Below are 53,970 nucleotides of genomic sequence, written 5' to 3' on the forward strand. Positions count from 1 at the left end.
AACAGCACCCGGCGATCGGACAGGCACCGGCTGCGGCGCACGGTGATGCTGTCAGGGTGGAACCGTTCCCGGAGCTTGCGGGCCTTGCCGTCGAACTGCGTCGCGGTGAGGCGTTTGGCGTGCGGCAACAGCACCGCCTCTAGTTCAGCGCGGGCGGGCTGCGGCACGGAACCGAGCTGCTCGATCACCCGGCGCGCATGGCGGAGGGAAATGTCTCCGGCGCGGAGCGCGGTGAGAGTATCGGGCCGCTCGACCACCAGTTGCCGGCTCTCCTGCAGGAGCCCGGAGGCGGTGCCGGCCGGGATGCGCAGCGCACACGCCATCTCCGCGACCAGGCCCTGCTGCGCGGCGAACGTCGCGTCCCAGTCATGCGCATGGCCCGGCCCGGACAGGGGCCGGCCGGTTTCGGCGGTGTTAGTCGTGTAGTCCCACGCCTCGGTAAGAACCTCCGCCTTGCTCGCCTGCGCCCACGAGATGACCTTCTCGAGCTCGAGAACCCGGTCCACGAACTCCGCCTGCCGACGTTGGAACGGACTCAGGCCCGCGAGTGGGTCCGGCACGGACTGGGCAGCTGCCGGGAAGGCGGCCTGGAAGGCGGCGTCGGCGTGTTCTTCGGCCTCCCACACCAACCGGCACTCCTCGCGGAACGCGTCAATGAATGCACGGTCTTCAGCGGAGAAGGACCACTCCACCTGCTCCCCGTCGTGGCTACCGTCGAAGTCCGAATCGTCGAAGTCCGAAGCATCGAAGTCCGAATCGGGGAGGGAAGAATCGGCGGAGGGATCGATGCCGCCCGGTTGAGGGGTGTCGCCGCTCTGGCTCATGGTTTTATTGTACCAAAATCATGGGCTGAAGTCGAGAGATTCTCAGATACCTTTGGATTTCTGTGCGAAAGTGCATTCGGGCTGAGCGTCGCGTTTTCGAGACCGTCTCGCGTTGGTCAATGGGGGTCTCGATAAGCTCGACTAGCGGACGGGGGCTGGTATCCGCATGCAAGTTGCGTTGAACATCGACGGACAGCGTGGGCGCACGATGCTATTCGGCCACGCGCAGGCTCAACCAGAGCGTCAGGGTGTCGTCGGCGTTGTCGAGGTCAATGCTGAACAGGTCGCGCACCCGGCGCAACCGGTAGCGCAGCGTGTTTTGGTGTATTGAGAGCAGCGCGGCCGTGCGGGCCGAGTCCCGCCCGCAGTCAAGGTAGGTACGCAGGGAGAGCGCATACTCGGTGCCCGAACGCGCATCCAGGTCGAGCACCGCCTGCGCCTGGGACGAGAACAACCGTGGGGTATCCCGCAGCACCTGCCCGAGTTCGAGCAGGCTCAGCCGGCTGCCCACATTGCGTGCACTCACGACCGGGCCAGCGAGGTCCGTCAGCAACAGCACAAGATCAGCATCCCGCCGTGACCGGGCGATCGTGTCGACACAGGTTACCCGCGATCCAACGGATGCCCGCAGCGCGATCCGCATCGCAATTGTCGCCCGCGCGACCAGGCGGGCGGCCATCGCTTCTATGCTGATCAACTGTGCATCGTTGAGCTGCTCGCCGACGAACAGTGCATAAACCGTGGTGCCGATGGCGACACACTCGGTGCCGCTCTGGTGCGCCTCGCAGGCCATCGCCACGAGGTCGACCAGCCGGTTCATTCGCAGTTCATCGCCGGCGGGACCGAACTGAGGCTGAAAAGCGAGGGCCACGTACCGGCCGGCCGGGTCGAGGCCGAGCTGGGCGGCGACGAGGCGGGCATCCGCGTCGCCGTCGAGCAGTCGGCGCAGCAACACCGCGCGTTGCGCCCTGGCCAAATCGGCGGCGCTGCGAGCACGCAGAATATGCAGCGCAGCGATGTCCGCTGCGCGTTCCAGTTCGGCGGCGGCAGCATCGTCGAGCTCGCCCGAGGCGTCGACCACCCAGATCGATCCGAGCGGCTCGGTGCCCACCCGCACCGCGACCGCCAACCGAGCCAGGCCCACCGGTACCGCAGGTTCACCGGGCAGGTTCGGCGTCATGGCCCCGGGCAGCCGCACGGCGCCGCGCGCCCGAAACAGCGAGGCGTAGGCCTCATCATTGTCGGGCAGGTCGGGCACCTGACGGCCGAGAATGCCATCGCGCCTGGTGTCGTCGATCGGCTGGTCGGGCAGTGTCGAGTAGGCCAGCACCCGGGTCTGCAGGTCTTCGATCGCTGTCGCTCCGCCGACCATCGCGGCGATGGCGTTGGCCAGCGCGAACAGGTCGCCGACCGGCAGTCCCAGGGAAGTCATCCGTCTACCGTAGTAAACCCGTATTGTGCTGGGCAACCATAATTCACTGCGTTCTTCGTGCTAAACGCTAAAGATCGCGGCAGGCGACCCGGCCACACTGGGCAGATGTCGCCCTCACCCACCCTCGCCGCCGTTACGGAACAGGCCCAGGCCGCAGCCTGGGTGGCCGCCAAATCGGCCGGCGTGCGGGTAAACGACGAGAGCACCCTCGCCGGCTTTCTCGAGATTGAGGCACTCTTTAACCGGGTCTGGCTGCTGCCGCCCGGCGAGAGCGCCATCCCTTCGGAACTGCTGCGCAGCATAAGCCACGCCGGCTGCAATGTGACCGCTGCCCGCGACCCGGCCGGCCGGCTCGTCGGTGCCGCCGCCGCCATCGTCACGCCGCAATCGGCGTCAATGTACTCCCTGATCGCCGGCGTCCTCCCGGGCATCAGCGACCGCGGCGTGGGATTCGCCCTTAAACAACACCAGCGTGCCTGGGGCCTGGCCCGCGACCTGACAGAGATGACCTGGACCTTCGACCCCTTGGTCAGCCGAAACGCCCGCTTCAACCTCAGCAAACTCGGCGTCCAGGCCAGCAAGTACGCCGTCGATTTCTACGGTCCGATGCAGGGCGAGATGAACGCCAACGATGAGAGTGACCGTCTGGTCGCCGTCTGGCCGCTCACCAGCGACGAGTCAGTAGCCTGCAGCGAAGGCCGCCCGATCCCGATCGAACGTCCATCCTGGGGGCCCACCGATGTGCTCCGGCTCGGTCCCGACGGCGACCCCGTGCTCGTGGCAGCCGCCGGCACCCTGTGGTGCCGGGTTCCCACCGACATCGTCACATTGCGCGCGCAGAACCCGCAGATCGCGGCCGAGTGGCGGCGGAGCATCCGTTCTATTTTCACCGACGTATTCACTTCGGGGCATATAGCCCGGGGGGTCAGCCGTGACGGCTGGTACCGACTCGCACCAGGAGGAACAGAATGAAAATTGAGACCATCGAGCTACGTCGCGTGCACCTGCCGCTGGTGCGGCCGTTCCGCACGTCCTTCGGTACTTCCACCGAGCGGGAGGTCACCGTCGTGCGTGTCATTACAGCGGATGCCGAGGGCTGGGCCGAGTGCGCCGCCGACGCGCATCCGCTCTACAGTAGTGAATTTCTCGACGCAAGCGACCTGGTCATTCGCGACCACCTTGTGCCCCGGTTGCAGGAGCTTGGCGACCGGCTGAGCGCCGAACTCGTGTCCACGGCGCTCGAACCGGTCAAGGGACACATGATGAGCAAGGCCGTGCTCGAAACGGCCATTCTCGACGCGCAGCTGAAAACCACCGGCGTCTCGTTCGGCAGTCACCTCGGCGCGGTGCGCGACACCGTGCCGGCTGGCGTCTCGGTCGGCATCATGGACTCGATCTCGGAACTGCTGGACGCCGTCGCCGGCTACCTCGCTGAAGGTTACCTGCGCATCAAACTGAAAATCGAACCCGGCTGGGACCTCGAACCGGTGCGAGCCGTTCGCGAACGTTTCGGCCCCGACCTGCTGCTGCAGGTCGACGCCAACACCGCGTACACCCTCGCCGATGCCCGTCACCTTGCACTGCTCGACCCCTTCGACCTGCTGCTGATGGAACAGCCGATGAAGGAGGACGACATGCTCGGACACGCCAACCTGGCTAAACTCATCACGACGCCGATCTGCCTCGATGAGTCGATTGAATCCGCCCGTGACGCCGCGACGGCGATCACCCTCGGCGCCTGCAGCATCATCAACGTCAAACCGGCCAGGGTCGGCGGCTACCTCGAGGCCCGGCGCATCCACGACGTCGCGGCGGCCCACGGCGTGCCGGTGTGGTGTGGAGGTATGCTCGAAACCGGCATTGGCCGGGCCGCCAACGTGGCCCTCGCCGCTCTGCCGAACTTTGTGCTGCCGGGCGACACGTCAGCCTCCAACCGGTACTTCGCGCAGGATCTTACCGCACCGTTCGAGCTTGAGAACGGGCACCTGCGGGTGCCAACCGGCCCCGGCATCGGTGTGGAGGTGCTGCCCGACGTGTTGGCCAGCGTCACCGCCAGCACCGACAGCATCCGTTTCTAGCCCTTCCCAATCAGAGGAGACCGCCATGACCCTGCACGTGAAGCTCGAAACTCGACCGTCCCACCGGCTGATCTGGCCGGTGCTCGGCCTTGTTGCCGGTCTGGCCCTGAGCGGATGCTCCGCCGCGGTTGACAGCACGGAACCCGCCACGGTCACCGGAGAAGTGGACGCCGCGGCGGCCGCCGCGCTGCCCGAGTCGTTCAAGACAGCGGGGATCATCAAAGCTGCGTCCGACATCCCTTACCCACCGATGGAAATGTACGACGAGAAGCAGAACATCACCGGCTTCGACCACGACCTCGCGGCCGCCCTCGGCGTCAAGCTCGGCGTGCGGTTCGAGCTACAAAAACAGGCATTCGCCACGGCGATCCCGTCGCTGCAGGCGGGCAAGAACGACGTGATCATGTCGGGCATGAACGACACGAAGGAGAGGCAGGGCACGCTCGACTTCGTCGACTACTTCCACGCCGGATTCTCCATTCTCGTGCTGGCCGGTAACCCCGAGAACATCACCGGGGTACTCGACCTGTGTGGCAAGGAGGTCGCTGTGCCCAAGGCCACCGTGCAGGCCGATATCTTGCGCAGCTATGACGAGGAATGCACGACGGCCGGCCCCGGACCGGTGATCATCTCCGAGCTGCCCGGCGAGACCGAGGTGCAGACCTCGGTGCGATCGGGCCGCGCCGTCGCCGAGGTCGTCGACTCGGCAGTCGCCGCCCACACCGCGCAGACTGCTGGCGACGGTGAGATGTTCGAGGTCGTCACCGACGACGCCAACCCCAACGGATACAGCCCGGTATACAGCGGAATCGGCATTCTCAAGGAGAACAGCGAACTGAGTGAAGCCATCCGCCTGGCGCTGGTCGCGACGATCGCCGACGGCACCTACGCCGAGATCCTGGCCAAGTACGACCTCACCAATTACGGGCTCGACGAGGCCGGCTTCAACCTGGGGTCGTGACCTGATGCCCAACCTGCCGTTCGCCCGGCCCGGCCCGGGAGCGCCGCCCGTGGCCGCTGTTCCGGTCGGAAATGACGCGGATGTGCGCGACCCCGACGACATCGACGCGGTGCCGCTGCGGCATCCGTGGCGCTGGGTGATCGCGGCTGCGTTGCTCGTCGTGTTCGCCGCGGTGGCCGTGTCGCTCTGGCAGAACGACAACGTGAACCATCCCACGATCAGCGAATTCATCTTCGACCGGCGCATTCTCGACGGGGTCGTGCTCACCCTCGTGCTCACGATCGTGTCGATGGCCGTGTCAACGGTGCTCGCCGTCCTACTGGCCGTCATGCGCTTGTCAAACAACCCGGTCATGAACGCGCTGTCGTGGCTGTACATCTGGGCGTTCCGCGGCACACCGCTGCTGATCCAGATCGTGTTTTGGGGCTACCTCGGGCTGCTCTACGCGCAGATCACTCTGGGAATTCCGTTCACCGACTTCAGCCTGTTCTCGGTCGACACCAACACGCTCATCCCGGCTTTCACCGCTGGGCTGCTCGCGCTCACGCTCAACCAGGCCGCGTACTCGGCCGAAATCGTGCGGGCCGGAATGCTCTCGGTCGACGAAGGCCAGTACGAGGCTGCCTACTCGGTCGGCATGAGCCCCACCTTCACCCTGTTCAAGGTGGTGCTGCCGCAGGCCATGCGGGTGATCATCCCGCCAATGGGCAACGAGACCATCTCGATGCTCAAGAACACTTCGCTGCTCTCAGTCATCGCGGTGCTCGAGGTCTACACGGTCGCCACCCAGATCTCCTCGCAGAACCTGCGCCAGGTGGAACTGCTCGTGGTGGTCAGCTGCTGGTACCTGTTCCTCACCTCGGTGCTGTCGATTCCGCAGTTCTATCTGGAACGCCACTACGGCCGCGGCAACGCCCGCACACTGCCGCCGACTCCGCTCGCGCGGGTGTGGGCCGTGCTGCGCCCGGCGCCGCGCCCCACTATTGAGAGAGCGGATGCCCCGTGACCGACACCCTGCTGCCACCCTTGTTGAGCGCCCGCAAGGTGCGCAAGAGCTTCGGCGGCGTCGAGGTGCTCAAAGGCATCTCCCTCGAGGTCGCGGCCGGTCAGGTCATGTGCCTGCTCGGGCCGTCGGGCTCGGGCAAGAGCACGTTTCTGCGCTGCATCAACCACCTGGAACGCATCGACGGCGGTCGCATCTCGGTCGACGGTGAACTGATCGGATACGCGGCCCGGCACGGCCGCATCTTTGAAATGAACCGCCGCGAGGTCGCCAGGCAGCGCGGTGGCATCGGCATGGTTTTCCAGCGCTTCAACCTGTTTCCGCACATGACCGCCCTCGAGAACATCACCGCGGCACCGATCGGCGTGCGTGGGCTTTTGAAACCGGCGGCCCTGGCCCGCGGCCGCGAGCTGCTCGACCGGGTGGGACTGGCCGATCTGGCACAGTCCTACCCGGCGCAATTGTCGGGAGGGCAGCAACAGCGCGTCGCGATCGCCCGCGCCCTCGCGATGGATCCCAAGCTGCTGTTGTTCGACGAACCGACCAGCGCGCTCGACCCTGAGCTGGTTGGTGATGTGCTCGACGTGATGCGGGGGCTCGCCGCCGACGGCATGACGATGGTCGTGGTCACCCACGAGATCGGCTTCGCCCGTGGCGCCGCCGACGAGGTCGTCTTCATGGACGGCGGGGTCGTGGTAGAAAGCGGGCCGCCGGCCAGTGTGCTCGACCAACCACAGAATCCGCGCACCAAGGCCTTCCTCGACAGCGTCATGTAGTCGGCTGCACGGGGGGCCTACTCTGGAGGCAACGAAACCCTGGAGGAACAATGACCGTCTTGACCGCCGATTTGTACGACGAGCGTGGCGACGAGCTGCAATCCGTACCCCTGCAGTTCCAGACGATCGGTGGGCGAGTGCGCTTCAGCGGCCCGATTCGAACGGTCACCTGCTTCGAGGACAACGCCCTGCTCAAATCGATCTTGTCCACGCCCGGTGACGGTGCCGTCCTCGTCATCGATGGCGGCGGTTCGCTGGGCTCGGCGCTCATGGGCGACATGATCGCCGACCTCGCCGTTGCGAACGGCTGGTCCGGTGCGATTATCAACGGCGCCGTGCGTGACCGGGTCGCCATCGGTGCCCTCGACCTCGGTGTGAAAGCCCTCGGCAGTAACCCCCGCAAGAGTTCCAAGACCGGATCGGGCACAGCGGATGCCGTCGTCGAGTTCGCCGGCGTCGTCTTCACTCCCGGGCGCACCGTCTACTGCGACGAAGACGGCATTCTGGTCGAACGCTGACCGTTAACCGAGTGCGGCCCTGAGCGAATTCGCTCAGGGCCGCACTCATATGGTTGCTACTGCTGAACGTCGTCGATGCGCACGACGACGAAGTTGGCGTCGAGCTCGACGTCGCGATCGCTGCCGTTATCGAGGGTGACCTCAACTTCGTAGACGTGGTCCCAGTCGTCGTCCCGGTCGAAGTCGGTCACGCGACCGGTGCCGATCGCGGCGAGGGCCGCGGCTTCGGCGCTCGCGCGCTCGCTCGCGGCCTGGTCGGCGGCGCTCGAGTCGGCCGTGGCATTCGGGGTGGCGCTCGGCGCCGAGGAGTTGTTGTTCGACGAGTTGTCGTTGTCGTAGTCGCCGACCCAGACGACGTCGAAGGCGTCGTTGAGTTCTACGTCGACCGCCGTGCCGTCGTCGAGACGCACCTCAAGGTCATAGGCGCTGCCGCCGTCATCGTTGCGCTCTGCGCTGGTCACGGTACCGGGGCCGACTTCGGCCAGGGCTGCGTTGCTCGCGCGGTCGAGCGTCTCGCCGGTGAGGGGGCCATCGTTTTCGCCGATGTCGCTGACGGCCAGGGCAATGCCGGCGCCGCCCAACACGAGTACAACGCCGATTGCGCTGGCGATGAGAATATTCTTTTTGTTCATGGTGCAGGTGCCTTACGTCGGTGCCCCCAGGCGAAGGGGACCGAACGGTCATGCCTAAGTTGCTGGCTTCAGCATAAGCGAAGGAATGTACGCCCCCTTATGATCGCACTCAAGCCTCAGGCAATTCACTGGTAGAGAGCGCGGGCGGGCGGTCAGAGCCGATTCAACGCATCCGTTGCGGCAAACTGTTCGAGCAAGGCCCGCACCTGAATCGACGCCTCGCTGCGCCCAGATCGCACGTTGGGGATGCGCAGCGGCGGTAGCTCGCTCGGCGTCGGAAAATTCGTGTATGCGTCGCGCATGAACTGATCGAGGCGTTCGCCCACCTTGGGATCCTCGGTCCACGACCGCGGCAGCCGGGCCGGCTCACTGAGCGGATCGAACCCGAGCAGAGCCACCCGGGTAGCGGATGCCACGCTGACGTCGGACTCGTCCGTGGGCAGCGGGCGAGCCATCCGCACCCCGGCGAAGACCACTCCGGTCCCGAGCAGTAGCCAAGCGATCGGCAATATGGCCTGCATGCTGATTTCACCGCCGGTGAGCAGCACAAAAAAGTAGGCAAAGACCCAGACCACCGGGGACAGCAGCATGAGAGCGATACCACCGCGACGAATGGATCGCGAACGCTTCGATCGAAGCGCAGTGGTGCCCAGCCGGCCGGCGGTGAATTCCTCCTGCTGTTCCGGCGAGATGACCTGGCTGGCATCAAACCGCCAGACGGCCACGATGGCTTCAGCGCGAGCGGCGATGGCCTGGCTCAGCAGGGACGCCCGCGGAGCCCAATCGCAGTATTTCTGACCGTCGAGAGACTGCACCCATAACCGATAGTTGATGTGGCGCTGCTCACTGACACCTTGCGTGGTCGCATAGGACGTCGCCGAAGCCGCAGCGGTCGCCCGAGCGTTTGTCGTGAACGAGGTTTGCTGGCCCTCCGGCTCTTCCGGGGAGGTGCTGGCGTTGAACGCGACGACGGCGGCAGTCGCTGCGGCCTGCGTATTGGTGACAGCGCGCGACAGATCATTGTCGATCATGAACTTCCCCCGGACATTCCTACGACCCTCGGCAACATGCCGATTGGTCGTGCCTTGGGGTTGCTGTGGAACAACCGGGCAATTTCATCGTGGCACAACCGAGTCTGTAATAGGCCATCCAAGCCGACGCCTCCCCCGTACTGGGGTGAACAAAGCCTCCCTCAATGCAAAAAAATCAGGCATATGCCCGCGCGCAACCTCCCAATCGGGGGGCTGCTGGGGCTGGCTGCCAGGCCGCTATATTCAAGCACCCGAAGAGGAGAGCCGTGACAATCGATGCTCCCATAATGCGACAGCGTTGCCCTGCGCAGTCGATCATAGAAGTGCTCCTGCTGGAGCAACGTTTGGTTGCGCCCCGCAGCCCGCTGGAGCGCCTGGTCGGTCGGTCGCCGCTCGGCGCCGACAGCGCGCGCTGCTTCGACGCCGCCCGCGCTGAAATTGCCGTTGGGCTGGCCTTAGCCGAGCTGCCGAGGGAATGGATCGTCTTTCACTCCCTGCCGGTGGGAGAGCGCGGCGCCGACGTCGACCACCTCGTGATCGGACCGGCCGGCGTGTTCGCCCTGCACTCCGACCGCCAGGCGCGCAAATCGGTACTGGTCGCCGGGCGCAGCGTGCACGTCGGTGCCCAGAAAATTCCCTATATCAGGGAAGCCGAATACGAGGCGGTCAGCCTCACCACTCTGCTTTCCGAGCGGATGCCGCGCGCCGCGTCGGTGCACGGTGTTGTCGTGTTCGTCGATACCAAGAGTGTGACCGTGACGGCGCAGCCGTCACGGGTGAAAGTGATCGAGGCCGCCGACCTCTGTGCCTGGTTGAAGGGGCTTCCCCCGGTGCTGGCACCGCTCGACCGGTTGGAAATTGCCGGGTTCATCGAGAACCCCGCGCTCTGGCAGGCCCTCGCGGCTATGGAACCAGCTGAGATTCTGCAGCGGTTCGACGAGCTTGAGTCAGAAGTGGCGCATGCGCGTCGTACCCGGCTGCTGTGGTTGCCGCTCGGAATGGTTCTCACGACACTTGGAGCTCTGGAACTGCTGCTGATGTGGCCACAGCTCGTCAGCGCGCTGTAATCTTCGCCGCAACTGCAAAAGCCGCTCGGTGCCGTGCACAATAAACCGCACCGAGCGGCTTCTGCTCATGCCGGCTAGGAGGTCGGTGCGACGGGTGCGTCCGTCGGCGCGATCGGTGCGACGGGCAGGGTGCCGTCAGCGACTACGAGTCGTCGCCGCCGTTTTGGCGATGCTCGCGATTGTGCTGGTGACGGTCGGTATTCTGATCAACCTCGTGCTCGGCGGTCAGCTGCGCGCCGACCTGCAGCAACGGCTGATCAACCGGGTCGGTTACGCGCAAATTCTGGCCGAGCAGGGCCTGGAAGCGCAGAGTCTGGCAAACCGGCTGACCGGCGACGACGTCACCGTCACGTATTCGGTCGGCGGCGATACGGTCTACGGCCGGGCCGATCCCGATCTCGAACCCGGACGCGGGCCGGGCGCTCCGCCGCACGCCGAGTCCGTGCCCGGCGCGATCGTGACGCAAACCGGCGACCGCCTCTCGATCACCCAAACCGTCGCCGGCGGAACCCTCACCCTCAGCTCGAGTGAGGCCGGCATCGACGCGGTGTTGGTACAGCTGCGCACGATCGAGGTCGTGGCCGGCCTGCTCACCATCGTCGTGACCGGACTGCTGCTGACCGGCGTGGTCCAAGTCGCGTTGCGCCCGCTCACCCGCATGACAGCGCTCGCGCTGACCATCACCCAGGGTGATCGCGGTGGAAGGCTGCGTCCAGGCAATCCGCGCACCGAAATCGGGCGCACCGCCGGCGCCATCGACGACATGCTCCAGGCGCTCGAAACCGCCGAGAACACCGCGCGTGACGCCGCCGCCGAAGCGCAGGCCGCCGAGGCAACGGCCCGGGACGCGGCACAGGTCGCCGCCGCCGCCGAAGAGCGGATGCGCCAGCTGCTCGCCGACGTCTCCCACGAACTCCGCACCCCCGTCGCCGGCCTGCAGGCCAGTGCTGAAACCCTGCTGCGCGACAATCCGCCTCGGGCCGAGCGGGAGAGACTCACGGTCGGCATGATCCAGCAGACCCAGCGGGCCGCTCGGTTGGTCGACGACCTGCTGCTGATGACCCGGCTCGACCAGGGCGACCAGGGCGCGGCGTTCGCACCGGTCGACCTCTCCACACTCGTCAGCGGCGTCGTGGCCGAGCAGCGGATGCTGGGCGTCAGCCGCGAGTTCGCCCTGACCGTCGAGTCCGGTATCTGGGTGAGCGGTGACGCTCAGCGGTTGGCGCAGATTGTGACCAACCTGCTCGGGAACGCGCGCAACGCCACCGAGGTGGGGGCGAGCATCCGCACCGGCCTGGCCGTGATCGACGGCGAGGCGCGACTGACGGTGAGCGATTCCGGCTCCGGCGTGCCAGAGGCCGACCGAGAGCGCATCTTCGAACGTTTCGTGCGCCTCGACCCCGCGCGAGCCAGCAACCGTGGCGGTTCCGGTCTCGGCCTGTCCATTGCCCGAGCGCTTGCTCGAGCGCACGGCGGTACCCTGGAGTGCCTGGGCCCGGTCATGGGCCCGGTCATGGGCTTTGGCGCGCTGCGCGGTGCCCGCTTCGTGCTGACGCTGCCCCTGGTAGCCGCCCGCTGAGTTGGACAGTCATTCGCTTGGTAAAAAGTCCCCCATTCTGGGGGTCCTACGGCCGGGGCGGCACTGGCAAGATGTAGAACCCGGCGAGGAGCACGATGACTCACATACTCTCCACGCGGCGGCGTCTGTCGACGCCCCCGGAACGACCCGAATCGACCCGCGCCGGAGCGCCTCGATTATCAAGCGGCCCAGCCTGGCTGCTCGGCCGTGCGCCCCGCACTGCGGCGACGCCGACCGACCTGGCTCTGGTCCGCGTGCAGACTGAATCCGCCGTCGATCGGCTGCTTGCTGCGCTGCCCGAACATTGGGCCGCATTCACGTTGCCCACACTCGGCGGTGGCGGCCAGAGCGCGATGCGCCTGCTGGTCGGCCCCGGCGGGGTTCTCGCCCTGCACGCGCAGCTCTGCGACGGCCAGATTGCCTGGGTGCATCGCCAGAGTGTGCTCGTCGCCGGCCAGCGCTCGCCGGATCTCGCGGTCGCCGCAGCCGGCGCAAATCAGCTCACCATGTTGATTCGCGGGCGGCTGCCGCTGCGCACCGCGGTGCAGCCGGCGCTCGTGCTGTTGGGTGCGCGCGCGCTGTGGGTCACCGGCCGTTCGGGCCGGCTGTCGGGCAGAACATCGCTGGTGCCGGTGTTCGGGGCCGCCACACTGGGCGATTGGCTGGCCGCGCACCCGCAGGTGTTGCGCCCGATCGAGCGCATGGAACTTGCCGCCGTGATCGACAACCCGCTCACCTGGGGTAGTCGCCCGACAATTCTGCCCCGGCCCGGTAGCGTGGGGGACTAGCCGTCCGGCAACTGCGGTGGCACGGCAACGACGCCCCCGGATTGGACCCTCGATGCACACCGACGACCTCGCCCAGCTGCAGATTCTGCTCGAACAGGAACGCACTCTGCAATTCGATGCGTTCAGCCACGACGATGCCTGGGCGCTAGGCATCAGGCTCCGCACGATCGCCGCCGCCCAGGCGTTGCCGGTAGCGATCTCGATCGTGTTGGGTGACCAGCGGGTGTTTCATGCAGGGCTGGCGGGAGCATCCGCTGATAATGACGGCTGGCTGGAGCGCAAATTCGCCGTTGTGCGCCGCTACGGACACTCCTCACTCGCCGTCGGCGTGGAATTTCGCAGCCGCGGCGTCGACTTCGACGTTGATTCCCGACTCGACCCCACACGTTTCGCGGCCCACGGGGGAGCATTTCCGCTGTTCGTACGCGGGTCGATGGTCGGTGTGGTCGGCGTTTCCGGGCTGCCGCAGCTCGACGATCACGCCCTCATCGTCGAGGCGTTGCGGGCGCAGTCGGCCTCCTAACGCTTGGCTGGCCCGTGACCCTTGGCCGAGAGCAGTCGGGCACGCACCGAGAACGCACCGCCGATCAGGAGAGACACTACGGCTGCCGGCAGAATGACGTCAACGAACTGGTTGCTCGAGAGCAGGTTGGCCAGCAATAAAAGTACGGCCAGGCCGCTGAAAGCGAGCCCTGAGATCGCGCAAACGTTGAACGTCAGGTGTTTCACGTGCGAATCCAATCGGTGGGGTGGCTTTCAGGCTAGCCGACGTTGCCTTGCTTAATGGGGGAGGCCGCGGGCGGGGTCGCCGCCCTAGATTGACAGCGGATGTTTCGCGCCAGCCCCGCACGTCGCCTCTGCAGCACGAATGAGTATTACTTATTAATTACTAACCAATACGCTTGTGCTGCCGATTGTTAACACGGAATCGGCAGCTGTCGGTGGCACGATAGTGCGGGGTACGAACCCGTAGTGAGGCAAGTGAACGTGGCTATGACAACTCTTAGGTTTGGAATGCAGGCTCGTGATCACGAGCCAGCGGCCTCGGTGACGCCGATCACACCTCTGGCATCCACCGCTCCCGGTCGGTTTGCCGGGCAATCCCTGGTCGAGGAACTGCTCCGCCAACACAGCGATCGGCCGGTGCGTTCCCGGCTCGCACGCACCCTGGGGGCCTCACCGCTCGACGCGAACGAGCTCAGCTGGTTGCGCGCCGCGCAGGCTGAGATGATCGTCGGCGAAATTCTCGGTCGGCTCCCCGAGGGCTACAGCGTCTATCATTCGCTGCCCATTCGCAATACGGCGTTCTGGGTCGACCACCTGGCCGTGGGGCCAGGCGGAATCTTCTCGATCAACTCAAAGACGCACTGGGATCGCGACCTGACCGGGTCGCTGCGCTCGATTCCGATCAATAATCACGCCATGCCGTACCTGCGCGATGCCCGGTTCGAATCGGCTCAGATCACCGCGTTGCTGGCGGCGGTGATGCCGGCAGCAGCCGTGGTTGAACCCGTGATTGTGCTGGTCAACCCGCACAAAATTCTGCTTAACCGCAAACCCAATGCCGTCACCGTCATCGATTCACCTCGACTGCGCCGGTGGATCGTGGCGCGCCCGCGAACGTTCAACCCCGAGCAGCAGGCCGCGGTCACCGCGCTCATCGACGACCCAGCGACCTGGCACGCAGCCGCCACGCCGCTCGTTCCGGCGCAGCTGCACGCTCGGTTCACCGCGCTCGAACAGCAGGTGGCCGCTGCCCGCACCCGGCGCACCACGTTCATGGTGCTCGCCGCCGCCGCTGCTGCGACGGTGCTGGCGGTCGTCACCTCGCCGCTGATCGTCGCCGCCGTCGAATACCTGGCCGTGCGCTGACCAAAGCGTCAGGCGAGGCGCTCGAGAACCGTGCCCTCGCGCATCCGCTCGACGCGTACGACGTGGTCGCGCAGATCGCGCACCCCGCGCGGGATGGCGAGTTCGGCGACATCCTGTCCCTTGGTCACCGCGTGCGACCGGGTCGGGTGTTTGTAGTCCTTGATCGGCTGAAAGGTATCGCGCCCGCGCGGCTCCTTGCTGTGCCGCTGCGCGAAGCCGGAGTTGATCGCGCTCAGCTCGATCTCGTCTTCGTGCGCGGCGACCAGGCTCTTGGTGCGCAGGGTAATCACGGTGTGGGCGTCGTCGCGGTAGGAGCGGGCGTTCAGCAACTCGTGCAAAAACCGCGGCTGCAGGTGAAAGAACACGCGGTCGTTCAGGGCTGCGTACCACTCAGCGAGGGTCATGTCCTCGAGGGCATCGTCGAGCGATGGCTCGTGAATGGCCTTCTGATGACGGATAACCGCGGTTCCGAATTCCGCATGCTCCAGCACGCGTGACTCGCCCCGCCGCTTTCCCAGAATTGCCGCCTGTGGGGCACCCTGTTTGACGCCCCAGCGGGTCACCAGCGCGGCCGGACTGAGCAGCCCGTGCCGCTCGATGGCGGGCCAGCTTTCATCGGCGGCCACGTGGTAGAGCTCGGGGTAGAGACGAATCAGATCGCGGGACAACACGAATTCGAGCGTACTCTCCGCCGGAGTGGCGCGGAGCCAGGCCGGAAGTTCAGGTCAGTACATTTGGCGCAGTTACCGCCGTCGTCCGGGCAGGTCGAGCGTTGCGAGCACCGTGCGGCCGCTGCGTGCCGCTCTCGGCGCCATATCCACGAGGGCGATCTGGGTCAAGTTGAGCTCGTCCCCCGCCTGCACTCGTGCCTGCCGCTTGACCGTGACGTGCGCCCGAAATTCCGGGCCGGCGAACGCCCACTCGTGCGGATCGGTGGTGAGCGGCCGCAGGGCCTCGACCAGCCGGTCGTGCAGTCTCGTCAACGCAACGTTGTCGTCGATCACCGTCACGGCGATGTCGTGGCGACGTCCGAACAGCTCGTCCGGCCCAGCAATTACGGTGAGTGCCGCGTGCCCGGCCAGGGCGGCGGCGGTGACGCGCGCGATCTCGTCGGGCGCAGCATCCGTGTTGAAGGGGGCGAGCACAGTGATGTGCAGCGGCCAATCCTCGACGGCGAAGCGGTCGCCCGTTTCGAGCGGCGTGAGCGGCAGAACGAGAACGAGGCGGGGCATGCGCCGAGTCTAAACGGGCCGGTACTTCGCCAGGGTATAGCCGACCGGCGCTTGGAGCGGTACAACTGACTCATGACGATTTCGCCCTTGATTCTCGGCCCGATGATGCGGTACGTCGACGATGTCTCGGCGAGCATCTGGTGCGAGACGCGGGAGGCCGCTCGGGTTGTGGTGAGCATCGCTGGTCGGTCGTGGATGGTGCACACCTTTGCCGTGCACGCGCACCATTACGCACTCGTACAGGTTGATGGACTACAACCCAACGTGATTCTGCCGTACACCGTTGACATCGATGGAACGCGGGTCTGGCCCGCAGAAGACTCCGCCTATCCGGCGCCCGTCATCGCAACGCTCGGAGGGGGGCATCCGCTTCGGCTGTCGTTTGGGTCCTGCCGAACCAGCGTCAGCCACGACAAAGACGGCAACGGTACGCATGGCGTCGACGCACTGCGCGCCTACGCGCTGCGCCTGGCCTCACCGGATAACGAGATGCCGCGCCCCGACCTGATTCTCTTTCTCGGTGACCAGGTCTACGCCGACCTGACCACGGAGGAGATGCAGAAGTTCATCAAGGCGCGGCGTGACATGACGAAGCCTCCCGGTAAGGAGCTGGCCGACTTCGAGGAGTACGCGCACCTGTATAGCCTGGCCTGGTCCGACGAAGCGAACCGCTGGCTGCTGTCGACCGTGCCGACCGCGATGATTTTCGATGACCACGACATTCGCGATGACTGGAACACGTCGCTGAGCTGGAAGCGGAAGATGCAGGCAACGTCGTGGTGGCAGGGCAGGATCGTGGCCGGGCTGGCGTCGTACTGGGTGTACCAACACCTCGGCAACATGTCACCCGCCGAACGAGCCGACGATGAGATCTGGCGCACGATCGCGTCCCACGACGGCGATTCTGAACTCGATATCAGCTCCACGCTTGACGCGTTTGCAACGCGGTGTGATCAGGAGCCGACCAGCTATCGGTGGAGCTTCTGCCGCGATTTCACGAACGTGCGGCTGATCGTGGTTGACTCCCGCGCGGCCCGCGAACTCGACCCCGCTCGGCGCGCCTTGCTGGACGACGAGGAGACGTCCTGGCTGGACGAGCGGATGCAGGGCGGGTTTCGGCACCTCTTGGTCGGCACGTCGCTGCCGTTTCTGCTGCCGCCCGGACTCCACCACCTGGAATCCTGGGACGAGGCCGTGTCGGAAGGCGCCTGGGGAAAAGCTGCAGCGCGAGTCGGTGAACGGTTACGTCAGCTGGTCGACCTCGAGCATTGGGCTGCGTTCCAGCGCAGCTTTCTGCAGCTGGCACGGATGGCCACAGCGGTAGCCGACGGCCAGCGGGGGAGCGCGCCGCAGACGGTGACATTCTTGTCGGGTGACGTTCACTATTCGACTGTCTCCGAGGTCGAGCGACCGTCGGGCAGCCGCATCGTGCAGGCCGTCTGTTCACCGATCCGCAACCCATTACCCCGTGCGCTGCGGTCCTTTTCTGCCGTACTCTCCTACGGAATGGCCACGCGGCTGACCGCGCTGCTGGCCCGCTCGGCCAAGGTCGCCTCTCCGCCGTTTCGCTGGAAGGGGGTCAAGGGTCCCTGGTTTGAGAACTGCCTGGCGAGCCTGGAAGATACTCCCGACGGACTGAAGCTCTGGTGGGAGACGGGTGTCGTGGACGGCGGCGACCAGCTGCATCCGCTCGTGAAGAACGTGGCCACGGTCACCCTTGAACCCCGGGACCGGTGACGGGAGCGCCACGTCGGTCGGGTTGCGGCAGCCTCGAGCAATTTCTGCACTTCTTCGTCTTCAGTGGCGACGAACCGACACAGCGAAGTCGCTACTCATGGCATGAATCGTGTACCCGGCAGATTTCACGGTCGGTATATCGGGGATAAAGGGGTTCGTTTCATCTTCGATCACGCTCAGCAAGTGAAGATCGCCTGACTTGTTCGCGCGAGCGTACGCCGCGCCGCCGCCACCACGTGCTCCACGGTGACACCGCGCAGCGCCATGATCTCAGGCCCACTGCCCGATTCGCCGAAGTCGTCGATGCCGACGACTTCACCCTCCAACCCGACCCAGCGCCACCAGCCATCGCTGCGTCCAGCCTCGATGGCCACCCGGGCGTGCGTCATTGGCGGCAGCACCTCATCGCGATACACCGAGTCAGCCTCGGCAAACCACTCCACGCAGGGCATCGACACCACGCGCACCGCCAGGCCCTCGGCACTGAGCCGCTCCGCCGCCGCAATCGCCAGGGAGACCTCACTGCCCGTCGCAATCAGTGCCAGGTCGAGGCCGGTTCCGCTCTGCCAGGCCACATAGCCACCGGCGGCAACGCCCGCATCGAGCCCGCTGCGAACGCCGAGGACCGGAACATCCTGGCGGGACAGTACGAGTGCCGCCGGCCCGTCAGGGCTGGCAACGAGGCGACGCCAGACGGCCACGGTTTCGGCGGCATCCGCTGGGCGAATGACGGCGAGCCGCGGCACGGTGCGCAGCGAGGCGATCTGCTCGACCGGCTGGTGGGTAGGGCCGTCTTCGCCGACCGCGACCGAATCGTGGGTGAACACGTAGAGTACGGGCAGGCGCATGAGTGCCGCAAGCCGCATCGCCGGGCGCAGGTAGTCGCTGAACACGAGGTACGTCGACCCGATCGGCCGCCACGGACCGGCCAGGGCGATTCCGTTCAGAATCGCGGCCATGGCGTGCTCGCGAATGCCGAAGTGAATGAAGTCCCCGCCGGGGTTGGACGCCGAAACGGCTGCGCCCGGTACGGTCACGTTGGTGGATCCGCTCAGGTCAGCCGAGCCGCCCCAGAGCGCGAGCTCGGGTGCGAGCGCCTGAATAACCTGCCCGTTCGTCTTGCGGGTGGCCACCGGGGTGCCTGGCGCGGCAATACCGACGGCGTCGAGCGCTGCTGTGGTGGCCAGCTGATCGGTGCCCGAGTGAAAAGCGAGCCAGGCCTGCGCCGCTGCGGGATTTTCAGCGGCCCACGCGGCGAAGTCCGCGCTCCAGCGCGCCTCGAAGTCGAGCCCGCGCTGCACGGCCCGGCGGCAGAAGGTGAGTGCTTCGGGGGAGACGAGTTCCTTGAGCGTGGCGTCCGCGTTGAACCCGAGGGAGCGTTTGATCGCCGCGAGTTCGTCGGCCCCGAATCCGCCGGAATGGGCGGCCGGCTGCCCGCCGAACACAGCCGATGGGGCTCCGATGGTGGTGGACACGGCAACGAGGGTGGGGCGACCGGTGCGGGTCGCAGCGAGGCCCAGCATCCGTTCGATGCCGTCGAGGTCGGTGGCGTCGGCGATCTCCAGCACCCGCCAGCCGTACGCGCGGTAGCGGGCGCGCACGTCTTCGGTGAAGGCATCCGTGGTGTGGCCGTCGATCGTCACGCCGTTGTCGTCCCAGATCAGCACGAGATTCTCGAGCCCGAGCGTACCGGCCAGGCTCGACGCCTCATTCGAGACGCCCTCCTGCAGGCAGCCGTCGCCCGCGAGGGCCCAGACGGTGTGGTCGAGCAGGCTCGATGTTGGGGTGAACGTGGCAGCCTCTTTGCGCGCGGCGATCGCCATTCCCACAGCGGATGCCACCCCCTGCCCGAGCGGACCGGTGCTCATCTCGACTCCCACGGTGTGACCGTGTTCCGGATGCCCGGGGGTACGTGAACCGAGCGTACGGCTGGCCGCAATGTCGTCGAGTGTCAGCCCGTATCCGGTGAGAAAGAGCTGCACGTAGAGCAGCAGGCTCGCGTGCCCGGCGCTGAGCACGAACCGGTCGCGGGCCACCCAGTGCGGGTTGCTGGGGCTGTGCCGCATCACGCGGGAGAACAACACGTGCGAGAGTGGGGCGAGCGCCATCGCGGTGCCGCCATGACCGTGTCCCTTCGACTGCACCACGTGAGCGGGAATGGCGATAGCGGCGGCTACTGCCCGAGCTTCAGCGGAACGATCAACATCGACATCGGTGGTGACAGAACGAGGTTTCACAGTCATACTTCACACATTGGTATATAAATATACTTAAGTCAATCAGAGGAGTTCCGGGTGGCGCATGCCATGTCAACGGGGTCGGGCGTCGTGCTCGACCTCATTCGCGCGGGCACGGCCACCACCCGGCCGGCACTGATCGACGAGCTGGGCTGGTCACGCATCACGCTGGCTCGACGGCTCGACGAACTGCTCGCGGCCGGCATCATCGTCATTGCCGGCCAGAGTGATTCGCGCGGTGGCCGTCCGGCCGAAAGCTTCGCGATCAACACAGACGCTGGTCTGCTGCTCAGCGTCGATATCGGCGGCTCGCACACCCGCGTGGCCGTGACCGACCTGGTCTCGACGATTCTCATCGAAGACGAGGCCGACATCGGGCTCTGGGAAGGCCCGGACGCCGTGTTCACCTGGGCCAACCAGGTTTTCGATTACCTGCTGCGCCAGCTCGGCAAGACCCGCGCCGACGTGCGGGGGATCGGCGTGGGCGTGCCCGGTCCAGTGGATGCCGCGACCGGCCGGCTCGCCGCCCCCCAGATCGACGCACAGTGGAACGACGTGCTCGTGCAGAACTATTTTCCGGCCGACTACACCGCCATTTTCGCCGTCGACCGTGACGTGAACATCATGGCCGTCGCGGAATCCCGGCTCGGTTGGCCCGAGCACCGGGACCTCACCGTACTCAAGGTGGGCCTGGGCATCGGCTGCGCGCTCGTGCTCGACGGCCGCGTCTACCGCGGTGCCCGCGGCGGTGCCGGCGACTTCTCGCACAGCTTCCGCTATGGCGACGAACTGTGCAGCTGCAGCAATAGGGGCTGCCTCGAGGCCGTCGCGAGTGGCTATGCCGTTCGCCGCGAGCTCACCGCCCTCGGCTACCGCATTCGCACCACCGGCGACATCGTGGCGCTCTCGCGCATGGGGTCACCCGATGCCGTGCGGATGCTCGCCGCGGCCGGAGCCGAGATCGGGCGGGCCCTCGTCGATGTCGCCGGCCTGCTGAACCCGGCCATGATCGTCATCGGTGGCCAGCTCGCCGAGGCCGGCGACCCGTACCTGTCGTCGCTGCGCGAGGCCCTCCTCGCGCACGTACGCGCCTTCTCCGGCACGGGCCTCACCGTGGAGCCGAGTCGGCTCGGCAATAAAGCCGGTGTTCTCGGTGCTTCGCTCATCGCGCAGGACGCACTATTCGAGGCCGACCGCATCAGTCACCTCACGCGCTAGGTCTTCGGCCCCGACTTTGGATCACTTATAGACAAAAGTTCTGAATTCGCATTAGGCTCGGAGACACGGCACCAAACTTTTTGGGGCAGACGACGTGGTCTTGCAGTGTGAAGGCCAGAATCAAGGAGTTACCGCATGGCAGTCAATCTCGCCGACGAGCTGCACCAGGCATCCATTCGCACCCACGTCGTCGCCGCAGACTGGCAGGCCGCGATCACCCTGGCCGGCGACGCGCTCGTGGCCGGAGGCGTCACGACCGACGACTACACCGCGGAGATGATCGCCGCCGTTGACAAGCTCGGCCCCTATATCGTCATCGCGCCCGGCCTGGCCATCGCCCACTCCCGCCCATCGCCCGCCGTGCTGCGCGCCGGGCTCAGCTGGGTCTCCCTCGAGGAGCCGGTGAGCTTCGGTCACAAGAAGAACGACCCGGTGTCGCTCGTCATCGGGCTCGCCGCCCCCGACCACGAAGGTCACCTCGAGATGATGCAGGCCCTCGCCGGGGTCCTCATGAACTCCGAGCTGCTCGCCGCGCTCAAAGCGGCAGGCTCGCCCGCCGAGGTGCTCACGCTTATGTTCAACCCCGAACTGCTCACAGAAAAGGCACACTCATGAAAATCATCGCGGTCTGCGGAATGGGGATCGGCACATCCGTTCTCTTGAAAATGAACACCGAAAAGGTGCTGCGCACCCTCGGTATCGACGCCGACGTTGAGGCGGCCGACATCGGCGTGGCTCGCGGCATGGCGCGCGATGCCGAGATCGTACTCACGAGCGAAGAGCTCGCCGAGGAGATCGGCGACGTCGAGGCCCAGGTCATCGTCATCGACAATTTCTTCGACCTCGAAGAAATCACCGAGAAGCTCACCAGCGCACTCGAATAACCCTGTCCCACCAACCGCACAACTGAGTAAGAGAGGGAGCACCCCGACATGGAGTGGTTCTTAGTCATTCTGGATTTCATCGGCCAGCAGATTTTGAATGTGCCGGCCTACCTGGTGGGCATTATCACGGCTGTCGGGCTCATCGCCCTGCGTCGCCCGGTCGGAACCATCATCGGCGGCAGCCTCAAGGCGGCCCTCGGCTTTCTCATTCTCGGTGCTGGCGCCGGGGTAGTTGTTGCCTCACTCACCCCGCTCGGCGACCTGATCCTCAAGGTAACGGGCGCGCAGGGCGTGATTCCGACCAACGAAGTCATTACCGCGCTCGCCGCCGACGAATTCGGAGCGACCAGCGCCTATGTGCTCGTCGTCGGCTTCGTCGTCATGCTGCTGCTGGCACGGTTTACCCCGCTCAAGTACGTGTTCCTCACCGGACACCACATGGTCTTCATGGCCATGATGCTCGCGGTCGTGCTCTCGGTCGGCTTCGGTTCTGAGCTCAGCTGGCTGGTCGTCGTCATCGGTGGTGGCCTGCTCGGCGTGATCATGGTGGTCATGCCGGCCTTCGCTCAGCCGTGGACCAAGCGCATCACCGGCGATGACACTATCGCCATCGGCCACTTCGGAACCCTCGGCTACATCGCTGCCGGCGCCGTCGGCCAGGCCGTCGGCAAGCGCAGCAAGAGCACCGAGCACATCAACTTTCCGCAGAACCTGCGCTTTCTGCGCGACTCCATGGTGGCTACCTCGGTCTCGATGGTCGCCATCTACATGGTCTTCGCCATCTGGGGCCTCATCGCCCTTCCTCGAGCGGATGCCCTCGCCATCTTCGGTTCCGTCGACGGCGGCGCGTTCATCATGGCCGCCTTCGCCCAGGCGCTGCAGTTCGGCGTTGGTGTGGCCATCATCCTCTACGGTGTGCGCACCATCCTCGGCGAGCTCGTCCCCGCGTTCCAGGGTATTGCTGAGAAGGTTGTTCCCGGAGCGCGCCCCGCGCTGGACATTCCGATCGTCTTCCCCTTCGCGGCCAACGCCGTGCTCATCGGTTTCCTCGCGTCTTTCGCCGGCGGCCTGCTCAGCCTCGGGGTGCTGGCTATCTGGCTCGGACCGGTGTTCGGCCTCGCCCTGATTCTGCCCGGCATGGTGCCGCACTTCTTCACCGGCGGTGGCGCCGGTGTCTACGGCAACGCCACCGGCGGTCGTATCGGCGCTATGGTCGGTGGTTTCGTCAACGGAATTCTCATCACCATCCTGCCAGCCATCCTGCTACTGGTTCTCGGCAGCTTCGGCTTCGCCAACAGCACCTTCGGCGACGCGGACTTCGGCTGGTTCGGAACGCTCATTGGCGTGAGCCTGCTCGGTGACAACACCGCCATCGGCGTGATGCTCACCGTGCTCATCGGTCTGGTGCTGGTCCTTGCGGCGATCATCTTCCAGGTCAAAGTCACCGACAAGGGTTGGCTGCCCGGCGCCAAGCACACCGCTTTCGTCGACGCCATCGAAGCCGACCTCAAGGCAACGGCGGCAGCAGCCAAGGCCGAGGCCAAGGCAGCACGCCTGGCCGCCGCCGAGACGGCGGACAAGCAGGCGTAGCTGCTCGAGTCACAGTGGGGGTCGCGCCGGTCGGTGCGGCTCCCTTTCTGAGCCGGTTACGGCACGAGCACAATCTTGCCAACGTGAGCGGATGATTCCAACCGACGGTGCGCATCCGCTGCGCTCTCAAACGAGTATCGTTCGTCGATCACCGGTCGAAACTCGCCCGAGGCGATCCACGGCCAGACCGCCGACTCCAGCGAACGCATGACGGCGACCTTTTCGGCGTGCGACCGGGCGCGCAGGGTGGTTCCCCAGTAGCGGGCGCGCTTCTGCATGAGGCGAAACGGGTCGAACGTGGCCGGTTCACCGCTCTGGTTCGCGAGCACCATAATGCGCCCGTTCACCGCGACCGCCTCGATGTTGCGCGCCGCGTATGAGCCGCCCATGATGTCGAGGATCACGTCGGCGCCTCGCCCGTCGGTGGCGGTGGTGATTTCGGCGACGAAGTCCTGCTCGCGATAGTTGATCAGAATTTCTGCCCCGAGATTCTCACACACGGCGAGTTTCTCGGCTGACCCGGCCGTCACGGCCACTCGGGCATCGGCCAGGCGGGCGAGCTGAATAGCGGTCGTGCCGATTCCGCTGCCGCCGCCGTGCACGAGCAGTGTTTCTCCGGGCTGGAGCTCAGCGCCCATGAACACGTTCGACCACACGGTGGCCAGGGCCTCCGGCAGGGCCGCGGCGTCAATGAGGTCCATTGACAGTGGCACCAGCAGCGCCAGGTCTTCGTGCACCACGGCTTCGGTGGCGTAGCCGCCGCCGGCAAGGAGCGCGCACACGCGATCGCCGATGCCGAACCGGGTCACGTCGTCGCCCACCTCGGTGACCACGCCAGACACCTCGAGCCCCGGCCAGTGCGGTGCGTCGGCGGGCGAGGGATAGTGCCCCTGCCGTTGCAGGATATCCGCTCGGTTCACGCCCGCCGCAGCGACCTTCAGCCGAATGTCGTGGGTCGCAACCTCCGGGTCGGGCTGGGTCGTCAGGGTGAGGGCATCCGGCCCACCGGGGGAGCTAACGATAATTGCGCGCATGTCCGCAGCTTACGCTCGAGCGATTCTCGCGCTCGCGCCGTGGGCCGCGCGGCGCAGGGACGAGTCGCCGTCGCCAAGCCACCGCACCAGGGTCGCATCCGCTCGGGCACGGTTCGCGCCGGTCAGCCCCTGCATGAGTGGCAGCACTATGTCGACCGTGAGCGGATCGACGAGCTCTGGCAGCCCAGCGCCCCGCAGAAACCCCTCGATGCGGGTGAGATCGGTGTTGTCGAGACGGGTCACGTTCGATTGCAGCAGCACGATTGCGGCGAGGCGCCGCTCGAACACCGGCACGTTCCAGAGCTCGGAGCTCAGCGCGGTCACCTCGTCGTGGCTCATGTTCTTATACCGGCGGGCCAGGTCGCGGATGGTTCTCGCACGGCGCCCACCGAGGCGCCATAGAACTCGAGCTCGTTCCCAACCGGGCCTGCGCCTCAGCCGCCCGCTCCCAGGTTGCTTCGTACTGCAGCGTGCGGCCGACGTTCCTCTGGGCCCTCAGCGGCGAAAGGCGAGCGCGGCAACCCTGTCGGCCTGCACGTTCGCTCGGTGAAGTTCCTGATGCGCGGCCAGTTCCGGGCGGCGCCGGATGATAAACCACGCCGCAGTGAGGCCGAGGAACCACAGTGGAGTCACGAGCAACGCCTGCAGGGTGTCGGTCTTCTGGGTAAGCGCCCAGATCAAAAACCCGAAGAACGACAACACCACGTAACACATGTACACGCCGCCGGGCATCTTGAACTTTGAGGCTGCGTGCAGCGCCGGGCGGCGCTTGCGGTACACGATGTAGCTCACCAAAATGATGGTCCACACGAAGATGAAGAGCACCGCAGACATGGTGGTCACCACGGTGAAGACGGCGATGATCGATGGGTTTGCATACAGCAGTACTGCGGAAATGAGCAGAAAGCTGCACGAGAACAGCAGAGCGCTGGCTGGCACCTTGTGCCGGGTTAGGCGTTCGAAGCGTGCGGGTGCCGTGCCCTCGACCGCCAGCCCGAAGAGCATTCTCGATGTGGAATACAGCCCTGAGTTTGCCGAGGACGTCGCGCTGGTGAGCACGACGAAGTTGATCACGGCCGCGGCGGCACCGAGCCCCGCGAGGGCGAACATTGCCACGAACGGGCTCACGTCAGCGGTGACCTCACGCCACGGAGTTACCGTCATGATCATTATCAGCGCGAGTACGTAGAACAGCATGATGCGAATGGGGATGGAGTTGATGGCTTTCGGCAAGTTCTTCTCCGGGTGCTGCGCTTCGGCGGCCGTGGTGCCCACGAGCTCGAGCCCGACGAACGCGAACACGGCGATCTGGAAACCGGCGATGAACCCCATCGGACCGGTGGGAAACATTCCGCCGTCGTTCCACAGGTTGCTGAAACTCGCCGGGGTGCCGCCGGGGGACTGAAACTTGGTGAACACCATCACGAGACCCACAACGATAAGCGTGACAATGGCGATGATTTTGATCAGTGCGAACCAGAATTCGGTCTCACCGAACGCCTTGACGCTTGCGAGGTTGAGGCCCAACAGAATCAGCACGGCCACGAGCGCCGGTATCCACAGCGGCAGCTCTGGCCACCAAAAGCTCGTGTACAGCGCGATCGCGATCAGCTCAGCGATGGCCGTGACGATCCAGCAGAGCCAGTACGTCCAGCTCGTGAAGAATCCGGCCCACGGCCCGAGCAAGTCACCGGCGAAGTCGCTGAACGACTTGTATTCGAGGTTGGACAGCAACAGTTCGCCCATGGCCCGCATCACGAAGAACAGCATGAAGCCGATGATCATGTACACGAAGATCACGGATGGCCCGGCGAGTGAGATGGTCTTCCCCGAGCCCATGAACAGGCCTGTTCCGATCGCGCCGCCAATGGCGATGAGCTGGATATGTCGGTTTGATAGCGATCGGGCCAGGTGTGGCTGCGTGCTCACGGCGGGTTGAGTGCTGCGTTGCAATTGCGACATCGGGGATACTTCCTTGTAGTCCAGGGCGATTGTGCGAGATGTAGGGGTCTCTGCCAGCCTAAAAACGATATGCCCGGGTTTGGGACGCCATCGCGTTCCCGGCAGGCAGATGCCGGATGCCGCAGGTCGCGTCGTCTGACCCCTCGCCGGCTTCCGGGGCGTGGAATTGCCACTCTTCCGGGGATTTTTCTCCGCCGAGACCGGCAAGAGAAGGCGATGGCCGCTACCTCTGGCTCGACATTTGTAGCGTCACGGAGCGTTGATTGTCGCCTGACGTGCACACGGCTTGCGTAGGATTGAGCTTATGAGGGGGGCCGATATCGATCAGGCGGTGGCCATCATTGCTGAGCACCTTGGCCGTGCCCTGTCTCTGGCAGACCTCGAGGGCGGACTGCTCGCCTACAGTGCGCACCACGCGACGGCTGACCGGGTGCGCACGAATTTCGTGCTGAGCAAGGTGGTTCCGCCCGATGTCAGCGACTGGCAGCTCAGCCACGGTATTGCCACGGCGGTACGACCGGTTCCGGTTCCGGCCAATGCCGAGCTTGGCATGTTGGGCCGGGTATGCGTTCCGCTGCTCGCCCGCGGATTCCGAGTGGGATATCTCTGGGTGCTGCAGCTCGATGACGAGCTCGAGCCCGATGCCATCTTGCAGGAGCTACGGGGCATCCGCTCTGAGCTGGACAGTCTCGCGGAGCTACTGCTCGATCGCACGAGCGCGGATTCCGATGGCCGCCCGGCGAACGAGTCTCAGTTTCTCGCCGCCTGTTCGGGCGATCGCGATGCCCTCGTATCGGTTGGAGGTTGGCCCGGTGTGCATGGGCGTGGACCGTGGCGGCTGGCCATGCTGGTGGACCGCGGCATGAATGCCCAGCGCAATCCGGCAGAGAGCATTCTGTTGCACCGATTGTCCGCGCTTCAGGCCACGCTCGGAATCGACTCGGTGCTGTTCTCCGCTGGCACCGAAACGCAGGCGGTGTTGTTGCTTCACGACGTGATTGACGGCGTCGAGGGTTCCGAAGTTCTCAGACGCTTTGGCCTTGAGGTCTCACGCCGTGGCGGGCAGCCGGCCGCGTCCGTTCTGCTCGGGCTGAGCGAGCCCTTTTTCGACCTTCGACGGTTGCCCGGCGCCTACGCCGAGGCGCGGAGCGCCGTGCAGGCAGCCTGGGTGGACGCCCAACTGGGACCGCTCGTCTCGTTTCGCGCTATCGGGGTCTACCAATTATTGGCCGTCGAGGGTCGAGACGTTGTGCCGAGCGAGTCGGCCCTCTTCGTGGAACTGCGGGAAGTCGACCACAACGGGGAACTTTTGCCCGTGCTCGAACTGCTCTACGACAAGAATGGTTCCGTGGCCCAGGTTGCCGAGCAGCTGCATCTGCATCGCACCAGTATCTATAACCGGCTCAGGCGCATCCGCTCACTCATCGGGGTGGACCCGCTCGGCGGGCAGGCCCGCCTCGAGCTGCACCTCGCCCTCAAAGCCGAGCGCTGGGCCGGTCGCCCCCGGCTGTAGCGGCAGTGCGAAGCTAGTGAGGCACGCCGTTCCCACGGCGTGCCTCACCGCTTCGATCAGGTGGCCTGCACGGGGAGTTGCAGGTGAATGATGTGCGTGCCGGTGTTGGTGCCGACGTACTCGGGAAGGCGAGGCATCGTCGCGCCGGCGATCCAACAGATTCTGGTGCCGCAGGAGACCAACGCATGACCTCTTACGCTTCGGATGCTGCCCAGCACATCTGACCGGTGGCTCGGATACGGGTGGCCGCGCCTGCAGCCTTTGGCCGCGCGACGCGCCCCAAAAACGGATGCCCGGCCCCGCTACCCGCTCGCGATCCGCGCCGTCACGCCGTCGGCCGCCCGGAGCAGCCAGGGGTCGCCATCCTGTGCCCACCGGGCCAGCGCCGCATCCGCTCTGAGCCGATGCGCGCCGCTCAATCGCTGCACCAGCGGTAACACCACGTCGAAGGTGAGCGGATCGACGAGCGCTGGCAGCCCAGCGCCGCGCAGAAATCCTTCGATGCGGGTGAGGTCGGTGTTGTCGAGCCGGGTGACGTTCGCCTGCAGCAGTACGATCGCGGCGAGCCGGCGCTCGAACACCGGCACGTTCCAGAGTTCGGAGCTGAGAGCGGTCACCTCGTCGCGGCCCATGTTCTTGTGCCGGCGGGCCAGGTCGCGAATGGTTCCCCGCACGGCGCCCACAGAAGCGCCGTAGACCTCGAGCGCGGTGCCCAGACTGGCTTGCCACTCGGCCGCACGTTCCCACGTGGCCTCGTACTGCAGCGTGCGATCTACGAAGTCGCCGGCGTCGCTCATTCGTCTATTCTGCCCCGGGCTCGACGGCCGAGTGGCACGGTCGGCACCACGATGAAGTCTTGTACAGAAGAGGAGGTATCTTGTACACTTCGCATATGGCAACGATGAGTGTGAGTAACGCACGCGAGAATCTGCAGGCGGCCGTCGACCTGACTCGCACGGAGGCCGTCGTCTTGGAACGTTACGGCAAGCCGGTGGCAGTGCTCGTGAGTGTGGAGCGGTATGAGCTCATGATGGACGCTCTCGACGATGCGGCCGACGTTCTCGCCTTCGACGCCGCCATGGCTGAGGAAGGCGAGAACGTTCCCTGGGCCCAGGTCAAAGCAGACCTCGGCTGGGTATGACGGCCTATCGAATTGAATTGCGTCCGGCTGCAGTTTGGGCGCTGAAGCAACTCGACCCGCCGATTCGACACCGCATTCAGGGAGCGATTGCGTTCCTCGGGCAAGATCCTCGGCCGCCAGGAGCCCGCAGGCTGCAGGGCCGCGAGGGGCTCCGGGTGCGCGTGGGCGACTATCGCATCATCTACACGGTGACCGACCAGATCCTGACCGTCGTGGTGGTAACGCTGGGGCATCGACGGGACGTCTACGAGCGGTAGGCGACCGGCTGATCTCCGCTCCCACGTTGCCGGTACCGCAGCACGTCTATTCTGCGCCGGCCGAGGCGGCGCGAGCAGCCCGAATGATCAGCACGATCAGGGCAAGCAGGGCAGCCGCACTCACCAGGTACAACGCCAGGCCCCACGGGGAGTGATCGGCGCCCGAAATCATGAATGTGTCGGCGAGCGACATGCCGGGGCCGAACGAGACGAAGAAATGCCCGGGAGCAGCGAATACCAGCAGCACGAGATAAGCCGCCACGACTGGTCCCACCCGACTTATGCGGCGCATGATCGCGACCAGCAGGATCACTCCGGCCAGCAGCAGCCCGATGCCAGCCCAGGTGACGACTCCGTTTGCGCTGAGACTTTCATCGGCGCGGGCCATTTCGGCGCGGATCTGCCCGAGCGTCGCGCCCGGCACTGCGGCCAGCGGATTCCACACCAGAATCTGCAGCGCCCCGGCAATTGCATACGCCGCAACGACCGCGAAGCCCACGGTCGCCGCCCTGACTGCGCGTCGCGGTGGTCGAATTTCGGTGTTACTCATCAGGCAAGCGTACCGAGCATCCGTTCAGAGAAGCGGATGCGGGCGCCTCAGTGCACCAGTGCCAGCAGCAGGGCGACGGTCACGAACAGCACGCCGAATGTGCGGTTGAGAATGAGCTGCCCGCGAGCGGTATTCGTGAAGCGCTGAAACGATTTCGCCGCCACCGCAAAAAAGAACCACATCACCACTACGTCGATCAGCACCACGGTCACGGTCAGCACCAGATACTGAGGGAGTAGCGGCTGCTCCGGCCGAATGAACTGCGGCATGAACGCGAGAAAAAACACGAGCGCTTTGGGGTTGAGCAGATTGACCCAGAAGCCGCGGCGAAACATCGACCTGGCCGGTTCCCTGGTTAGCGGCACGGCCGGGTCCCGCTTCGGGTCGGGCTTCTGCACAAACAAACGGATGCCCAGAAACACCAGGTAGGCGGCCCCGGCATAACGAATGACATTGAACAGTACGGGGGAACCGGCGACCAGCACCCCCACGCCAAGCGCCACCACGATGATGTGCACGATGAGCGCAGCCTGCTGGCCGAAAATTCCCCAGATCGAGCGACGAAACCCGCTGGTCAGCGAGTTGTTCATGGTGTTGATCGCGCCCGCGCCCGGGGTGAAGCTGATCAGCACGCCGGCGCCCACGAGGGCCAGCCAGAGGGAAAGTTGCACACGCCAGCGTAGCGCGGGCGCCAGCACGCCGGTGGCGACAGAGACTCCGGCGGAGCCGAGGCGGGCTGCCGGCTTCGTCGGAATTCGCTAGTTGCGGCCGAACAGGTTGCCGAGTGCCGAGAGGCCGGGGATCTCAAAGTTCGATCCCAGGTCTTTCACCTGCTCGCCCAGTCCGGTCGCATACTCGCCCGCGCCGTCGGCGACGCCTTGGGTGATTCCGTCAAGACCGCCGGTGAGGCTCTCGACATCGACGCTCTGAGTGATTCCGTCAAGACCGCCGGTGAGGCTCTCGACATCGACGCTCTGGGTGATTCCCTCGAGACCGCCGGCGAGGCTCTCGAAATCGACGCCGAGGCCGGCCGCCTGCTCCAGGAGGGGCCCGGCCACATTGCTGAGCACCGCGCCACCGGCGACGGCGGCGAGTAGCCCGCCGGCACCAAGCCCGACAGCGGTGACACCCGCTCCGGCAAGGGCGCCGCCGGCTCCTCGGCCGGCCGGTTTGGCGAACATCTTCTTCAAGAAGCCGGGGTTCTGGGCCTCGCCGCGGGTAGCCGACCGGGCCAGGTCCTCCGGGCTGGTCGAGGCCGGGTATTCGTTGGCCGGCAGCTCCGCGCGCAGCTGGGCGTTGACCTCGTCGCGTTGCACCGGCGTGAGGCGCGCGAACGCATCGCGGTGAACCTGCTCGAGCTGCTGGGGCTGCGCGGTCTGCAGCAGGTAGTCGTAACGGGCGATGGCCGCGCGGTCTTCGGCGCTCACCTGCGACTCGGCTTTCACACCAGAAACGGGAGCGGCACTTTTCTGCACGTTATTCGCCGGGGGCTTGCTGTCTCCGGTGACCTTGTCGGCTGCGGTGCGCACCATCTCGCGCCAATCCGTCTTGCCTGACCCGCCGGAGGACGGCTGCCCCTTCTTATCGAGGGCCTTGGAAGCCATGCTCAGAATGCGCTGGAGGTTGCTCATTGGGGGGCCTTTCGGGTTGGCTGGGTTTCCATTGTGCCTAACCGCACCTGAGCAAACCCTCCCAGTCACCCCGTCCGGCAACGAGTGCATGAGCGATGCGGCCTCAAGCCGCACCCGCTCACGTGCGGGTGATCGCCAGCGCGCTCGCCAAGCGGTCGACCAAGCCTCGCCGTTCGATCGAGCACTGGCTCTGTACGTCGGGCACCCCAAATTGTCCTGTGACGACTGCTACCTCGTGACCTCGGCAGACATGACATCGAACCAACCGCTGTGCACCTTCGACCGCAAACTGGCCAGCCAAACGGATGCCCGTCTGCTGGCGACCGGCTAGGAACCGTACTACCGAAAGGTAATCAGACAGGGGCCTATGACGTTTCGGTAGTACGGGATTGCAACTTCCGGCAGGTTCCCGCGCACAAATGTTCTACGACGGAAGTTGAGTCGTTGTGAATTTCGAGGAAAATGACCCAGTTCGGGACCGAGGCGCAACACTCGCCGGTCTGGGAAACGTGAGTGTCAGTGCGAAATCAGGTTCGCACAGAAATCCAAAAGCATGTGAGATTCCCTCGACTTTGAGGGTCGAGCTTGGTACACTTGTTCTATGAGCCAGAGCGGCGACACCCACCAGCCGGGCTTCGTTGATCCGTTCTTCGCCGCCCACGGTTACTGGCCTTCCGCGCCCGAGGAGCGTGCCGAGTTTGATGCGTTCTGGGCGCTGTGCCAGGCCGACTTTCGGGTCGAGATCGCCGAGGGCCTGGGGCAGTTCGCTCCGTACGATGCCCTCGAAGACGTCGATACTGCGCCCGTCAGTCCGGACCCCTTCGTAACGGATCCCTTCGTAACGGATCCCTTCGCAGCGGATGCTGTCGGTTCGGAGTCTGTTGGTCCGGAGCCTGTCGGCCGGGCTTCCTATCGCCGTGAGATGCCTGACGGTCCGCCTCTACCGGCCGCCCTTGACCTGACCGAGGTGTTTGCCGCAGTGCCTCCCGAGCACCGGTTCGATGACGACCTTCGCGAGGAGTACCTCTACACCGAGTACCTCCGCACCGAGCACGACAGTAACGACGAACCGGGCCAGCCGGTACCGTTCGACAGCAGTGCGGCCGACAGCAGTCCGGCCGACAGCAGTCCGGGCGACGATTTGAGTCCGTTCCAGCGGCATCAGGCGCAGTTCGTGGACCGGGTGCTCTACTTCGAGAAGATCATCGCGTGGGCGCAGGCGAGTAAAGCTGAGGTTCTCACCGAGGCGTGGGACTACACCACTAACACTGCCGAGACCGGGCGCCCGCAGGCCGGTCCCGAGCATGAGCACGACTGGGACGCCACCTTTGCCGCGCAGCAGGGCCTCGTGGCGGAGATGGCGTGTGCGCTGCGCATCCCGGGCGGCACCGCCTCCGGCCTCCTGCAGGAAAGCCGGCAACTGGTGGTCGAGCGGCCCGATACTCTCACCGCGCTCCGCGCCGGAGACATTTCCCTCCGCCATGCCCGCCGGGTGATCGAGCAGCTCGGTTCCGTGCCGCAGCCCGCCCGGGCTGAACTGGAGGCGGTGTTGCTGCCGCACGCCAAACGTCTTACCGCGACGCAGTTTGACGGCAAGGCCCGCAAGCTCCGGGAACGGTTCCACCCCGACAGCATTACCGTGCGCCGCGCCAAGTGCCTGTCCGATCGCCGGGTGCTGTTCTTCCCCGATAAAGACGGTATGGCCACGCTCTGGTTGCGCGCCGCTGGCGACGATCTGCAGGGTATCTATACCCGGGTTACCGACGCCGCCCTCAGTCTGCAAGGCCCGGGTGAACCCCGCACCCTCAGTCAGCTGCGCGCCGATGTCGCCGTCGACCTACTCCAGCAGGGCGTCACCGGCAGTGGCCTCGGCGCGGGCCTCACCGCCAACGTCAACATCACCGTCCCGGTCCTCACCCTCCTGGGAAAAAGCACGGAACCGGCCGAGCTCGAAGGCTACGGGCCGATCGACCCGGAGACCGCCCGGCGCCTGGCCGGCACGGCGACGAGTTTCCTGCGCATCCTCACCCACCCGCACACCGGCATCGTCCTCGACGTCAGCGCCACGCCGTTCCGGGTGCCGGCGAGTCTGAAGAAGTACCTGCGGCTGCGGGATGGAACCTGCCGGTTCCCCGGCTGTAACCGCTCCGCCGGCCACAGCGACCTCGACCACACCGTCGACAAACAATTCGGCGGTCCCACCACCGCCACCAACCTGCACTTTCTTTCGCCGGCGCACCACAACCTGAAGCACTTCAGCGATTGGAAGGCCGTCGCTGACCCCGACGGCACCCTGCACTGGACCAGCCCCGCCGGCAAACACTACGCCACCGACCCCGCCACCCGAATCAGCCCCCACCTACAACAAGCACCACCACCAGAACCGCCGCCACCAGCAGCAGCACCACCACCGGCCGCGCCACCACCCCCGCCGCCCGACCTCTGGAACACCACCACGAACACCAACTGGAACGACACCGGCACCGACCCGCAACCGTTCTAGTGTCCTTTCGGTCGAGCGCATCCGGCGCTCACATCACCAAGCGGATGCCTACCAGCAGCCCGCCGCGGTTCTTGCCTGGCGCTAGCCTCCGTTGAATCCTTTGTGGCCGGCAATGCGGAACCACACGAAGGGCGGTGACCGCGCACCACACCCTCCGAACGACACCACAGTCACCGGGCATGCGCGATCTGATCGCTGCCCAATCGGTCATCGCAGCTGGCAGAATCAGAATGTCGAAAAGCCTCTGGAGGCCTGACCGAACCGACGCCGCGCCTTCAGGTCAGCGATCCCGCACCGGCGGGCTCAAGTCCAGCTTCGCGACCTGCGACGGGTTGACCCCGCGCCGCTGCATCATCTCCAGCATGTCTTGCTGACGGGGCTGCCCGAGAGTGAGCCGGTACAGAGTTAGTGCGTCCTTGAGACGCTCGACCTTCTCGATATCGCGGCTGAGGGGATAGGTGATGATCTGCCGCTCCACCTTGGCTGCGCCGGGGTAGAGCCAGTACGGGGCGAACTCCCCGAGTTCGGGGTGGGCCGTCTGGGCGGCGTCAAATGCAACCCGCCAGGGGTTCCCCTCACTCGACGCAACGACATCCGGCCAGTGAGCCGCTGCGATGTTCTTCCGCACGGCGTGGCCGGCGAACCGATTGACGCGGCCTTCGCGTTGTTCGAAGTCCACCGGGTTCGACGGCAGGTTCCAGTGCAGCACTTCATGACTCCACCAGTGAAAGTCGATGCCTTCCTGGCCCACGCTGGTGGACGCCAACACGAACGGCCAGAACGGGCTGTTGAAGGCGTTTCGAATTTCCGGCTGGCGAGCGCTTTCGGTCTCCTGCTGTTTCCCTCCGTACCGCAGGGCGAAGCGGGCAGTGAACGGGATGCTGTTGGTGGGGTCCGCGAGATCTCGAGCGCGGTAGGTAGACGGCCGCAATGTCACGGCGTCGTGGGCGCGCCCGGCGAGCTGCAGGAGTACTTCGTCGGTGAGGGCAGTGCCCCCGGTTTCGCTGCGCAGCTGGAATAGGTACTCATCCATGGATGCCTGCAGGTTGCCATCCGCGCAATACCGGAGCACGACGAGCCAGTAGGGTTCCTCGGTGGAGTCGAGCTGATCGAGGAGCAGACTAGTCTCCAGTCGGTTGAACAGACTTCGGAGTCCGTTCGACAGCAGCGCTGCAGCACTCCACAATCCTGCGTCTGTGGTGGCATCCGCTTTGGTCCGGAGCCTGGACAGCGCCCGGTAGGCGATATTGCCGGGGGAGTGAAGCGCGAGTCGGGCCAAATGCTCGTGCGACAAGTCATCGCCGGCCTGACCGGCATCGAACGCTGCGTCGACGTGGATGCGCAGGCCGGTGCTCGATTGTGATTCATCGTCATGCAGCGCAGTTCCGCGACTCTCCAAGGCTGAGGTCACGTGAGCAGCTGTCAGGCCGGTCGGAACCATGCCAGGCGTGCTGAAATACGCCTGCCAAGCCTGACCAGCGACCGCCTCACCGTCAAAGGAGGCCTGCACGTCAGCTTCGGCAGCAAACGCCGACACTCGTGCCGGCGTCCCAGCACGGCGACGAGCGACATCCAGCGGGTCGGCCTGCAGCGCGAGCGCGGGGTGAGGCCAAAAAAGTGCCAGTGTCGACATGGCGTTGGCCCTCCCCTCCACGGTTGCCCAGTTGAGGCGGGAAGCCAGATTCTTGCGGGCCTCGGCCGTGTTTCTGGTCAGCCGGGTTGAACCGAACGCTGTCAGCCGTTCCGCTTCGTAGCTGAGCAAACTCGCAATCGCTGTCGGTGTCGCAGTCCACGACGAGAACACGAGCCGTTTCGTGGCCGACACGACACCACACTCTGCGAAGGGCCCGCCCGGCTCAAAGTACGGCATCGACGGAGGCAGCCACAGCAGCTTCCACAGCCCGGACTCGAGCATGTCCTTAGCGAGGCTACCGATGTGTCCGTTCCCAATCCGGACAGGCTCGTAGGAGCGCAATGCCTCGGCATCGAGCGTGTTCAAACCCGCCAAATAGGGCTCGATCGCTTGTGCAGATTCCGCGGCCTCGAGTCGCTTGTCGAGCGCCTTGGAGACCTGGTAGTTCTCCATGAAGTTGCCGAAATAGGGAATGGACTTCCAATACTCAACGGAGATCGGCACGTCAAGCTCCTGGGCCAGGCGCTGCAGCCCGGCGAAGCCGATGAGGTCCGCCGGCGACGGCACCGCCGAGGCAATGCGGCGCTCCCGCAGCATTCCGTCATCGCCGAGCTGCGGACGTTCGGTGCGACTCATCCAGCGCAGTAGACGAATGCGCAGGGATGCCGCGATGCCCTCCACCAACGCGCCTGCCGCAATGCCGGCACGATACTCTTCGAAGAGCCGTTTCACCTCTGACAGGTCCGCCGTCGCTCCTCCCGCGAGAAAGCCCAGGATGGCGATGAAATCGGTGTAGTGGTCGTCGTCGGAGTCGTCTGTTGAGGCTGTGTACGCCTTATATGGCGTCGCCGACAGTAACAAGACCTTGGCTTGGCCGTAGTCGAAGAGGTGGTGCGCAAGCTCCGCGGCGTCGCCGCCCGTTTCCGGATCGAGCAAGTGGCTGAAGCGCTGAAACTCGTCAAGAATGACGAGGTCTGGCTCCAATGTCTCGACGCTGGCTCTGGCGAGAGCCCCTCGTAGCGCAGCGGTGACTTCCTGGATGGCGTTCATCGCCGTCGGCAGCCCGTCCTGCACGATGTCGTCTACAAGGCGCTGGTACCGAGCAAGCAAGCCGAGGCTGGAGGCGTTTCTGCGAAACGCAGTGAGGATCGGCTCGTGAACGGAGCCGTCCAGCACTCGCCGGATCCAGTCCACGCACTCTGAGAACGATTTCTCCGTGCGCACCGTGCCTTGAAAGAAGAGCCGTGAGGCGTGACTCTGCGCGAGATTGTGCTGCAGCTCATCGTTCAAGATCACGTGCAGCAGAGCACGCTCTTCCTTCGACCCGGTTAGCCTACTGGAGTTGTTGAAGGACGTTCCCGGAGTGAACGACACCAGATTCACAACCTTGCCGTCGATCGCGGTACCGCCGAGACGTCGGGACTCCAATGCCAGCAGCGTCAGCCGACTGGTGAATGCGAGATGCGGGTTGCCCGTCACGTTGAGCCGCTGAAGATTCTGTTGTGCCAGGTCAGCATTCGAACAGATATAGACCACGTCGATCCGGTCGACGGTGTCATCGTGTTGCAGCTGTTCGATAGTCCGCGCAATCACACCGCGAGCCACCACGCTCTTACCAAGCCCAGTCTCGTCGGCGACGAGAAATCGGCGGCTCGCGTCGGCGGAACCATAGAACCGATGAATGACGTGGTCGACGGCGTCGCGTTGAAATCCCTTGAGCTCGCTGAGCACGGCCTCAGCATCGAACACCGTCACAGCTTCGCGCCCTGCAAAGTGAGATGTGCCGACCAGACAGAAGCCCAGAGTTCGTCGAAACCCGCGGGGAGAACGGTCGTCGCGGCATCCGCTTGGAGGCGCTCGATCAGGCGACCGAGGTCGTCAAGTCCGGAATTGCGAGCCCCCACCGAGCGCACCAGTGCCTCGAAGAGGCCGGCACCGTCGGCACCCCAGTCACCGAAGCTGCCCCCGCCACCTGCCGTGAAGAGCGACCCATCAGCGGTGTCGTGCGCGAGCAGCAGCAGCAGGAAGCGCAGGAACTTCTCCGGAGTGTCGATCTGCCGGGCAAGAACGGCGTCCCGGCGGCCCGGAAGATCGCCGACCAGCTCGGCTCGCACGACGGTGCTGCGCTCTTCGCCGCGGGTGTCGACGACCCGAATCACAAGAAAAGGAGTCACGTCGGTAAGCGGCATGGCCTCGAATCGAACGCTCTCGCCAGCGACCACCGGGAGTGGATGCGAATTCCCCGGCCTCGTCAGCAGACGCACGAAAATTTGGAGATCGGACGGTGGGTGCGCCGAATCGAGGGACTCAACGAGGATGTCGAAGTTCGACTCGTCGGATGTGACCACAGTATTGCGCAGTCGGGAGGTGGCGAGAGACCGGATCGCCGACTCCAAGGCGTGATCGGCCTTGTCATCGTCGCTGTCCTCGACGCCGCCGGTGGCCGGATACGGCACGACCAGTTGGAACAGAGCCGATTTCTCGCCGAAGACGGCCTCGACGCCGATGCGGGGCAGGGGGCCGATCAACTCGATCATGAACTCCACGTTCTGGGTGAAGGCGGCGTTGGTCGCATTCGCGGAACCGATAAAGACGTGAGACCCGTCGCGCCGGTCGAGAACGAACGTCTTGGCGTGCAGGCCCTCGAGCGGGTCACCGTCGACCTCTGCCGTGTCGCGGGTCGCGTCGTCGAGCACATAGGGGACGATCCGCTTCAGCGTCTCCGGCCGGAGCCGGTCCAGGCTTTCTGCTCGGGAGACGACGTGCACCCTGGTTGATCTGGCGGGGGCCAGCCGGGCGATGCCGTCATCGGACAGGAAAGGCGAGATGATCAGGTGTCGCTTGCCATCGAAGTCTGCCGTTGTCGGGCGCCCGATGCCGAGGGCATGCAGCACGACCCCGCGCACGTCACCGGGGGCCTCCCACTCCACGCGGCTGACGCGTTGCGCTAAGTCCGCTATGCGGAGCGAACGGGCATCAGTCAAGGGAGTGACCGCAAGCTGCGGGAGCGCAGCCAGAAAGTCGCGTGCCGGGGCGCTCGCCGGCTGATCTTCGTCGGTGGGAGTGCCGTCGAGGCGCACCAGCATGTCCCAGCTGCGGTCAGCGGTCAGGTTTCTGCTCGAGCACAACAGCCGGTACGCGCGGTCGTCGTCGCGGCCGAATTCGAGAATCCAGACCTTGGGGTGGAAGAGCCCACCGGAGCGCCGGGCGGTGACCGGATGCACCATCGGCTCGAGGAAGGCGACCAGATCAGAGGCCTGTCGGGGCGCGACGATCTGCCCGGCCTGGGCAAAGATGTCTACCCGATCGGCGGCTCGCCGCACCGCGTCGAGAATTGCGATGGGATCGTCGCTCTCGCGCACACGGTGCGCCGCAAACGACAGGGGGATGGCCAGAGCACTGGTGAGGTCGAGCGTGAACGTGGTACCGACAGCGTGGAGCAGCTCATACCCCGCGGGTGGACGGAGCTGCTCGGTGAGGGCAGCGCGCGCGTCGGGTTCAAGCATCCGTTCGTTCCAATCCGTCGTGCAGGTCGGTGAGAATCTGGTTCACCTGAGGCCAGCGAAACGCCAGGCGGCCCGCTCCGGATGCCCCTTGCCAGGACTGCAGAAGCTTCTGGTTGGTGAGTCGTGACTGGGCGCCCTTGTGCTGGCGCTCTCGGGACCGAATCATGTCTCGCCCACCGGAGAGGTCGTGAGTGTCCAGCACGAGCGACGCATCCAACCAGTCATTGACGAACATTCGCGATCGCGACGCCACCGAGCCGCTTCCCGCGTCGATATTGGTCCAGAAGTCCGTTCGGTCCCACGAGTTCAGTTCATCGGCAAGGAGATCACGTTCCTGCTGCCACTCCCGGAGCCTGTCGCTGTATCGGTCCACCGGCGCAACGATTTGGTTGTACCCGGCGGATTCGTACTGTTCGGCCAGCATCAGGTTGTAGAGCAGGGCCGCGCCGTGCGCTGCGAACGAAAACAGCTTGGCGTGTTGCAAGACCTGTTGCGGGGCGCCGGTGGCCTCACGTGACGTTGGATCATCCCAGGGGGAGATACTCGCAGCCTCGGGTCGGTATTCCACCAGATGGCCAAGCAGCGTTCCTTCGCTGCCTTCGGCCATGCGGTCGCGCAGCCAGTTCGCCTCTGACGGCGACAGGTCAAAATTGCCCGCTGATTCAGCCGGGAACCCCCTCGGCGCGACGGGAAGGGTCGGAGACCAGGCACCGATCCGGTCGTTGCCGATCTCTCCGTCGCTCACCGAGCTCGCCGAATCGAAGGCGATCGCGTCCTGGCGGTCCATCGAGGGCGCGCTGAGAATGCCGTACTTTCGAAGCGCCGCCCAGTACACGCTGGACGGCAGAGTCTTGAGATTCGCGCCCGCCACCCGTCCGAGCAGCCCTCGGTCGTCGCCGCCCTTTCTGAGCGCCAAGATCAAGTTGCGCTCGTTGGCGGTGACGGCATCGCTGATGTCATCCGCGGACCGTCCGGTCGACTGTGCCGCTGTGAAGCACCAGGGTATGAGGAGCATATAGCGGGCGCGGGTGAGCAGCGTCGACGTGCCAGGAAAGAGGGAATCGCTGAGTGCGTCTCGAACCTGACCGAAGCCGAGCTCGTCGCGGCTATCGCGCTCGCTGAAGAGGTTGACGATTTCCCTCATTCGGCGCTGGTCTTCGCTCGATGCATCGAGCCACGCAACGAGTGATGGCATTATTTCCCCCTGTGACCACTGCAGTGCATAACGCCAGACTACGCGTCGACGGAGGCTCGTTCGGGACCGCAGGAGGTTATCTGCTCTCCTACCTCGATGGCCCACACCCGCTTTCCGCAGTGCTCGAGCGCGACAGCAGTATCTTCGACCGCGGCAAGACGGATCGCGAGAAACTGCTTCGATACACGGTGCTCGCCCGGCTACATTCGCGGTCAGGTGCAGAATCTGGCGCCGGGGGCTGCGGCGCTCGCCGCATTTACCAAGGACCTCGCGGTCATCCCGACCTACTATCCAGGAATTCAGGCGCTCTGGCACAAGGTTCCGGCCGAGCGCATCCCGCGCGTAAACCAGCAAGCGGATGCCTACCAGCAGCTCACCGCGGTTCTGGCCTGGAGCAGAACGTAAAGGTCAGAGGGCGGTGTGCTCGCCGCGCAGAAGGTGTCAATCGATTGAGCAACCAGTAGTTCCCGCTAAATTGGCACGAAACCATCGGGGGATGCATGACAACACGGCAACCGGGCATGAGCGATCAGATCGCCGCCCAATCGGTCATCGAGGAGTTGCTCCGTTTGCAGCAGACCGTCCAACCGCGCTCCCGTTTCGCCCGGTTCTGGGGATACTCTCCTCTGGGCGCCGACAGCGTCGCCTGGTACCGCTGCGCCCAGGGCGAGATCGAAGTCGGTAAGATTTCCAGCCGGCTCCCACCCGCGTAGGGCGTGATCGCGCTGGTCAGCCCCGGACAGATCACGAGCAAGAAGAAGCTAGATGGCATCAACGTTCTGGATTCGAACAATCTACGCCGATGGCTTCTCAAACGACCAGTGGAGCTCACCGAAGTCGAGCTGGTGGTGCTCGTCGCCATTGTGAACTCGCCAGCGACTTGGTCTGCGCCCACGTCACCACCGAGTCCGACTCTGCTGACACAATTCGCTGTGATCGACCGTGAAGTCGAAACCGCGCGGGTCCGGCACGTGTCGTGGCAGCTCTTCCCTATCATTTCTTGGGCGGCAATTTTGGTTCTAGCTGGGCCGCCATTTATGAAGGTGGTTGTCCGAGAGTTCTTAACCCCGCGGTGAACGTTGGTGAGACTCGTGAGTAGTGCGCTCGGACACATTGGGATGCGCCGCTATCTAGCTAGCGGCAAGCTCTTCTGATATCTGATCCTTCGCTGGAGCCCAGAGCTCGCGGTGATATCGAACATTTTCAATAGCCAAGAGGTGATTCTTTCGAAATCGTAGATCCGAAATCACGGTCATTCTGTGTGTCTCTACTGCCTCCAGATTGTCCGAAATCACCAGTCCGCCAAAATCGAATTGAGTGTGGTGGTTTGGACAAAGACACAGGATATTGTCTAACGCGTCGCTACCTACATGAGGTCGTCCCAATGGGCGTAGATGAGCACCTTCGGCATAAGCATTTCCGTCAAAGGTGGGCACTTGGGTATCGCAAATCTGGCAGTGAAAGTCATACATGTTCTTCACATCGCGGGCCAGTGATGAGTCACGGATGCGGCGTGAAACAATTGTCGTCGCGAATTCAGGATCGGGAATATTCGAGCTCTGCGGCTCGAGGGGCCGCTGCTCATCGACACGTTCGAGGCGAAAGAGGACTACCACGAACCCGTCTAGCCCGCGCATCAGCTGCCATCCGGTTACGAGGTACAGCCCGGAGTAGAGATATCCGGCTAGTGGAGCAAACGGCGAGCCCGCGTGTTTACCTCTCACCACTCGCACAGGAAGAGCTTTCAAGAAGCTCGTTATGAGGCCGGCATTCCCTGGAGCATCGATGGACTGATCTTTGACCTGCCGATTGCTCTTGGGGTCTTTGCCACCGTGACCGGTGTACAGAATGTAATCCCCGTGATCCTGATCATCGCCGTAGCCGCCCGAAACCACGATCGAATCTGCGCCATCAGACTTCGTGCCGCTAATCCCCCCTTGCAAGGGGCGGTGAACAAAAGCCTCATGCAACTCACGCCGATCGATAAAAAGCTGACCAACTTTGGTGCCGTCCGGTGTTCCAAAGAACTTACTCATAAGTACCCCCTCCGGGCACGGTATCGATGACGTCGAGCATGTTGGGCACTACCGTGGCCCCCATTCGGGCGAGAGGAAGCATTCCAGGGCCTCGCGGCCTGGATCCAATATGCATCTTGGTGATTGTCAGCGACGGTTTGAAATCTTGGCGGAATTGACGGTGGATTGAGCCACCTGAGCGGGATTTATGGCTGACCGCAAGCCTCCTGATGCTCTTGCGCACTCGTCGTGCGCGGCTGGTCAAGCCAGGATGTCGCCGGGTCCCGTGAGCCATGCGGGGCGGTCAACTGCCCATGCGGTTAAAGCCTCCTTGAGACCGGCTAAGTCCTGTCGGCGGCCATGCGGCGCCATTCCACCTTCGGGGAATGCGCTGGTGTGGGTGATCCAGACAGAACCTTCGCGAACGGGGCCGCTCATGTGGAGCGCCAAGAGATTGAAATACTCGCGGATCATTTCGCGATCGAATGCATGGCGCTTGAGCAGTTCGTAGTAGACGCCACCCAAAATCTTTAGGACTGCGATGGAGCCCAGAAGACTTGTCTTGCGAAGATCCTGTGGTGTCAGTTCGCCTTCCTGAACATCCATTAGGTCAGGGAAGCTCGATACGAGATCGTCTAAAAAGTCCCTCGTATTTCGAGCGAGGGATTCTTCGTTTAACTCGTCCTCTTGCCTTCGTGACACTCGACCGTCAAGGCCAACTGCTATCACTTTGATAATTTCGGCTACATGCTTTGAACCAACCAGGAAGGGGGACCCCTTCCGGCTCACCACGTCTCGCTCGGCATCGACGCGCCCTTCAAGGAGCGGATGGCTCGTCACGGCGTCGAGAGTTCGATTGACGACTTTACGAGAATCAAAGCGAGTTTTTACGGATGCCGTAATGCCGAGTGCGTTCTCAGCGATGTCGTAAAACATTTGACGGTACTCGGCTGTGCTTTCCTCGACAAAGAGCTGGATGCTCATACGTTCAACCTCGAGGCGTCGTCTTTGACTTTCAAGCAATTCAATTCTTGCCCGCGCGTCCGAGACAGCCCTGCCGGCTGGCTCTACCCTACGCGCGATGTCAAGCACGTCCCTTGCTTTGTCCATATCTTCGTTGATTCCAGCGTTCGCCAGGTGGATGCCAAGAATTCGATGTTGGCCATCAAGAATGTGGATATCCCCTGCGCTGACCCGCGGCAGGCTTATGATCCCAAACTCAACTCCATGTGCCTCGGCCTGTAACGTGAATTTAAATATTGCCGGAGCCCGGAGTATAAGGGACGGTGCAACCCAATGCTCGAAATTGCGAATGTATTTGCCGAAATCGTCAGCGTGCTTGGGCCGGATTTCGCGATTCCCTGGTGTGGGTTTGCTTGGATCCGGGGCGGGTATCAAAGAGGCAATCTCATAGAGTGACAATTCGAACGCGAAAACGGTCCGCCCACCCTGACGATATCGAGTACAGAAATACGTGATTTCTGGCGCGTAGCCGGTCACTAGAGACGGATCGATCATGAATCCCACGGACATTTTGAGCCCTCCACTATTGGTTATTCAAAGTAATAGCAGCTAATTCGACGCGTTAGTGATTAGAGACCTGTTTTGGGGGCACATGAGAACTCCACTTCGGCTGCCTCCTCGAGGCTCAGCATCGGCTGACATATGACGACAGGCTAGATTTGCAAGCTAGTTATTAGGCTGCGCTCTCGTCTGTGGGCCGCGCCCGCGTCTACCCCCTCGGTACAGTCATAGGACCACCCCAATCACTTCAGGAGCACCATGCCCGGTTTCGCCGTCATCGACTTTGAGACCACCGGACTCTTCGCGGGCGGCAATCACCGGGTCATCGAAGTGGCCATCGCCCACGTCAGCGCCGACGGCCAGATCGAAGGCCAGTGGGAGACGCTCGTCAACCCCGGGCGTGACCTCGGGCGTCAGGACATCCACCGCGTGCGCGCCGCCGACGTCATGAACGCGCCCACCTTCGCCGAGGTTGGCCCGCAGCTCGTGTCGTTGCTCGACGGCCGCGTCGTCGTGGCCCACAACGCCGCCTTCGACCTGCGTTTTCTGCTCGCCGAACTTGCCCGTGCCGGTTACCCCATCACCGAACCGGTGATCAGCCTCTGCACCATGCAGCTGGCCCGCGACTTTCTGCCCGGAACTGGTCGCTCACTCACCGACTGCTGCGCCGCCTACGACATCGATCTCATCGGAGCCCACCGAGCCTCCGTCGACACCTACGCCACCGCGCAACTGCTCAGCCACTACATCACCGGCGCTGCCGCCCCGATACTGTGGGCCGACGCACTCGACCTTGCCGCCGCTTACCGCTGGCCGGCCCTGCCGTTGCCGGAGCGCCCGTGGTACGCGCGGCCGGATTTCGCGACCGAGCAGACGGCATCCGTTTTTCTGGAACGCATCAGCGTGCGACTGCCCGAAATCAGCGGACCGGCCGAACACCAGGACTACCTTGCCCTGCTCGATCGCTGCTTGCTCGACCGGCAATTTTCCGCCCACGAAGCGCAGGCGCTCGCGCAGCTCGCCGAGGAGCTCGGCCTCAGCCGCCACCGCTGCGAGCTGCTGCACGGGGAGTATTTCGCCGCGCTCGCCCGCATCGCCTGGGCCGACGGCATCCTCACAACGGATGAGATGGCCGACCTCGTCGACGTCGCCAACCTGCTCGACATCTCAGCGGACGCTCTCGACGCAGCGCTCGATCAACCGGAGCCGACCGTGGTCGCGGTGGCCAGTGCTCACTTCGAACTGCACCTGGGCGACCTCGTGGTGCTGACCGGCGACATGACCCGGCCGCGCAGCGACTGGGAATCGGAGCTGCTCGCCCGCGGCTTCGCCCCGAAAAGTGCGGTGACCAAGAAGGTCACGCTGCTCGTTGCTGCCGACCCGGACTCCCTATCGGGCAAGGCGCGCAAGGCCCGCGACTACGGTATCCCGATCGTGGGGGAGGCCGCCCTGGCCCGGCTGGCCGGGGCGTTTCCGCTGCGCTGATCGCCGGGAGCGGCACTTGTCTAATCCGGGCTGACGTCGAGACGTTATGCGGATGGCCAACTTTCGCGAACGCGACCGGAAGTCGATACCTCAATGGCCGGCCAAGCCGGTCAAGCGTGCTGCTTTCACCCGTCACGGCGGCAGAGACGACGAGGGCATGATCGGCACTTACACCTGTCTTGGTCCCGTGGCGTACGTCACGAATGAGGGCGAAAAACCGATCGTCATCACCTGGAACCTCCAAGGAGAAATGCCCGCCGACGTCTACCTGAGCGCCAGTGCCGTCCCACGATAAGCGGTCTGCGTGCGTGTCGGCGAGGATAAAGGCCATGGCGCGCTGATTCGCCAGAACCTCCTTAAATCAGCCCCGTCCGAGGGCCGTGGGCGGGCTACGTGTTGACTAGAGTGCGGAGTGCGGGCTGAAGCCCGCCGCGCGCACTCAGAACGATTGTTGGGACGCACGGCCATTCAGCCGAGCGCCCTTCAACCGGATCGAACGCGTCGAGTTAACGAGAGGACAGCCAGCATGCCGTCGACTTGGCAGCCATCCGCCTGGGGCAAGGCCCTCACCAGCTCCGGCGACTGGAAACTCGCACTCCACGACGACTCCGTCACGGTCACCATTGGCGGCGTCGCGATCGTGACCGCGCTTGAGGACGTCGAGGCTGTCGTCGTCACCCACGGCCTGTTCTGGAGTCAGATTCGGCTCGAGGTGGGGGAGTGGGTTAACTGGTTCTACGGCATCCGCTCAAAGGACGCCGTCGCGTTTGAACGAGCCTTCGCCGCGGCGCTTCAGGCGCTGCAACTTCGCAGCTCACCGCGGAGTGCGATGCGGCGGCCCACCGAGCAACGCTGACGTCTCTGCCGAAGAATTACCAGCAGACACAGTTGCGTCGGTCGTATGGCGATCTCGACTGCCTTGACCTCGGCATGGCCATCGTGCAGAATGCGTTCAACGCGGCCATTGACTCGTCGGCACAGCGCCCGGTTTCTGTGACGGAGCCGGTCGCCGTCTGACCGGCGTCGCGAGCGGTAGCTTGCCGCCTGCTCCCTGTGATTTCGTGCCGGAGCAGGCGGCCTCTGCTTTGTTAGGGCGCGTCGACGATCTGTTTGCCGAGCGGCATGAGCGCGACGGGGATCAGCTTGAAGTTGGCGATGCCGAACGGGATGCCGATGATTGTCACGCAGAGAGCGATGCCAGAGAGTAAATGTTCGAGGGCGATCCACCAGCCGGCCAGAATTACCCAGACGACGTTGCCAAGAAGAGACCCGATGCCTGCGCCCGGCGTCTCAACCACGGTCTTGCCGAACGGCCAGAGCGCGTAGACGCCGATGCGCGCTGCCGCGATTCCCCACGGAATTGTCACGATGAAAATGCACATGATTACGGCGGCCAGCATGTAGCCGAGGAACAGCCAGAAGCCTGAAAGCACGAGCCAGATGATGTTGAGGAGGGTCTTCATGATGGTTCCATTCTCTCAGGTCGTTCCCGCCTGGCACGTTGAAACGCCAGCTCGAGTCTGCGCGGGAGGACGAAGCACGTCAGGCGACGGTACCGAGATCGACCACGACGTCGTGTCCGTTCCGATCGGAACCGAATGCAAACCGTACGCTCTTGCTATACGTATAGCGTAAAGATACGCTTTAGATGTGATCAAGTCGTTTCGGCACAAGGGACTCGCGCGGTTCTATGCGTCGGGCAGCAAGGCGGGAATCCGCCCGGATCACGCTGCCAAGCTACAACGGCAACTCGCCGTGCTCGACAACGCCGTATCGGTTGACGACATACCGCGCTCCTGGCGGCCGCATGTGCTTCAGGGAGAGGGCGAATCGGGTCATGACCTGCACGGGCACTACGCGATTTGGGTTTCGGGGAATTGGCGCCTGACCTTCGCGTTTGAGGGCGCTGATGTCGTACTGCTCGACTATATGGACTACCACTGAACCGAATCGAAATGAAAGGAACGAAGATGACCGGAATGTACAACCCTCCTCACCCGGGCCTGCTCTTTGAGGACTATCTCGGGGAGGTCAGTCTGGCCGAGGCTGCACGGCGTCTCGGAGTCACTCGGGCGACGTTGTCGCGCATTCGCCATGGCCATTCCGCTGTTACAGCGGACATGGCAGTGCGCCTGGGCCTGCTGTTGGGGACGAGCGCAGAGCTCTGGCTGGGGATGCAGACGGCGTACGACCTGTGGAACGAAAAGCAAAAGCCACGGCCCGAGGTTCTGCCGCTCGCGGTTTAGCCGAGCCCATGGCTCACCGTCAACGACACCCCGCCGACCGGAACCAGCTTTCGCGAGCGGCAAAGGGACCAGCCGGATGAGTTTCATCTATTCTTTGGCGGACTGCATCGCGGGGTTCGGTGCAGCTCCGACGCGGGGCAAGCAAGCAACTTTCCGATTTTTGCGAAACACTGCGGGCGTGACCTTGACACTGCGCTTGTGTGGTGCCAATGTCGGTGCCACACGTGCCTGGCAGACAGTACCGGAACAAGGACGTTCCAAACCACATCACGGAAGGCAATCCGATGAAACCATACGAGGATGTCAATTCCGGGCGGCCCAGAAAGCGGCTGTTGCGGACATCGGCCGGGGCGGTGATGACCGTTGTTCTCGTGGCGTTGCTCACCGCCTGTGGAGGAGCGCGAACGGGCGCGCAATTGCTCGACGACGTGGCGAGAGGCTTGGGGCGGAGCCCGTCCGAGGTCAGCGTGCTGGTACAGGCTCAAACGACAGCGGCGGAATCCAGCGATGACATTTTGCGGCGTTGGGCCGCACCCTTGCGTGAGCCGGGTGCCCTGAGGGACGACGCGGTGACAGTCTCATGCCAGACGGTGATTGATCTTTCGACGTCGGATGAGCCCCTCGACGAGAAATCACTTCTGATCCTGATCAACAATATCGCAGGGCTGGACCCGACCACAGCCAGCATGCTGGAAGTGAAAGGACTGAGTGACGCCGCCTTCAAACAACTCGGGGGAAATAGCAATGCCCTGAGCATTCAGGTGCAATTGGATCGCTTCAAAGACGCTGTTTGCACGGGATAGGTAAGAAGGCCCCTGCATTCTGAGTGTGGTCCAGGGCTCGATCCGCAGCCTTCACGCGCCACGGACACCGGTGCGGACCGAGGACAGGAGCGATCGAAATGACAGTGACCTGCGACATGATGGTCTCGGAGGACGGCTATGCGGCCGGCGTGAATCAGAGCCTGGAGCATCCGCTTGGTGAAGGCGGGGAACGACTGGCGCGCTGGCGGTTTGAGCGGCCCGACGAGAACGCCGCGGAGATTGCGGCCATCGCGACGGCGGGTGCCTACATTATGGGGCGCAATATGTTCGGTCCCGGCCGGGGCGAGTGGGACGACGAGTGGACGGGTTGGTGGGGCAACGACCCGCCCTACCACGCACCGGTGTTCGTGCTCACGCACTATCCGCGAGCGCCGCTCATCATGGAAGGCGGAACGACCTTCACGTTCCTCACCGGCGGCATCGAATCGGCGCTGGAGCAGGCTCGCGCCGCTGCGGGGGAGCGTGACGTGGCGATCGCGGGCGGGGCCGCCACCGCGCGGCAATTCCTGTCTGCCGGGCTGATCGACGAACTGCGGCTGCACATCGCGACGGCGGTGCTGGGCGCCGGCGAGCCGATGTTGGAGGGGCTGGATGACCTCAACCTGGAACAGATCAGCGCCGTGCAGCGGGAACTGGTCACCCACGTCACCTATCGAGTGGTGCGCTGAACGAGTAAAAGCGCCCACGACCCGCCGGTGCCGGCCAAAGGCATGCCGACTCCTTGGCCACCGACTGCTGTGACGCATCCGCTTGCCGGAAGTACGCCACCGCGCTCCCGCTTTCCGTGGGAGCATGACGCATGCACAACTTCGTGAGCGACATCGTCAATCAGGCTCCGCAGCAAGACAACTGGTGGCTCAACGGTGGTGGGTGGTTCGTGCTGGCCCTGGTGAATGCGGGCCTGGCCGAACAGAAGAACCGTTCCCGCTGGAACTGGTTCCTGGTCTCGCTCTTTCTCGGGCCCCTCGCCACGTTCTTCATCGTGGTCTGGGCACCGGTGACCGAACCACCCCTCGAGCTGCAGAATCCGTTTGCGAGAGCCGACGATCGTTACCTCACCCTCGCCTTCCTGGCTCTGGTGCTCACGATCGGCGCGCTGCTCTTCGCCCTGGCCGGGCAGACCTGGTATATGTGGGTAGCCACCGGCGTCGGTGCCGTGGCCCTCGTGGTCTTTCTCGTGCTGTTTCGACATGCACGCGCCAAGCGGATGCTGGCGCGAGCGCATGCGCGCAACGCCTCGGCGCCGACGGCCGTATAGCGTGTGGGGGCTAACCGATCAGGGTGAGCATCAGCCGCGACTCTCCGAGCGCCTCGACCTCGTGCTCGAGACCGGCATCGAGCCGTAGCAGGGCGCCGGGCACCAGGTCGGTGACCTGTCCTCCGGCGGTGACGCGCAGGCATCCGTCGAGGGCTTGCATCAGCAGAATCTTGGGCGCCGAGTGCTTCTTCAGTGTGAAACCGGCTTCGAACGTGAGCACGACCACGCGCACGCCGGGGGAGGCGAGAACCGTACTGTGCCCGAGCCGGCCGGGTTCGACCGCAGCGTCAGCCCGAACGTTCGCGATGTGAGTGAGGGGCAGTGTTGAATTCTCCATGATTCAACGCTAGACCTGTAGCAGCCCGTCACTCGATCAATGGTGATTGCTTCAAACCACTCGGCTGGGAACCAGCCCTGAGCATCCGTTTTGGGTGTATCGCTCGAGAGCATCGCTGGGTATCGTTGGCCTATCGCTGTATATCGTTCGTACTTCATTCCGAGGAGGCAATTATGGGCAATTCATTCCCAACCGGCGGGTTCAACGCTGGCAACATCGACGGCATCTGGCAGGCCATGGAACAGTTCCGCTCTCGGTTCGAGAAGCAAACGGGCACCCGCGCCGGCCGCGGCGAGGTGCGCACCGCTGTGCTGGCACTACTCGCCGAGCAGCCGATGCACGGCTACCAGATCATTCACGAGATCGAAGAACGCAGTAACGGCAGCTGGAAGCCCAGCGCCGGCTCGGTCTACCCGACCCTGCAGCTGCTCGCCGACGAAGGACTGATCAGCGCCGAAGAGAGCAACGGTCGCAAGATCTACTCGCTCACCGACGAGGGTCGCGACGCTGTCGCTGACGCCGACACGAGCGCGCCGTGGGAAGCTACGGCGTCAACTGCCGGTCACGGTCATGCGGCACTGCCGAAGGCCGGTATCGAACTCGCCCAGGCAGCGGCCCAGGTAGGCCGCACCGGCACGCCCGAGCAGGTCAAAGAGGCCGTCGCCGTACTCGACGACGCGCGTCGCAAGCTCTACTCGATCCTCGCCCAGGACTGACGGGGTGCCATCGGCTCGTCGAGGTAGCTACAACAAGAATTCGGGCGCGGGAAACATGCGTGCCCGCTACCGCCGCATTCTGCGTTTTGCCAGCTGGTATCTCGCCATAACGTGGTGGTTCGAGTTGTTCCTGCCTCGCATCGGGCTGCTGAAAATAGCTGAACGCACACGCTCCAAACGGATGCGACGCTTCGCCAAGGCCTTCCACGTGCTCGCGGCCGACCTCGGCGGTCTCATGATCAAGGTCGGGCAGTTTATGTCCTCGCGCCTCGACGTGTTGCCGCCGGAGATTACCAAGGAGCTTGAGGGGCTGCAAGACGAAGTCGCCCCAGTGCCGTTCGCGGCCATTCGCGCGGCCGCGGAGGCGGAGCTCGGCATGTCACTGGAGCGAGCGTTCGCCATGGTCGACGAGACGCCGGTGGCTGCGGCATCTCTCGGGCAGGCGCACCGGGCACGGCTCTCGCCGCTCGATGCCGCCGACACCGGGCTCGACGGTGTCATCATCAAGATTCAGCGACCGGGAATCGACGAGATTATCGACGTCGATCTGGCTGCCCTGCGCAAGGTGGGCGGGTGGCTCAGCCATGTGCGGCTGGTCTCCAAGCGGGTCGACATGCCCGCGCTGGTGGAAGAGTTCGCTCAGACCAGCCTCGAGGAGATCGACTACCTGCACGAGGCAGCGAGCTGCGTGCGTTTCGCGGAGGCCTTCACAGACGACGACCGGGTGGGGGTGCCCGGCGTCGTCTGGGAACGCACCACGCGCCGCGTGCTCACCCTCGAAGACGTCACGGCGATCAAGATCACCGATGTCGACGCACTCGTGGCTGCGGGGATCGACCCGGTGGAGGTGGCCCCGGTCTTCGCTGCGGTCATGTTTGACCAGCTGTTCACGAAGGGCTTCTTTCACGCCGACCCGCACCCCGGCAACATCTTTGTCACCCCGGTCGTCGATTCAGAACGCGCGTGGAAGCTGACTTTCATCGACTTCGGCATGATGGGGGAGGTACCCACGAGCACGCGCAGCGGCCTGCGCAAGCTGCTGATCGCCGCAGCGTCGCGTGACGGCCGCGGCCTGGTCAACGCCATGCGCGACGTGGGCGTGCTGCTGCCCTCGGCCGAGACGTCCGAACTCGAGCGGGCGATGACGACCCTGTTCGCCCGCTTCGGCGGCATGGGATTCGCCGAACTGCGCGAGGTCGACCCGCGGGAGTTTCGCGATTTCGCGGTGCAGTTCGGCGACGTGGTGCGCTCGCTGCCGTTCCAGCTGCCCGAGAACTTTCTGCTCATCATTCGGGCGATGTCTCTTACGTCCGGGGTGTCGAGCGCGCTGAACCCCGCGTTCAACCTCTGGGATTCGGTCGAGCCCTACGCGGCACAGCTGCTGCGCGACGAGAGCGGCAACCTCGTGCAGGACTTCACGAAGCAGGCCCTGGAGACCGCCGGCATCGTCTTTCGCCTGCCGAAACGACTCGACGCGCTCATCACCCGATTCGAAGACGGCACCGTGGCGGTCACCAGCCCCGCTCTCGAGAAGCGCATCTTGCGACTCGAGCGCACCGCGCGCCAGGTCGTGTCGGCGCTATTGTTCGGCGCGCTGCTCATCGCCGGCGTGCTACTGCGAGCGGATGACGCGGTGCTGGGCACCGTGCTAATAGTCGCGTCGGTCGCGCCCCTGCTGCACGCGCTGTTCGCGGGGCGCCGCGGGTTTTGACCTGGGTGGGTTAGCTTTCGCAGCCGACGCCGTCGCCGTCCCGGTCGAGGTGCCGCCCGTAGCCCGGGTCGCCACTGTGCACCGGGGCCGCACCGGCCGCTCGCGCCGCCGTGCAGTTCTCGTAGTAGGCACTGGCCGGTGCCTGCTCAATTGGTGCAACCGGATCGGGCACGACCGCGACCGGCGCGGGTGCCACAACGACTGGCGCTGGTGCTGGTGCTGGTGCTGGCGCGAAAGCGGATGCCGTAGCCCGCTCATCGGGACAGTCCGTGAGAATGCGGGTCATCGCGTCGTGCTCCGCCTGCGTTACCCACAATCCGTAGGTTGCCTTCACCGAAATCTGGCGCGCCACGTAGGCGCACCGGTACGACTTCATCGGCGGCAACCAGGTGGCCGTGTCGCCGTCGCCCTTGCTGGAATTCGTGGCCCCGTCCACGGCCAGAAGGTTGAGCGGATCGTTCGCCAGCGACACCCGTTGCGCCTGGGTCAGCTGCTGGGCTCCGGTCTGCCAGGCATTTGAGAGGGCCACTACGTGGTCGATCTGTACGAGTGACGACGTGGCGTTTCCGCGCACGAAAGTGATCGTCTTTCCCGTGTACGGCCCCACCAGGGTGCCGTTCAGAATCCGGCAGGTACCCGATTTCACAGTGGTGGTGAGGTCGCGGGCCAGTATGTCGTTGCGGGTGTCGCATCCGTTCTGGTCGACGTCGAGCCAGGCCGTGCCGAAGCCGCCGCTGCGGTCGTAGCCGGTCTTAGCCGCGCGGCCCTTGACGGGCAGCGTCGCCAGCAGCGCGATGGCCGTGGTGTCGGTCGCGGCGGTGTCGGCGAGAACGATGCTCGCGGCATCCGCTGCCGGTGTGGCGGCGGCCGGGTCGACCGGCGCTTCCTCGGTAAAGGCCAGCGGCGTCGGCGTCGGGCTCGGGCTGGCGGTCGAGCCGAATGTGGGTATCACGGCGAACACGAGCAACAGTAGAAGTGCCATGCCGAGCATGATCCACACGAGGGTGGAAAACCGGGGGGTTTTAAGGCGGGGTCGTACAGGCATGGAGCTCCTTGGCCGCATAGCCACGACTAGTCAAACTTATCGTGGTACCCGGGCGTGCGCAGTACGCCTTGGGGATTTGATCGAAGCTGGCCTCGTCGCGCTTTCGGAGCAGGGCCTGCCGTGTATTGCTGGCTAGGTATAGGAAATAATTCTGAGTTTACGTCGCAGTATTGCTGAGATTCTCTCGCTTTTAAGGTTGTTTTGGGCTATAATTGTTGGTGAAGGAGGCATCGACGCCATGACCCTCACCGCCCCGCCCGCCGCAGCCGGCTCGATGCCGGAACCCGAGGGTTCCCGTGTGGCGGTCATTGCTCAGGCCGGTGCATTGTTGGCCTCCGTTGTTGACGGGGTGCGGTTTGGTCACCTCGATGACTCCGAGGCTGTGGCGGTCATGACCGCCCTCGAAGAACTCGGTCGCAAGGTCG

58 protein-coding genes are annotated in these 53,970 nt (G+C 64.6%); 35 read left to right on the forward strand and 23 right to left on the reverse strand.

From position 1 onward, the window contains the following. Positions 1–824 (reverse strand): DUF222 domain-containing protein (locus CJ028_RS07130; RefSeq protein WP_129590412.1); only part of this gene is annotated, 824 nt, incomplete at its 3' end. 211 nt (positions 825–1,035) lie between these two features. Next, on the reverse strand, positions 1,036–2,256 hold the full coding sequence (locus tag CJ028_RS07135) for a PucR family transcriptional regulator (protein WP_105034584.1): 1,221 nt from the start codon (positions 2,254–2,256) through the stop codon (positions 1,036–1,038). A 105-nt stretch (positions 2,257–2,361) separates the two neighbouring features. Here CJ028_RS07135 and CJ028_RS07140 point away from each other — a divergent pair, with 105 nt between their 5' ends. Genes CJ028_RS07140 through rraA form a run of 6 tightly spaced genes read left to right on the forward strand, consistent with a single transcriptional unit; the run spans position 2,362 to position 7,592 of the window. Next, positions 2,362–3,228, forward strand: coding sequence for a chorismate synthase (locus CJ028_RS07140; RefSeq protein ID WP_105034585.1), 867 nt, complete (start codon positions 2,362–2,364; stop codon positions 3,226–3,228). Continuing rightward, positions 3,225–4,334, forward strand: a complete 1,110-nt coding sequence (gene menC / locus CJ028_RS07145) for an o-succinylbenzoate synthase (protein WP_105034586.1) — start codon at positions 3,225–3,227, stop codon at positions 4,332–4,334. Before CJ028_RS07140 ends, menC begins: the two co-directional genes overlap by 4 nt. A 25-nt stretch (positions 4,335–4,359) precedes the next feature. Continuing rightward, complete coding sequence (locus CJ028_RS07150; RefSeq protein ID WP_105034587.1) at positions 4,360–5,295, forward strand: ABC transporter substrate-binding protein; 936 nt, start codon at positions 4,360–4,362, stop codon at positions 5,293–5,295. Between the two features lie 4 nt (positions 5,296–5,299). Continuing rightward, positions 5,300–6,301 (forward strand): amino acid ABC transporter permease, encoded by a 1,002-nt coding sequence (locus CJ028_RS07155; RefSeq protein ID WP_105034588.1) that lies wholly within the window; start codon positions 5,300–5,302, stop codon positions 6,299–6,301. Further along, on the forward strand, positions 6,298–7,074 hold the full coding sequence (locus tag CJ028_RS07160; protein WP_276309373.1) for an amino acid ABC transporter ATP-binding protein: 777 nt from the start codon (positions 6,298–6,300) through the stop codon (positions 7,072–7,074). The genes CJ028_RS07155 and CJ028_RS07160 overlap by 4 nt, the downstream gene beginning before the upstream one ends. A 50-nt stretch (positions 7,075–7,124) precedes the next feature. Continuing rightward, complete coding sequence (gene rraA, locus CJ028_RS07165; protein ID WP_105034589.1) at positions 7,125–7,592, forward strand: ribonuclease E activity regulator RraA; 468 nt, start codon at positions 7,125–7,127, stop codon at positions 7,590–7,592. A 56-nt stretch (positions 7,593–7,648) separates the two neighbouring features. Here the strand turns inward: rraA and CJ028_RS07170 are convergent, their stop codons facing one another. Further along, complete coding sequence (locus tag CJ028_RS07170; protein ID WP_105034590.1) at positions 7,649–8,224, reverse strand: PepSY domain-containing protein; 576 nt, start codon at positions 8,222–8,224, stop codon at positions 7,649–7,651. A gap of 152 nt (positions 8,225–8,376) precedes the next feature. Further along, complete coding sequence (locus CJ028_RS07175) at positions 8,377–9,255, reverse strand: hypothetical protein (RefSeq protein WP_105034591.1); 879 nt, start codon at positions 9,253–9,255, stop codon at positions 8,377–8,379. Between the two features lie 266 nt (positions 9,256–9,521). On the opposite strand from CJ028_RS07175, the gene CJ028_RS07180 reads away from it, so the two are divergent. From CJ028_RS07180 to CJ028_RS07200, 4 genes are all read left to right on the forward strand, one after another. After that, positions 9,522–10,322, forward strand: a complete 801-nt coding sequence (locus tag CJ028_RS07180; protein ID WP_205683969.1) for a nuclease-related domain-containing protein — start codon at positions 9,522–9,524, stop codon at positions 10,320–10,322. Positions 10,323–10,491: 169 nt separating this feature from the next. Then, positions 10,492–11,901 carry a sensor histidine kinase gene (locus tag CJ028_RS07185; RefSeq protein ID WP_105034593.1) on the forward strand — a complete coding sequence of 470 codons (1,410 nt, stop codon included), beginning with the start codon at positions 10,492–10,494 and terminating at the stop codon, positions 11,899–11,901. Positions 11,902–11,996: 95 nt separating this feature from the next. Then, positions 11,997–12,689: a hypothetical protein gene (locus tag CJ028_RS20920; RefSeq protein ID WP_161498920.1), complete on the forward strand. Its 693-nt coding sequence runs from the start codon at positions 11,997–11,999 to the stop codon at positions 12,687–12,689. A 52-nt stretch (positions 12,690–12,741) separates the two neighbouring features. After that, positions 12,742–13,212 carry a heme-degrading domain-containing protein gene (locus CJ028_RS07200; RefSeq protein ID WP_105034596.1) on the forward strand — a complete coding sequence of 157 codons (471 nt, stop codon included), beginning with the start codon at positions 12,742–12,744 and terminating at the stop codon, positions 13,210–13,212. On the opposite strand, the gene CJ028_RS07205 is transcribed toward CJ028_RS07200, so the two are convergent. Next, positions 13,209–13,418, reverse strand: coding sequence for a hypothetical protein (locus CJ028_RS07205; RefSeq protein ID WP_129590413.1), 210 nt, complete (start codon positions 13,416–13,418; stop codon positions 13,209–13,211). The two genes, CJ028_RS07200 and CJ028_RS07205, sit on opposite strands and share 4 nt — an antisense overlap. 285 nt (positions 13,419–13,703) lie before the next feature. On the opposite strand from CJ028_RS07205, the gene CJ028_RS07210 reads away from it, so the two are divergent. Then, positions 13,704–14,561: a nuclease-related domain-containing protein gene (locus CJ028_RS07210; RefSeq protein ID WP_161498921.1), complete on the forward strand. Its 858-nt coding sequence runs from the start codon at positions 13,704–13,706 to the stop codon at positions 14,559–14,561. 8 nt (positions 14,562–14,569) lie between these two features. Here the strand turns inward: CJ028_RS07210 and CJ028_RS07215 are convergent, their stop codons facing one another. Both CJ028_RS07215 and CJ028_RS07220 read right to left on the reverse strand, forming a co-directional pair. Continuing rightward, positions 14,570–15,232, reverse strand: a complete 663-nt coding sequence (locus CJ028_RS07215) for a DUF7002 family protein (protein WP_105034599.1) — start codon at positions 15,230–15,232, stop codon at positions 14,570–14,572. Positions 15,233–15,304: 72 nt separating this feature from the next. Then, the gene (locus CJ028_RS07220) at positions 15,305–15,793 is read right to left on the reverse strand and encodes a 2'-5' RNA ligase family protein (RefSeq protein WP_105034600.1); all 489 of its coding nucleotides are present in this window, start codon (positions 15,791–15,793) and stop codon (positions 15,305–15,307) included. A gap of 72 nt (positions 15,794–15,865) precedes the next feature. Here CJ028_RS07220 and CJ028_RS07225 point away from each other — a divergent pair, with 72 nt between their 5' ends. Further along, the gene (locus CJ028_RS07225) at positions 15,866–17,530 is read left to right on the forward strand and encodes an alkaline phosphatase D family protein (RefSeq protein WP_105034601.1); all 1,665 of its coding nucleotides are present in this window, start codon (positions 15,866–15,868) and stop codon (positions 17,528–17,530) included. A gap of 176 nt (positions 17,531–17,706) precedes the next feature. Here CJ028_RS07225 and tkt read toward each other — a convergent pair whose 3' ends face one another. Then, positions 17,707–19,773 (reverse strand): transketolase, encoded by a 2,067-nt coding sequence (gene tkt, locus CJ028_RS07230; RefSeq protein WP_105034602.1) that lies wholly within the window; start codon positions 19,771–19,773, stop codon positions 17,707–17,709. A 63-nt stretch (positions 19,774–19,836) separates the two neighbouring features. Here tkt and CJ028_RS07235 point away from each other — a divergent pair, with 63 nt between their 5' ends. From CJ028_RS07235 to ulaA, 4 genes are all read left to right on the forward strand, one after another. Further along, complete coding sequence (locus CJ028_RS07235; RefSeq protein WP_240607139.1) at positions 19,837–20,985, forward strand: ROK family protein; 1,149 nt, start codon at positions 19,837–19,839, stop codon at positions 20,983–20,985. A gap of 135 nt (positions 20,986–21,120) precedes the next feature. Beyond that, positions 21,121–21,600: a PTS sugar transporter subunit IIA gene (locus CJ028_RS07240; protein ID WP_105034604.1), complete on the forward strand. Its 480-nt coding sequence runs from the start codon at positions 21,121–21,123 to the stop codon at positions 21,598–21,600. Continuing rightward, positions 21,597–21,869: a PTS sugar transporter subunit IIB gene (locus CJ028_RS07245; RefSeq protein ID WP_105034605.1), complete on the forward strand. Its 273-nt coding sequence runs from the start codon at positions 21,597–21,599 to the stop codon at positions 21,867–21,869. Before CJ028_RS07240 ends, CJ028_RS07245 begins: the two co-directional genes overlap by 4 nt. 48 nt (positions 21,870–21,917) lie before the next feature. After that, the gene (ulaA, locus tag CJ028_RS07250; protein WP_105034606.1) at positions 21,918–23,459 is read left to right on the forward strand and encodes a PTS ascorbate transporter subunit IIC; all 1,542 of its coding nucleotides are present in this window, start codon (positions 21,918–21,920) and stop codon (positions 23,457–23,459) included. 56 nt (positions 23,460–23,515) lie between these two features. On the opposite strand, the gene CJ028_RS07255 is transcribed toward ulaA, so the two are convergent. The 3 genes from CJ028_RS07255 to cycA all read right to left on the reverse strand — a co-directional run bounded on the left by CJ028_RS07255 (position 23,516) and on the right by cycA (position 26,455). After that, positions 23,516–24,493 carry an NAD(P)H-quinone oxidoreductase gene (locus tag CJ028_RS07255; protein WP_105034607.1) on the reverse strand — a complete coding sequence of 326 codons (978 nt, stop codon included), beginning with the start codon at positions 24,491–24,493 and terminating at the stop codon, positions 23,516–23,518. A 9-nt stretch (positions 24,494–24,502) separates the two neighbouring features. Then, a complete protein-coding gene (locus CJ028_RS07260; protein ID WP_105034608.1) occupies positions 24,503–24,832 on the reverse strand; it encodes a DNA alkylation repair protein in 330 nt (109 codons plus the stop codon). A 156-nt stretch (positions 24,833–24,988) separates the two neighbouring features. Further along, positions 24,989–26,455: a D-serine/D-alanine/glycine transporter gene (cycA, locus tag CJ028_RS07265; protein ID WP_105034609.1), complete on the reverse strand. Its 1,467-nt coding sequence runs from the start codon at positions 26,453–26,455 to the stop codon at positions 24,989–24,991. A 304-nt stretch (positions 26,456–26,759) separates the two neighbouring features. Here cycA and CJ028_RS07270 point away from each other — a divergent pair, with 304 nt between their 5' ends. Beyond that, a complete protein-coding gene (locus CJ028_RS07270; RefSeq protein WP_105034610.1) occupies positions 26,760–27,968 on the forward strand; it encodes a PucR family transcriptional regulator in 1,209 nt (402 codons plus the stop codon). Between the two features lie 302 nt (positions 27,969–28,270). On the opposite strand, the gene CJ028_RS07275 is transcribed toward CJ028_RS07270, so the two are convergent. After that, on the reverse strand, positions 28,271–28,765 hold the full coding sequence (locus tag CJ028_RS07275) for a DNA alkylation repair protein (RefSeq protein ID WP_105034611.1): 495 nt from the start codon (positions 28,763–28,765) through the stop codon (positions 28,271–28,273). Positions 28,766–28,860: 95 nt separating this feature from the next. On the opposite strand from CJ028_RS07275, the gene CJ028_RS07280 reads away from it, so the two are divergent. Both CJ028_RS07280 and CJ028_RS07285 read left to right on the forward strand, forming a co-directional pair. Further along, positions 28,861–29,109, forward strand: a complete 249-nt coding sequence (locus CJ028_RS07280) for a type II toxin-antitoxin system Phd/YefM family antitoxin (protein WP_105034612.1) — start codon at positions 28,861–28,863, stop codon at positions 29,107–29,109. Further along, positions 29,106–29,366: a type II toxin-antitoxin system RelE family toxin gene (locus CJ028_RS07285; protein WP_105034613.1), complete on the forward strand. Its 261-nt coding sequence runs from the start codon at positions 29,106–29,108 to the stop codon at positions 29,364–29,366. Before CJ028_RS07280 ends, CJ028_RS07285 begins: the two co-directional genes overlap by 4 nt. Before the next feature lie 46 nt (positions 29,367–29,412). Here the strand turns inward: CJ028_RS07285 and CJ028_RS07290 are convergent, their stop codons facing one another. The 3 genes from CJ028_RS07290 to CJ028_RS07300 all read right to left on the reverse strand — a co-directional run bounded on the left by CJ028_RS07290 (position 29,413) and on the right by CJ028_RS07300 (position 31,547). After that, positions 29,413–29,916, reverse strand: a complete 504-nt coding sequence (locus CJ028_RS07290; protein WP_240607140.1) for a hypothetical protein — start codon at positions 29,914–29,916, stop codon at positions 29,413–29,415. A gap of 47 nt (positions 29,917–29,963) precedes the next feature. Beyond that, positions 29,964–30,587: a LysE family translocator gene (locus CJ028_RS07295; RefSeq protein ID WP_105034639.1), complete on the reverse strand. Its 624-nt coding sequence runs from the start codon at positions 30,585–30,587 to the stop codon at positions 29,964–29,966. Between the two features lie 87 nt (positions 30,588–30,674). Next, on the reverse strand, positions 30,675–31,547 hold the full coding sequence (locus CJ028_RS07300) for a hypothetical protein (RefSeq protein WP_105034614.1): 873 nt from the start codon (positions 31,545–31,547) through the stop codon (positions 30,675–30,677). A gap of 88 nt (positions 31,548–31,635) precedes the next feature. Here CJ028_RS07300 and CJ028_RS07305 point away from each other — a divergent pair, with 88 nt between their 5' ends. After that, positions 31,636–31,878, forward strand: coding sequence for a hypothetical protein (locus tag CJ028_RS07305; RefSeq protein ID WP_105034615.1), 243 nt, complete (start codon positions 31,636–31,638; stop codon positions 31,876–31,878). Positions 31,879–32,148: 270 nt separating this feature from the next. Further along, on the forward strand, positions 32,149–34,050 hold the full coding sequence (locus CJ028_RS07310; RefSeq protein WP_105034616.1) for an HNH endonuclease signature motif containing protein: 1,902 nt from the start codon (positions 32,149–32,151) through the stop codon (positions 34,048–34,050). A 280-nt stretch (positions 34,051–34,330) separates the two neighbouring features. Here the strand turns inward: CJ028_RS07310 and CJ028_RS07315 are convergent, their stop codons facing one another. The 3 genes from CJ028_RS07315 to CJ028_RS07325 are packed head-to-tail and all read right to left on the reverse strand — an operon-like array spanning position 34,331 to position 40,384. Beyond that, a complete protein-coding gene (locus tag CJ028_RS07315; protein WP_105034617.1) occupies positions 34,331–37,438 on the reverse strand; it encodes a helicase-related protein in 3,108 nt (1,035 codons plus the stop codon). After that, on the reverse strand, positions 37,435–39,189 hold the full coding sequence (locus CJ028_RS07320) for a phospholipase D-like domain-containing protein (RefSeq protein ID WP_105034618.1): 1,755 nt from the start codon (positions 39,187–39,189) through the stop codon (positions 37,435–37,437). The genes CJ028_RS07315 and CJ028_RS07320 overlap by 4 nt, the downstream gene beginning before the upstream one ends. Next, entirely contained in the window at positions 39,182–40,384 is a 1,203-nt protein-coding gene (locus CJ028_RS07325) for a DUF6361 family protein (protein ID WP_105034619.1), read from the reverse strand. Before CJ028_RS07325 ends, CJ028_RS07320 begins: the two co-directional genes overlap by 8 nt. Positions 40,385–40,600: 216 nt before the next feature. On the opposite strand from CJ028_RS07325, the gene CJ028_RS07330 reads away from it, so the two are divergent. The 3 genes from CJ028_RS07330 to CJ028_RS07340 all read left to right on the forward strand — a co-directional run bounded on the left by CJ028_RS07330 (position 40,601) and on the right by CJ028_RS07340 (position 41,460). Then, entirely contained in the window at positions 40,601–40,789 is a 189-nt protein-coding gene (locus CJ028_RS07330) for a hypothetical protein (RefSeq protein WP_105034620.1), read from the forward strand. Positions 40,790–40,884: 95 nt separating this feature from the next. Beyond that, positions 40,885–41,097, forward strand: a complete 213-nt coding sequence (locus CJ028_RS07335; RefSeq protein WP_129590414.1) for a hypothetical protein — start codon at positions 40,885–40,887, stop codon at positions 41,095–41,097. A gap of 3 nt (positions 41,098–41,100) precedes the next feature. Then, positions 41,101–41,460: a hypothetical protein gene (locus CJ028_RS07340; protein WP_105034622.1), complete on the forward strand. Its 360-nt coding sequence runs from the start codon at positions 41,101–41,103 to the stop codon at positions 41,458–41,460. 54 nt (positions 41,461–41,514) lie between these two features. Here CJ028_RS07340 and CJ028_RS07345 read toward each other — a convergent pair whose 3' ends face one another. Together CJ028_RS07345 and CJ028_RS07350 are read right to left on the reverse strand one after the other, a co-directional pair. Next, positions 41,515–42,420 (reverse strand): YDG/SRA domain-containing protein, encoded by a 906-nt coding sequence (locus CJ028_RS07345; protein ID WP_105034623.1) that lies wholly within the window; start codon positions 42,418–42,420, stop codon positions 41,515–41,517. A gap of 240 nt (positions 42,421–42,660) precedes the next feature. Then, complete coding sequence (locus CJ028_RS07350; protein ID WP_161498922.1) at positions 42,661–43,917, reverse strand: DNA sulfur modification protein DndB; 1,257 nt, start codon at positions 43,915–43,917, stop codon at positions 42,661–42,663. A 264-nt stretch (positions 43,918–44,181) separates the two neighbouring features. Between CJ028_RS07350 and CJ028_RS07355 the strand changes: the two genes are divergently transcribed. The 3 genes from CJ028_RS07355 to CJ028_RS07365 all read left to right on the forward strand — a co-directional run bounded on the left by CJ028_RS07355 (position 44,182) and on the right by CJ028_RS07365 (position 46,264). Beyond that, positions 44,182–45,408, forward strand: coding sequence for an exonuclease domain-containing protein (locus tag CJ028_RS07355; protein WP_105034625.1), 1,227 nt, complete (start codon positions 44,182–44,184; stop codon positions 45,406–45,408). A 52-nt stretch (positions 45,409–45,460) separates the two neighbouring features. Further along, entirely contained in the window at positions 45,461–45,703 is a 243-nt protein-coding gene (locus CJ028_RS07360; RefSeq protein WP_105034626.1) for a hypothetical protein, read from the forward strand. Positions 45,704–45,934: 231 nt separating this feature from the next. Continuing rightward, entirely contained in the window at positions 45,935–46,264 is a 330-nt protein-coding gene (locus CJ028_RS07365; RefSeq protein WP_105034627.1) for a hypothetical protein, read from the forward strand. Between the two features lie 232 nt (positions 46,265–46,496). Here the strand turns inward: CJ028_RS07365 and CJ028_RS07370 are convergent, their stop codons facing one another. Beyond that, the gene (locus tag CJ028_RS07370) at positions 46,497–46,871 is read right to left on the reverse strand and encodes a YccF domain-containing protein (protein WP_105034628.1); all 375 of its coding nucleotides are present in this window, start codon (positions 46,869–46,871) and stop codon (positions 46,497–46,499) included. A 187-nt stretch (positions 46,872–47,058) separates the two neighbouring features. Here CJ028_RS07370 and CJ028_RS07375 point away from each other — a divergent pair, with 187 nt between their 5' ends. The 5 genes from CJ028_RS07375 to CJ028_RS21185 all read left to right on the forward strand — a co-directional run bounded on the left by CJ028_RS07375 (position 47,059) and on the right by CJ028_RS21185 (position 49,736). Continuing rightward, on the forward strand, positions 47,059–47,352 hold the full coding sequence (locus tag CJ028_RS07375; RefSeq protein ID WP_105034629.1) for a type II toxin-antitoxin system RelE/ParE family toxin: 294 nt from the start codon (positions 47,059–47,061) through the stop codon (positions 47,350–47,352). A gap of 26 nt (positions 47,353–47,378) precedes the next feature. Next, positions 47,379–47,654 carry a HigA family addiction module antitoxin gene (locus CJ028_RS07380; protein WP_105034630.1) on the forward strand — a complete coding sequence of 92 codons (276 nt, stop codon included), beginning with the start codon at positions 47,379–47,381 and terminating at the stop codon, positions 47,652–47,654. A 284-nt stretch (positions 47,655–47,938) separates the two neighbouring features. Continuing rightward, entirely contained in the window at positions 47,939–48,457 is a 519-nt protein-coding gene (locus CJ028_RS07385; RefSeq protein ID WP_105034631.1) for a hypothetical protein, read from the forward strand. Positions 48,458–48,555: 98 nt separating this feature from the next. Further along, positions 48,556–49,146: a dihydrofolate reductase family protein gene (locus CJ028_RS07390; protein ID WP_105034632.1), complete on the forward strand. Its 591-nt coding sequence runs from the start codon at positions 48,556–48,558 to the stop codon at positions 49,144–49,146. Positions 49,147–49,277: 131 nt separating this feature from the next. Continuing rightward, the gene (locus CJ028_RS21185) at positions 49,278–49,736 is read left to right on the forward strand and encodes a hypothetical protein (RefSeq protein WP_205683971.1); all 459 of its coding nucleotides are present in this window, start codon (positions 49,278–49,280) and stop codon (positions 49,734–49,736) included. 10 nt (positions 49,737–49,746) lie between these two features. Here CJ028_RS21185 and CJ028_RS07400 read toward each other — a convergent pair whose 3' ends face one another. Next, on the reverse strand, positions 49,747–50,073 hold the full coding sequence (locus tag CJ028_RS07400; protein ID WP_105034633.1) for a cupin domain-containing protein: 327 nt from the start codon (positions 50,071–50,073) through the stop codon (positions 49,747–49,749). A 173-nt stretch (positions 50,074–50,246) separates the two neighbouring features. Here CJ028_RS07400 and CJ028_RS07405 point away from each other — a divergent pair, with 173 nt between their 5' ends. Next, positions 50,247–50,789, forward strand: a complete 543-nt coding sequence (locus CJ028_RS07405) for a PadR family transcriptional regulator (RefSeq protein ID WP_105034634.1) — start codon at positions 50,247–50,249, stop codon at positions 50,787–50,789. Between the two features lie 55 nt (positions 50,790–50,844). Beyond that, positions 50,845–52,500, forward strand: a complete 1,656-nt coding sequence (locus CJ028_RS07410) for an ABC1 kinase family protein (RefSeq protein WP_105034635.1) — start codon at positions 50,845–50,847, stop codon at positions 52,498–52,500. Positions 52,501–52,510: 10 nt separating this feature from the next. On the opposite strand, the gene CJ028_RS07415 is transcribed toward CJ028_RS07410, so the two are convergent. Beyond that, positions 52,511–53,545 carry a GmrSD restriction endonuclease domain-containing protein gene (locus CJ028_RS07415; RefSeq protein ID WP_105034636.1) on the reverse strand — a complete coding sequence of 345 codons (1,035 nt, stop codon included), beginning with the start codon at positions 53,543–53,545 and terminating at the stop codon, positions 52,511–52,513. Positions 53,546–53,783: 238 nt separating this feature from the next. On the opposite strand from CJ028_RS07415, the gene CJ028_RS07420 reads away from it, so the two are divergent. Further along, a partial coding sequence (locus CJ028_RS07420; protein ID WP_129590415.1) for a hypothetical protein occupies positions 53,784–53,970 on the forward strand: 187 nt, incomplete at its 3' end.

The organism is Cryobacterium aureum (assembly GCF_002954245.1).
GTDB lineage: Bacteria > Actinomycetota > Actinomycetes > Actinomycetales > Microbacteriaceae > Cryobacterium > Cryobacterium aureum.

Bases quoted from the DNA above. Each gene is read 5' to 3' on its own strand.
- CJ028_RS07325 (WP_105034619.1), bottom strand. From the start codon at position 40,384: ATGCCATCACTCGTTGCGTGGCTCGATGCATCGAGCGAAGACCAGCGC.
- CJ028_RS07335 (WP_129590414.1), top strand. From the start codon at position 40,885: ATGACAACACGGCAACCGGGCATGAGCGATCAGATCGCCGCCCAATCG.
- CJ028_RS07380 (WP_105034630.1), top strand. From the start codon at position 47,379: ATGACCGGAATGTACAACCCTCCTCACCCGGGCCTGCTCTTTGAGGAC.
- CJ028_RS07260 (WP_105034608.1), bottom strand. From the start codon at position 24,832: ATGAGCCACGACGAGGTGACCGCGCTGAGCTCCGAGCTCTGGAACGTG.
- CJ028_RS07300 (WP_105034614.1), bottom strand. From the start codon at position 31,547: ATGAGCAACCTCCAGCGCATTCTGAGCATGGCTTCCAAGGCCCTCGAT.
- CJ028_RS07210 (WP_161498921.1), top strand. From the start codon at position 13,704: ATGCAGGCTCGTGATCACGAGCCAGCGGCCTCGGTGACGCCGATCACA.
- CJ028_RS07270 (WP_105034610.1), top strand. From the start codon at position 26,760: ATGAGGGGGGCCGATATCGATCAGGCGGTGGCCATCATTGCTGAGCAC.
- CJ028_RS07310 (WP_105034616.1), top strand. From the start codon at position 32,149: ATGAGCCAGAGCGGCGACACCCACCAGCCGGGCTTCGTTGATCCGTTC.
- CJ028_RS21185 (WP_205683971.1), top strand. From the start codon at position 49,278: ATGCACAACTTCGTGAGCGACATCGTCAATCAGGCTCCGCAGCAAGAC.
- tkt (WP_105034602.1), bottom strand. From the start codon at position 19,773: ATGACTGTGAAACCTCGTTCTGTCACCACCGATGTCGATGTTGATCGT.
- CJ028_RS07150 (WP_105034587.1), top strand. From the start codon at position 4,360: ATGACCCTGCACGTGAAGCTCGAAACTCGACCGTCCCACCGGCTGATC.
- menC (WP_105034586.1), top strand. From the start codon at position 3,225: ATGAAAATTGAGACCATCGAGCTACGTCGCGTGCACCTGCCGCTGGTG.
- CJ028_RS07345 (WP_105034623.1), bottom strand. From the start codon at position 42,420: ATGAGTAAGTTCTTTGGAACACCGGACGGCACCAAAGTTGGTCAGCTT.
- CJ028_RS07235 (WP_240607139.1), top strand. From the start codon at position 19,837: ATGTCAACGGGGTCGGGCGTCGTGCTCGACCTCATTCGCGCGGGCACG.
- CJ028_RS07370 (WP_105034628.1), bottom strand. From the start codon at position 46,871: ATGAAGACCCTCCTCAACATCATCTGGCTCGTGCTTTCAGGCTTCTGG.
- CJ028_RS07415 (WP_105034636.1), bottom strand. From the start codon at position 53,545: ATGCCTGTACGACCCCGCCTTAAAACCCCCCGGTTTTCCACCCTCGTG.
- ulaA (WP_105034606.1), top strand. From the start codon at position 21,918: ATGGAGTGGTTCTTAGTCATTCTGGATTTCATCGGCCAGCAGATTTTG.
- CJ028_RS07220 (WP_105034600.1), bottom strand. From the start codon at position 15,793: ATGCCCCGCCTCGTTCTCGTTCTGCCGCTCACGCCGCTCGAAACGGGC.
- rraA (WP_105034589.1), top strand. From the start codon at position 7,125: ATGACCGTCTTGACCGCCGATTTGTACGACGAGCGTGGCGACGAGCTG.
- CJ028_RS07400 (WP_105034633.1), bottom strand. From the start codon at position 50,073: ATGGAGAATTCAACACTGCCCCTCACTCACATCGCGAACGTTCGGGCT.
- CJ028_RS07365 (WP_105034627.1), top strand. From the start codon at position 45,935: ATGCCGTCGACTTGGCAGCCATCCGCCTGGGGCAAGGCCCTCACCAGC.
- CJ028_RS07170 (WP_105034590.1), bottom strand. From the start codon at position 8,224: ATGAACAAAAAGAATATTCTCATCGCCAGCGCAATCGGCGTTGTACTC.
- CJ028_RS07360 (WP_105034626.1), top strand. From the start codon at position 45,461: ATGGCCAACTTTCGCGAACGCGACCGGAAGTCGATACCTCAATGGCCG.
- cycA (WP_105034609.1), bottom strand. From the start codon at position 26,455: ATGTCGCAATTGCAACGCAGCACTCAACCCGCCGTGAGCACGCAGCCA.
- CJ028_RS07200 (WP_105034596.1), top strand. From the start codon at position 12,742: ATGCACACCGACGACCTCGCCCAGCTGCAGATTCTGCTCGAACAGGAA.
- CJ028_RS07135 (WP_105034584.1), bottom strand. From the start codon at position 2,256: ATGACTTCCCTGGGACTGCCGGTCGGCGACCTGTTCGCGCTGGCCAAC.
- CJ028_RS07175 (WP_105034591.1), bottom strand. From the start codon at position 9,255: ATGATCGACAATGATCTGTCGCGCGCTGTCACCAATACGCAGGCCGCA.
- CJ028_RS07255 (WP_105034607.1), bottom strand. From the start codon at position 24,493: ATGCGCGCAATTATCGTTAGCTCCCCCGGTGGGCCGGATGCCCTCACC.
- CJ028_RS07185 (WP_105034593.1), top strand. From the start codon at position 10,492: ATGCTCGCGATTGTGCTGGTGACGGTCGGTATTCTGATCAACCTCGTG.
- CJ028_RS07350 (WP_161498922.1), bottom strand. From the start codon at position 43,917: ATGATCGATCCGTCTCTAGTGACCGGCTACGCGCCAGAAATCACGTAT.
- CJ028_RS07140 (WP_105034585.1), top strand. From the start codon at position 2,362: ATGTCGCCCTCACCCACCCTCGCCGCCGTTACGGAACAGGCCCAGGCC.
- CJ028_RS07385 (WP_105034631.1), top strand. From the start codon at position 47,939: ATGAAACCATACGAGGATGTCAATTCCGGGCGGCCCAGAAAGCGGCTG.
- CJ028_RS07155 (WP_105034588.1), top strand. From the start codon at position 5,300: ATGCCCAACCTGCCGTTCGCCCGGCCCGGCCCGGGAGCGCCGCCCGTG.
- CJ028_RS07275 (WP_105034611.1), bottom strand. From the start codon at position 28,765: ATGAGCGACGCCGGCGACTTCGTAGATCGCACGCTGCAGTACGAGGCC.
- CJ028_RS07240 (WP_105034604.1), top strand. From the start codon at position 21,121: ATGGCAGTCAATCTCGCCGACGAGCTGCACCAGGCATCCATTCGCACC.
- CJ028_RS07290 (WP_240607140.1), bottom strand. From the start codon at position 29,916: ATGAGTAACACCGAAATTCGACCACCGCGACGCGCAGTCAGGGCGGCG.
- CJ028_RS07410 (WP_105034635.1), top strand. From the start codon at position 50,845: ATGCGTGCCCGCTACCGCCGCATTCTGCGTTTTGCCAGCTGGTATCTC.
- CJ028_RS07225 (WP_105034601.1), top strand. From the start codon at position 15,866: ATGACGATTTCGCCCTTGATTCTCGGCCCGATGATGCGGTACGTCGAC.
- CJ028_RS20920 (WP_161498920.1), top strand. From the start codon at position 11,997: ATGACTCACATACTCTCCACGCGGCGGCGTCTGTCGACGCCCCCGGAA.
- CJ028_RS07285 (WP_105034613.1), top strand. From the start codon at position 29,106: ATGACGGCCTATCGAATTGAATTGCGTCCGGCTGCAGTTTGGGCGCTG.
- CJ028_RS07280 (WP_105034612.1), top strand. From the start codon at position 28,861: ATGGCAACGATGAGTGTGAGTAACGCACGCGAGAATCTGCAGGCGGCC.
- CJ028_RS07405 (WP_105034634.1), top strand. From the start codon at position 50,247: ATGGGCAATTCATTCCCAACCGGCGGGTTCAACGCTGGCAACATCGAC.
- CJ028_RS07390 (WP_105034632.1), top strand. From the start codon at position 48,556: ATGACAGTGACCTGCGACATGATGGTCTCGGAGGACGGCTATGCGGCC.
- CJ028_RS07320 (WP_105034618.1), bottom strand. From the start codon at position 39,189: ATGCTTGAACCCGACGCGCGCGCTGCCCTCACCGAGCAGCTCCGTCCA.
- CJ028_RS07305 (WP_105034615.1), top strand. From the start codon at position 31,636: ATGAGCGATGCGGCCTCAAGCCGCACCCGCTCACGTGCGGGTGATCGC.
- CJ028_RS07245 (WP_105034605.1), top strand. From the start codon at position 21,597: ATGAAAATCATCGCGGTCTGCGGAATGGGGATCGGCACATCCGTTCTC.
- CJ028_RS07355 (WP_105034625.1), top strand. From the start codon at position 44,182: ATGCCCGGTTTCGCCGTCATCGACTTTGAGACCACCGGACTCTTCGCG.